Source organism: Geodermatophilus sp. SYSU D00697 (genome assembly GCF_054050175.1).
Window position 1 is genome coordinate 113,377 of record NZ_JBJGYV010000001.1, and the last position, 54,751, is coordinate 168,127.

Sequence of the window (54,751 nt, forward strand, 5' to 3'; positions counted from 1 at the left end):
AGCTGGCGCGGCGGCTGGGCGTGGAGCTCGGGGAGACCGCCCCGCTGGCCGACGTCCGCGCCGCCGTGCTGGAGCTGCGCCGCGGCAAGGGCATGGTCTGGGACCCCGCCGACCCCGACAGCCGCAGCGCCGGCTCGTTCTTCACCAACCCGATCGTCCCGGCGCAGCGGGCCGTGGAGGGCTGCCCGAGCTGGCCTGCCGGAGACGGCCGGGTCAAGCTCAGCGCCGCCTGGCTGGTGCAGCACGCCGGCTTCGGCCGCGGCGTCCGCGAGGGCCGGGTCGGGACGTCGTCCCGCCACAGCCTGGCCCTCACCACGGCCGACGGCGCCACCGCCGACGAGCTGCTCGCCTTCTCCGAGAAGGTCATCGGCACCGTCCGGGAGCGCTTCGGCGTCACCCTCGAACGCGAGCCGACCGCCGTCCGGCCGTAGCGGAGTGCGCAAGCGCAGGAACCTCGCTCACGGCACTCCGCTCAGGGCTCCTCGCGGTGCACCTTGTGCTGGGCGGCCTGGGCGCGCGGGCGGACGACGAGAAGGTCGACGTTGACGTGGTGCGGGCGGGTGAGCGTCCACGCGACGCAGTCGGCGATGTCCTCGGCCACCAGCGGCTCGCGCACCCCGCGGTAGACCGACTCGGCCTTCTCCCGGTCACCGACCCGGTTGACGGCGAACTCCCCGGTCTTCACCATCCCCGGCGCGATCTCGATCACCCGCACCGGCTGGTCGTACAGCTCCAGCCGCAGCGTCTCGGCGAGGGTGTGTACCGCGTGCTTGGCGGCCGTGTACGACGCCCCGCCCTCGTAGGAGATCAGCCCCGCGGTGGACCCCATGAACAGCAGGTCGCCGGCGCCGGAGGCGATGAGCTTGGGCAGCAGCGCCTTGGTCAGCCGCACGGTGCCGAGCACGTTGACCTCGTAGGTGCGCTCCCAGGAGTCGAGGTCGGCCTCGGCGACGGGTGCGGCGTCGAAGGCCCCGCCGGCGTTGTTGACCAGCACGTCCACCCGGTCCAGGGCGCCGGCGAACTCCTCGACCGACGTGGGGTCGGTGAGGTCCAGGGGCAGCGCCCGGCCGCCGATGGTGGCGGCCAGCTCGGTGAGCCGGTCCAGGCGCCGGGCCCCGAGGACGACGTCGAAGCCCTCCTCGGCCAGGCGCGCGGCGGTGGCCGCCCCGATGCCGCTGGACGCGCCGGTCACGACGGCGGTGCGGCCCTCACCGGGCAGCGGACGGGGCGTCGACGGAAGATGGCTGCTGGGACCGGGCATGAGGTCGATCCTGGCCCTGTTGCAGGATGGAGAGTCGAGTGGGTGCCGTCCGGCGCCCCATCAGGGAGCCGAGGCGGGAGGTCGGACGTGGCCGCTCGCCGTCGCGCCCGGTCGGCCGCGCCCCGGCGAGTGGCGACGCTCTCGGTGCACACCAGCCCGCTCGACCAGCCCGGCGCCGGGGACGCGGGCGGCATGAACGTCTACGTCGTCGAGGTCTCCCGGCGGCTGGCCGCCCGGGGCATCGAGGTCGACGTGTTCACCCGCGCCACCTCCAGCGACCTCCCGCCGGTGGTGGAGATGAGCCCCGGCGTCACCGTGCGGCACGTCAGCGCCGGCCCGTTCGAGGGGCTGGGCAAGGAGGAGCTGCCCGGGCAGCTGTGCGCGTTCACCGCCGCCGTCCTCCGCGAGGAGGCCCAGCACGAGCCGGGCCACTACGACGTCGTGCACTCCCACTACTGGCTCTCGGGGCAGGTGGGCTGGCTGGCCCGCGACCGCTGGAGCGTGCCGCTCATCCACACCGCGCACACCCTCGCCAAGGTCAAGAACGCCGCCCTGGCCGCCGGTGACCGGCCCGAGCCGCGGGCCCGGGTGATCGGCGAGGAGCAGGTGGTGGCCGAGGCCGACCGGCTGATCGCCAACACCGCCGACGAGGCCCGCCAGCTCGTCGACCACTACGCCGCCGACCCGCGCCGCACCCTCGTCGTCCCGCCCGGCGTGGACCTCGACCGCTTCACCCCCGGTGACCGGACGGCGGCCCGCCGCCAGCTGGGCATCGCCGAGGACGCGGTGGTGCTGCTGTTCGTGGGGCGCATCCAGCCGCTCAAGGCGCCCGACCTGCTGCTCGAGGCCGCCGCCCGGATGCTCGCCGACGACCCGGCGCTGCGCGACCGCCTCCAGGTGCACGTCATCGGCGCGCCCAGCGGCTCGGGCCTGGAGGCGCCGCGGCAGCTCGAGCAGCTGGCCGCCGAGTTGGGCATCCCCGACCTGGTCCGCTTCCTGCCGCCGCAGCACGCCGAGCGGCTCGCGCAGCACTACCGCGCCGCGGACGTCGCCGTCGTCCCGAGCCACAACGAGTCGTTCGGCCTGGTGGCGCTGGAGGCCCAGGCCTGCGGGACGCCGGTCGTGGCCGCCGCCGTGGGCGGGCTGCGCACCGCCGTGCGGGACGGGGTCTCCGGCGTGCTCGTCGAGGGCCGCGACCCGGCCGACTACGCCGCCGCGATCCGCGCCGTCCTCGCCCGCCGCGAGCTGTTGTCGGCCGGTGCCCGGCGGCACGCCGGCTCCTTCTCCTGGGAGCGCACCGTCGACTCGCTGGTCGCCGCCTACACCGCCGCCGCCGGAGAGATGGCGGCCGCCGCGCGCCAGCGGGTCGCGGGTCCGGTGCTGCGCCCGGCTCGGGCGCTGGGGGCGGTGCTGCCGCTCCCGGGGGTGGCTCGGTGAGCGGCTCCGCCGCCCCGGCGGCTGCGCTGCGCGGGAGCGAACGGACGGCACGGTGAGCGGACAGGGGCGTGAGCATCGCAGCGAGCGCCAGCGAGCGAGGAGCGGAGCGCCCCGCGGGAGCGAACGGACGACACGGTGAGCGGGCAGCGGGGCGTCGAGGAGCTCGACGCGGTCATCGAGCAGACCCTGCGCGAGGCCGAGCTGGTGTTCGACCACCCCGGTCCGGGCCGCTGGCTGGTCGACCTCCCCGGCACGAAGAAGCTCAAGACCGTCTGCGGGCTCATCGTCGGCGAGCACGCACTGCGCGTGGAGGCGTTCGTCTGCCGCCAGCCCGACGAGAACCGCGAGCAGCTGTGGACCTTCCTGCTGCAGCGCAACGCCCGCATGTACGGCGTCGCGTACTCCATCGACCGGGTCGGCGACGTGTACCTGACCGGCCGGCTCTCGCACGCGGCGGTGACGCCCGAGGAGCTCGACCGGCTCCTCGGTGCCGTGCTGAGCTACGCCGACGAGCCGTTCAACACCATGCTCGAGATCGGCTTCGGCACCTCGATCCGCCGGGAGTGGGAGTGGCGGGTGAAGCGGGGGGAGTCCCTGCACAACCTGGCGGCGTTCGCCGACCTCGCCGACCCCGAGCGCCGGTCCGGGACGCCGTCGGACGCCGGCGGCGAGGGGTGACGGCGACCGGACGCTCGCCGTCCGGTGCCCCGGTCGACGACCGCCCGGGCTACGCCCGCCGCTGGTGGGTGCTGGCGACGATGACGGTCTGCCTGCTCGTGGTGATCATGGGCAACACGACGCTCAACGTCGCCATCCCCACCCTCCAGCGCGATCTGGGCGCCAGCCAGGGGGAGCTGCAGTGGGCGATCGACGCCTACATCCTGGTGTTCGCCGGCCTGCTGTTCTCCTGGGGCGTGGTGGGTGACCGCATCGGCCGCCGCACCGTGCTGCTGGTGGGTCTGGCGATCTACACCGTCGCGTCGGTGTTCGGCGCGTTCAGCGACAGCCCGGCCGAGCTGATCGTCTGGCGGGCGGTGATGGGCATCGGCGGGGCGGCGGTGCAGCCGGCCACGCTCGCGGTCATCACCAACGTCTTCCCGCCCGGGGAGCGGGGCCGGGCCATCGGCATCTGGGCCGGCGCCGCGGGGCTGGCCGTCGCCGGTGGGCCGCTGGCCAGCGGTGCGGTCCTCGAGAGCTTCTGGTGGGGCGCGATCTTCCTCATCGCCGTGCCGGTCGCCGTGGTCGGGATGGTCGCGACGCTGCTCGTCGTCCCCGAGTCCCGCGACCCCTCCCCGGGCCGGCTCGACGTCCCTGGCGTGCTGCTGTCGATCCTGGCGCTGGTCGGCCTGGTCTACGGGATCATCCACGGTGGCTCGGGCGAGGGCTTGACCTCGCCGGGGGTGCTCGTGCCGCTGCTCGGCGGGCTGGCCCTGCTGGTGCTGTTCGTCTGGCTGCAGAGGCGCTCGACCCACCCGGCGCTGGACGTCACGCTGTTCCGCAGCCCGGCCTTCTCCGCCGCCGCGGCCGCGCTGGGCCTGAACTTCTTCGCGCTGATGGGCGCGACCTTCTACCTCGTCTACTACCTGCAGGGCGTCCGCGGCTACGGGCCGCTGGGCAGCGGCGCCGCGCTCATCCCCATGGCGCTGGGCATGGCCGTCATGGCGCCGGGCAGCTCCCGGCTGGCCGAGCGCTTCGGCGCCAAGGCCGTCGTCGCCACCGGGTTCACGCTCATCACGCTGGCCGTGCTCGGGTTCCAGTTGCTCGATCGCACCTCGCCGCTGTGGCTGCTGCTCACGATCCTCTCGGTGCAGGGGCTGGGCATGGGCGCGGTCATGGCGCCCACGACCGAGTCGATCATGTCCGTCGTCCCCCGGCACAAGGCCGGTGCGGGCGCCGCCGTGAACAACTCCGTGCGGCAGGTCGGCGGTGCGCTGGGCGTGGCCATCCTCGGGTCGCTGCTGGCCTCGTCCTACGCGTCCTCCCTCGGGGACGCCGTCGAGGTGCTGCCGCCCGAGGCCCGCACGGAGGCCAGCACCTCGCTGGTCGCGACGCTGGAGGCGGTCGCCGGGGTCCGCGCCGGCGGGGACCCCGACGCCGCAGCCGCCGCGTCCTCCCTGCTCGACCCCGCGCAGGAGGCCTTCGTCTCGGCCATGCACGTCACCGCGGTCGGGACGGCGGCGGCCAGCCTGCTCGCCGCCCTCGTGGTGCTCGTCTGGCTGCCCGGGCACCGGCGGCGGCCCGCTCAGGAGGCGGTCCCGGCCCACCAGTAGGTCGTCGACGTCCGCGGCCGGTCGTCGCGGAACCGGCGCATCGCCGCCGCCACCTCCGGTTCCCGCTCGACCGGCAGGCACAGCCGGCGGCGGGTGAAGGCGAGGACGACGTCCTCGGGGGCCTCCCGCCAGGGATCGGGCCGCGACTCGGTCACCGACTCGGCGGTGACGCCGAGCTCAGCCAGCACCTCGCCGAACAGCTCCGCGCTCGGACCGGTGGGCCGGTCCTGGCCGTGGAAGTGCCGCCACAGGGCCCCCAGGGAGGTCCACGGGTGCAGGTCGCTGAGCTCGACGACGACCCGGCGGCGGGCGTGGCGGGTCAGCGCGTCGACGAACGGCGCGATGTCGGGCACGTTGTAGACGACGTCCGCCGCGACGACGGCGTCGGCGGGCGGCACCTCGACGGCCACGTCGGGCCAGCGGCCGCACCAGGTCCGCACCGGCGTCGCACCGGCCGCGACCCGGTAGCGCTCGAGCATCTCGGGCGAGGAGTCCACGGCCAGCAGCTCCGCGGCGCCCACCGGGATGCTCGCCCGGCCACCGCCGCAGCCGACGTCCAGCACGCTGGCGGGCGCCACCTCCCCGACGACGTCGACGGTGCGGCCCGGACGGCGGGTGCTGCCGAACAGGCCGGGCGGGAAGCCGTAGGGCGACTCGGGCGCCGCGGCCAGGATCGCCGGGTCGATGGCCCACGCGGCGAGCTCCTCGGCCCAGCGCTGCACGGCGGTCACGCGGCGATGATCCTCTGCACTCCCGGGTCCCCCGCAGGGGCCGCCGCGAGCCTGAGGGTGGGGGAGGGGTCGGCCTTGGCCTGTGGCCCCGCTGCAGGGTCCCGCCGCGAGCGTGCGAGTGGTGGGGGGTCGGCCTTGGCCTGTGGCCCCGCTGCAGGGTCCCGCCGCGAGCGTGCGAGTGGTGGGGGTGGGGGGTCGGCCTTGGCCTGTGGCCCCGCTGCAGGGTCCCGCCGCGAGCGTGCGAGTGGTGGGGGTGGGGGGTCGGCCTTGGCCTGCGGCCCCGCTGCAGGGTCCCGCCGCGAGCGTGCGAGTGGTGGGGGGCAGGGGGGTCCTTCTAGCGTGGCGGCGGTGCAGGACCAGCCAGGGCAGCAGCGCTTCGTGCGGGCGCTCATGGGCCTGGTCGCGGCCTCGGCGCTGGTCTACCCGATGCTGCTGTGTGCCGTGCGGCTGGCCTTCGCACAGCTGGTCGTCGTCGACGTCCCCGCGGTGGTGCTGTGGCTGGCGGTCGCGGTGACCTGCAGCGTCGCCCTCGTCGCCGCGGTGCGGTGGGGCGCCGAGCGACCGGTCCGCAGCCCGTGGCTGCTGATCGGGCTGGCGCCGCCGGCCGCGTTCGAGCTGTGGGTGGTGTGGCCGCTGCTCCCCGGGTGACGGACGCCGGCCTCCTCGTCCCTCGCCTGCTCGGGACGAGCCTCCGGACGGGCCGACGACGGGTCGCACCCGATCGGGCAGGATGACCGGTGTGACGACGACTGCCCCCGGGACGCTGGTGCTGCTCCGCCACGGCGAGAGCGAGTGGAACAAGGCCAACCTGTTCACCGGCTGGGTGGACGTGCCGCTGTCGGAGAAGGGCCGCGTCGAGGCCGCCCGCGGCGGGGAGCTGCTCGCCGAGCACGGCCTGCTCCCGGAGGTCGCGCACACCTCGGTGCTCAAGCGGGCCATCACCACCGCCGAGCTGGCCCTGGCCGCGGCCGATCGCCAGTGGATCCCGGTCAAGCGGTCGTGGCGGCTCAACGAGCGGCACTACGGGGCGCTGCAGGGCAAGGACAAGGCCGCGACGCTCGCCGAGTACGGCGAGGAGCAGTTCATGGTCTGGCGGCGCTCGTACAGCACCCCGCCGCCGCCCATCGACCCGGCCAGCGAGTACTCCCAGGACGGCGACCCGCGCTACGCGATGCTGCCGTCGGAGGTGCGGCCGCAGACGGAGTGCCTGGCCGACGTCGTCGTCCGGATGCTGCCCTACTGGTACGACGCGATCGTCCCCGACCTGCGCGCGGGGCTGACCGTGCTCGTCGCCGCGCACGGCAACAGCCTGCGGGCGCTGGTCAAGCACCTCGACGGCATGGGCGAGGACGAGGTGGTGGGCCTCAACATCCCCACCGGCGTCCCGCTGCGCTACGACCTGGACGAGGACCTGCGGCCGGTCAAGCCGGGCGGGGAGTACCTCGACCCGGACGCGGCCGCGGCCGCCATCGAGGCGGTCAAGAACCAGGGCAAGCGCTGACGAGCCGACCCCGGAGGGGTCGGCGAGGGAAGCGCTGGAGCCGCCCTGCGAGGCGGCCCGAGGAGCGGGCGGGCGGAGCCCTCCCCGACGAGGGTCGGATGGGCTCCGCGCAGCCGGGGGACGGCGCCTGGAGGCGGTGTCCCCCGGTAGGCCGACAGGTCACGTCGCGCTGGCGTGCATCTCCCGCTCGCCGGTGACGAGGAAGACCACCCGCCGGGCCACGCTGACCGCGTGGTCGGCGAACCGCTCGTAGTAGCGGCCGAGCAGCGTGATGTCGATCGCCGCCTCCATGCCGTGCTTCCAGTCCGTGGAGAGCAGCTCGCGGAACAGCTGGCGGTGCAGCTGGTCCATGAGGTCGTCGTCGGCCTCGAGGTGCGCGGCGGCCTCGACGTCGAGCTTGGCGATCACGGTGGCGGTCTGGCTGACCAGGCTCTCGGCGACGTGGCCGGCCTGCAGGAAGATCGGGCGCAGCTCCTGCGGGACGGCGGGCTCCGGGAAGCGCATCCGCGCCAGTTTGGCCACGTGGACGGCGAGGTCGCCCATGCGCTCGAGGTCGGCGATCATCCGCATGGCCGCGGTGATGGTGCGCAGGTCGGTGGCCACCGGCGCCTGGCGGGCCAGCAGGGTGAAGCAGCGCTGCTCGATGCTCTCGCGGGTCGCGTCGATGTGGTCGTCGCCCTCGATGACCAGGTTGGCCAGCTCGATGTCGGCGTCCAGGAGGGCGGTGGTCGCCTTGCTCATCGCCGAGCCGACGGAGTTCGCCATCTCGACCAGGCAGCTGTTGATGTCCTCGAGTTCCTCGTGGTAGTGCTGGCGCACCGTCGTCGTCCTCCTCGTGGCCGGCCGGACCGGCAGTGGCTGGCGCGCCGCCGGTCGTCTGTTCGGCTCGCCGGCGCTCTCCCCGTCGAGCGTAGGGCCGCATCTCCACACCCTCCGGCCCTCCGGGTGAACGACCGGGCACGGGAACGTGAACAGTCCCGATACGGCGCCGAACCGCCACCCGGACGGGGGATGACCAGAGGTCGCGTCCGCCTAGCATCGAGGTCGTGAGCCCCACGGTCGCCCTCGTGGTCGGCCTGGTCATCGGTGGTGCCCTGGTCGCCACGGTCCTGCTGCGCTACTCCCGTCCCGACCTCGACCGCTCGGCCCCGCCCCCGGCGGCCCCGTTGGCGGAGGCCGTGTTCGCCCGCCGCCTGCTCGACCTCATGGACCCGGCGGTGGTGCTGCTGGACGCCGACGACGTCGTCGTCCTGGCCAACCCGGCCGCCCGGGCCCTCGGCATCGTGCGGGACACCCGGCTGCTGGTGCCCGACCTGCTCGAGCTGGCCGGCGAGGTCCGGGCCGGCGGGCGGCGGCGGGCTGACGTCTCGCTGCCCGGTCCCCTCGTCGGCGGCGGGCCTCGGCTGGTCGGCGTCCACGGCGTCCGCCTGGAGGCGGGCTCCGCGCCGGGCGGGCCGGTGGCGCTCGTGCTGCAGGACGTCACCGAGGCCCGCCGGGTGGAGGCCGTCCGCCGCGACTTCGTCGCCAACGTCGGGCACGAGCTGAAGACGCCGGTGGGCGCGCTGTCCCTGCTGGCCGAGGCCGTGCAGGACGCCGCGGACGACCCGGAGACCGTTCGGCGCTTCTCCGCGCGCATGACGCACGAGGCCGACCGGCTGGCGCGGCTGGTCCGCGAGCTCATCGACCTGTCCCGGCTGCAGGGCGGCGAACCGTTGCCCGAGTTGGTGCCCGTCGAGGTCGACCGGGTCGTCGCCGAGGCCGTCGACCGCACGAAGCTGGCCGCCACGGCCAAGCACATCGCCATCGCCAGCGGGGGGCAGCACGGCCTGGTGGTGCGCGGCGTCGAGGCCCAGCTGGCGACCGCGGTGACGAACCTGCTGGCCAACGCGGTCGCGTACAGCCCCGACGGGACGCGGATCGCCGTGGGCGCCCGCGCCCGGTCCGGGTTCGCCGAGATCACGGTGACCGACAGCGGCATCGGCATCCCGCGCCAGGACCGGGCGCGGGTCTTCGAGCGCTTCTACCGGGTCGACCAGTCGCGGGCCAGCAGCACCGGCGGCACCGGCCTCGGGCTGGCCATCGTCAAGCACGTCGCCAGCAACCACGGCGGCTCGGTGAGCGTGTGGAGCGAGGAGGGCCTCGGCTCCACGTTCACCCTGCGGATCCCGCTCGCCGCCCGGACGGCCGGTGACCCCGCCTCCGGTCGGGCGGCCGCCGACTCGAACCCCGCCGGCGACGTCGTCGCCGAGCACCCCATCGCCGGTGACGCGGTCGCCGGGGACGCCCCGAAGGGACGGTCATGACCCGAGTGCTGGTGGTGGAGGACGAGGAGTCCTTCTCCGACGCGCTGTCCTACATGCTGCGGCGGGAGGGCTACGACGCGGTCGTGGCCGCGACCGGGCCCGACGCGCTGGCGGAGTACGACCGCGGTGGCGCCGACGTCGTCCTGCTCGACCTCATGCTGCCCGGGCTGCCGGGGACGGAGGTGTGCCGGGCGCTGCGGTCCCGCGGCAACGTGCCGATCATCATGCTGACCGCCAAGGACTCCGAGGTGGACAAGGTCGTCGGGCTGGAGCTGGGCGCCGACGACTACGTCACCAAGCCCTACTCCGCGCGCGAGCTGGTGGCCCGGATCCGCGCGGTGCTGCGCCGCCGGGGCGACGTCGAGACCCCGATCGAGGCCACTCTCGAGGCCGGCCCCGTGCGGATGGACGTCGAACGGCACGTGGTCGCGGTCGACGGCGAGCCCGTGTCGCTCCCGCTCAAGGAGTTCGACCTGCTGGAGCTGTTGCTGCGCAACTCCGGCCGGGTGCTCACCCGCGGCCAGCTGATCGACCGCGTGTGGGGCTCGGACTACGTGGGCGACACCAAGACCCTCGACGTCCACGTCAAGCGGCTGCGGGCCAAGATCGAGCCGGACCCGGCCAACCCCAAGCACCTGGTGACCGTGCGCGGCCTCGGCTACAAGTTCGAGGCCTGAGGGAGAGGACCCCCTGCCCCACCGCGCTCGGGCTCGCGGTGGGGCACCGCAGGGGGGCGGGTCCTCCTACTGGCCGCGGCCGGTCTCCTCCTGGAGCTCGTCGATCTTGCGGGAGGCGTCGGCCTTGCTGAGGTCCTCGGGGACCTCCTCGCCGGCCTCGCGGGCGAGGGTGTTCAGGTAGCTCTGCTGCGCGCCGGTGGCCGGCTCGTCGCCGGTCACCCAGTCCGACGGGTCCTTCTCCGTGGTGCGCTCGGTGTGGGCGTTCGATTCGCTCATGTGTTCGAGCGTAGGACGGCGGCGCGCCGTCCGCACGGTGGAGTCAGGCCCGCGCCAGTTCGCGCGCCGGCCGGGCCGGCACCGCCCGCTCCTCGGTGCGCTGCCGGTGCCCGTCCTCCCAGCGTCGTCCGGTGCGGTACACGTGCACGGCACCGCAGGCGGGGCACTCGACGTGCATCGCGACGTGGGTCGGGTGGTTGACCACCGAACGGATGCGCCGATCGGCGACCAGTTCGTCGGTCCGGGTCACGGGGCAGGTGATCAAGAACATGACCAGAGCGTGCTCCCGGTCACAGCCGCGCACGAGTGGCAGGACTGACCGCGATCGCAACTTCTCTGCCATCATGTCGGCATGAGCGGAGCGGACCGTCCCCTCGTCGTCAGCACCGTCGTCGCCGACGGTCTCGTGGGCAGCTTCGGCCTCGGGGTGGCGGCCGAGGTCTTCGGCTACGACCGCCGTGCGATGGGGCTGCCGCTGTTCGACTTCGGCCTGGTCACCGAGCAGCCCGGCGTCGTCCGCACCGACACCGGCATCCCGATCACCGTTGAGCACGGCCTCGACCGGCTGGCCGCGTCCGACATCGTGACCATCACCGCCTGGGAGCTGTTCAACCGGGTCCCGTCGCCGCAGCTGCTCGACGCGTTCCGCGCCGCCGCCGCCAACGGCGCGCTGATCGTCAGCCAGTGCACCGGGGCCTTCGTGCTCGCCGAGGCCGGGCTGCTCGACGGCCAGCGGGCCACCACGCACTGGAAGTACGCCGGCGAGCTGGCCGCCCGGTACCCGCGGGTGCAGGTCGACCCGATGGTGCTCTACGTCGACAACGGCGCGATCATCACCGGGGCCGGCACCGCCGCGGGCGTGGACACCCTGCTGCACGTCGTCCGCCGGGAGTGGGGCGCCGCGGCGGCCAACGCGCTGGCCCGGGAGATGGTCGTCCCGCCGCACCGCGACGGCGGGCAGGCGCAGTTCATCGACGCCCCCGTCCCCGCCTGCGAGGACGACCTGCTCGGCGCCGTCCTGGAGTGGGCCTCGGCGCACCTGGCCGAGGAGATCAGCGTCGAGCTGCTGGCCCGGCGGGCGCTGATGAGCCCCCGCAGCTTCGCCCGCCGGTTCAAGGCCACCACCGGGACGACGCCGCACGCCTGGCTGCTCGGCCAGCGGCTGGCCGCGGCCGAGGAGCTGCTGGAGAACAGCGACGCGCCGGTCGAGGAGATCGCCCGGCTGGTCGGCTTCGGCACCGCGGCCGGGCTGCGGGAGCAGTTCACCCGCCGTCGCGGCGTCTCCCCCCGCGCCTACCGGCAGACGTTCCGCAAGGCGCTCCCCGCAGCCGCCGCCGAGGAGACGGCCGCCTGAGGGAGGACCCCCAGGAGGACCCAGGAGGACCCCAGGAGGACCCCGTCCTCCCCACCACTCGCAGGCTCGCGGCGGTGCCCGGGACGTCAGCCGAGGCCTGCGGCCGCTCCTGGGCTCAGGCGCCGGGGATGGGCCGGGCGATGCCGACCAGGGAGTCGAGCCGCCCGGCGTTGGACGGCGCCAGTGGGCTGCGGATCACCCGGGTGAGGGCCAGCCCGGCGCGGGCGAGCAGCAGCGCGTGGGTCCGCGGGGTGAAGTGCCAGATGTGCTCGGTCGGCTTGAGCGTCCACCAGCGGGTGCCCAGCAGCCGGGCGGGCAGCGACGAGTAGTAGGGCGTCGAGAAGGCCACCACGCCGTCGTCGGCGACCAGCGAGCGCACCGCGCGCCAGAAGGACAGCGGATCGGGCACGTGCTCGACGGTGTCCCAGGCGCAGACGACGTCGAAGCCGGGCGCCAGCGGGGCGTCCTCGAGCTGGCCGCAGAACACGTCCAGGCCGAGGACGTCGCGGGCGTGCGTCGCGCCGGTGCGGGAGAGCTCCACGCCGGAGGTCGTCCAGCCGGCACCGCGCGCGGCGGCGAGGAACAGGCCGTAGCCCGCGCCCACCTCCAGGAAGCGCCCGCCGGCGGGCGTGCCGCCCCGGGCGGCGTCGATGAGACGCAGCCGGCCGGCCGTCCAGGTTCGCTGCAGCAGCATCGCGGGGGAGAGGCGGCCCCCGGTCGGGGCCTCGGCCTCGGAGGAGGCGGCCGTGCTCGAGACCCCACCGCCGTACACGCCGCCCTCGAAGTAGCCGACGTCGTCGTAGAGCCGCTGCAGTGCCTCGGGGCGCAGCCGCGGGCTGACGAACACCAGCGCGCACTGCGGGCAGCGCACCACCCCGAACGGGGCGACGTCGTGCACCAGGGTGCCGGCGACACCGCAGAGGCAGCAGACGACCTCCTCGGTGTCCGCGGCGGTCCACTGCGCGAGCTCGGTCACCGGATCAGCCTACGGAGCGACCGGGGGCGTCCCCGGCAGCGGGAGACCGAACCGGGACCGGCGGGTCGGCGGGTGGGGAGGGCGCAGGCGCGGTGCCCTCGACGGCGGCCGGGTAGCGCAGCGCCAGCAGGCTGTCGATCCGGCGCCGGACGGCGGGGGAGACCAGGCCGCCCTCGCCCTCGGCGTCCAGCAGCTCACCAGGCACGACGACGTAGCGGTCCGGCGCGGCGTCGGCCTGGGCCAGGAACGCGCGCCGCACCGCCTCGGGGTCGGCGTCCGCGGGCCCGGCCGTGACCGGGGAGTCGACCACCACCGTGAGGTCGGGCAGCAGGCCGCGGGTGGCCCACAGCGACGTCCGGAAGATGCGGTCGGCGTCGAGGCCCTGCCCGGCGCCGTGGAAGGCGATCGAGGTGTCCACGTAGTGGGTGTTCACCACGACCTGGTTGCGCTCGAGTGCCGGGCGGATGACGGTCGCGACGTGCTGGGCGCGGTCCGCGGCGGCCAGCAGCGCCGCCGTGTGCGCCCCGACCGGCGCCCCGGCGTCGTCCGTGGGCGGCTCGGGGGACGGGAAGCCGGTGCCCGAGCCCGGAGGCGGCGGGAACAGCACGCCGCGCACCTGCCGCCCCAGCTGGGTGTCGCTGGGCTCGGAGGTGACGACGACCGGGCAGCCGCACTCGCGCAGCACCTGGGCCAGGGCCTCGGTGTACCGGCGGGTGAGCTCGCGGTCGGCCCCCTCGACGACGACGAACAGGCCCACCCCGGACGACGACGCCGAGAGGATGTCCGAGCTGCCCCACAACAGGCGGGCCATGTCGCGGAACCGGGTGCGGCCGCGCCCGGCCGCCACCTGCCGCCGCGCGTAGGCGCTCACCGCGAAGGCGATCAGCCCGCCCACGAGGAGGGTCAGGCCGGGTCCGGTGAGGGTCAGCCGCAGGTCGCCGAGCTGCAGGTCGTGGTTGCCCAGCAGGCCGGCCAGGCCGGGGCCGACCGCCACGGACAGCAGCAGGACGATCCGCACCGAGGACACCACGAAGGAGAAGACCCGGCCGCGCAGCCGGTCCTCCACCTCGAACCCGATGAGCGTGTACCCGATGATCCAGCTCACGCCGGCGAACAGGCCGACGAGGAAGGCCGCCCCGGTGGCGAGCACGAAGTCCCGCAGCACCGACATGGCCAGCAGCGCCAGGCCGGCCAGGCCGATGGCGTTGGCGAAGACGCTGCGGCGGGGGACCGTCGGCAGGATGCGGGGTCCCACCAGCATGCCGATCGCCAGGCCGGTGAACACCACCCCGAAGACGACGCCGTAGCCGGCGGTGCCGGCCTCCAGGGTGGCCACGTAGAGCTGGGCGACGCCGATGGTGAGCCCGCCGGCGCCGAACGCACCGATGACCCCGACGTAGAGGGCGCGCATCAGGGGCCGGCCGCGGAGGAAGGACACGCCCTCCACCACGAGGGAGAAGACGTTGCGCTGCTCGCCGTCCCGGCCGGCCGGCGTCCCGGGGATGAGGCGCCGGGAGAGCAGCACGGTGAGCGCGCTGAGGCCGAAGCTGGCCGAGTTGAACACCAGGGCGACGACGATGGCCGTCCTGGCCTCGCCACCCTCAGCCCCGCCGGGGAACACCCGGGTGATGGTCGACAGCAGCGCGAACAGCAGCGAGGCCACCGGCACCGCGCCGTAGACGGAGAACAGCGACACCTGGTTGGCGACGGCGAGCCGTTCACGGGGCACGATCGCCACCCACATCGCCTGCTTGGCGGGGTTGGTGAACAGCCCGACGGCCTCCACCAGGAACTGCGCGACGTAGAGCCAGGTCAGCTCGTAGGTGACCGCGATGGACAGGTACAGCGACATCGCCAGCAGCTCGCCGACGACCACGGTGGTCCGGCGGTCCAGCCGGTCGGCCAGCGCCCCGGCCAGCGGGCCCAGGAGCAGGTCGGGCAGCAGCCGGGTGAGGATCACCCCGGAGATGGCCGCGCCCTGCACGGCCAGCGACTCCTCGCGGGTCAGCTGCTGGGCCATCGCCGTGGTGGCCAGGAGGCCCAGCCAGTCGCCGAGGCTGGAGACGGTGATCGCCGCCCACAGCCGGCGGAACACCGGGATGCGGACCAGCGCGAGGAAGGCGTTGTCGGGGCGCGCGTCCGCCTCGCGGGACCGTTCCCCAGCCGCGGGACGGGCCGCCGTCGCGCGCTCCTCGCTCACAGTCCCCGCCGTCCGCTCGTCGTTCCGTCCCGGGAAGGGTAGTGGCGCGGGGGACCCGGTCAGTGCGGCTGCACCCCCGAGGAGGGAGACGCCTCCGGGCGCCGGCGGTGCAGGACGACCGGGACCGGGCGGGGGCTGGCCGGGTGCCGGGCGACCAGTCCCTGGTCGAGCCGGGCCTCGGTGAGCCGGCGCAGCTCGGCGTAGGCCGGCGCGCCGAGCAGGGCGGTCAGCTCCGCGGCGTAGGTCAGCACCAGGGGCTCGGGCGACACGTGCGCGGCCGGGGAGCCGGTGCACCACCAGTGCAGGTCGTGCCCGCCCGGTCCCCAGCCGCGCCGGTCGAACTCGCCGATGCTGCTCACCAGCACCCTCGTGCCGTCGGGTCGCTCGACCTCCTCCTGCTCCCGCCGGACCGGCAGCTGCCAGCAGACGTCGGGCTTGGTGAGCAGCGGGTGCAGGTCCTCGCGCAGCGCCATGCGGTGCAGCGCACAGCCCGCGCCGCCGGGGAAGCCGGGGCGGTTGAGGAACACGCAGGCGCCGTCGACCAGCCGGGTGCGCAGGGCCCGCACGCCCCGCTCGTCGTCCTCGTCGTCCGCCTCGGTCCAGGCGCCGCGCCCGACGGGGGCGAGCTGCCAGTCGTCGTCGGTGAGGTCCGCGACGGCGGCGGTGACCCGCGCCAGGTCGTCCTCGTCGGTGAAGAAGGCCCCGTGGCTGCAGCAGCCGTCGTCCGGCCGGCCCTCCACGACGCCGGCGCAGCCGCGGCCGAACACGCAGGTCCAGGCCGAGGACAACCAGGTCAGGTCGGCCCGGACGACGTGTCGCGGATCGGCCGGGTCGGGGAACTCCACCCACTCGCGGGCGAAGTCCAGGGGCACCTCGGGCGGGACGTCCTGCACCGGGCCGAGGGTAGGCGGCACGGGTGGTGTGACCGGGTCCGCGGGGACTCGGTGACCGGACGCGCCGCCCCGCCGTCCCCCTGACGCACCCCCCGTGACCGGCCGGTTCCGTGGGCGACCGGCAGACTGACGGCATGCGGCTCGGGGTGCTGGACGTCGGATCGAACACCGTCCACCTGCTCGTGGTCGACGCCCACCGCGGCGCGCACCCCACGCCGATGCACGACGACCGGTCGGTGCTGCGGCTCGCCGAGCACGTCGGCCAGGACGACGTCCTCTCCAAGGACGGCGAGAAGGCGCTGGTCAAGGCCGTGCGCCGGGCCTGCGACCAGGCCGAGAAGCAGGGCTGCGAGCAGCTGCTGGCCCTGGTGACCTCCGCCATCCGCGAGGCCGTCAACGGGCTGGAGGTCCTCGAGCGGGTGCGCGAGAAGACCGGCGTCGACCTGCAGGTGACCAGTGGCGAGGAGGAGGCCCGGCTGACCTTCCTCGCCGTCCGCCGGTGGTTCGGGTGGAGCGCCGGCCGGCTGCTCGTCCTCGACATCGGCGGCGGCTCGCTGGAGCTGGCCAGCGGCCTGGACGAGGACCCGGACGTCGCCCTCTCGCTGCCCCTGGGCGCGGGGCGGATGACCCGCCACTACCTGCCCGACGCGCGGACGGGCGGGCGTCCGGACCTCTCCGCCCTGGGTGAGCTGGACGCGCACGCCGCCGACCTGCTCAAGCCGGCGGCCAAGAAGCTGCTGGGCGCCGGTCCTCCCGACCTGGTCGCGGCCACCAGCAAGACCTTCCGCACCCTCGCCCGGCTCACCGGTGCCGCGCCGTACTCGGCCGGGCTGCGCGAACCCCGCCAGCTCACCCGCGCCGGGCTGGAGCAGCTGATCGGCTTCGTCGCCCGCATCGAGTCCTCGGCCCTGGCCGAGCTGCAGGGCGTGTCCCCCGACCGCGCCCACCAGATGCCCGCGGGCGCCGTCGTGGCGCACGCGGCGCTGCGGGCGCTGGACGTACCGTCCGTCCGGATCTGCCCGTGGGCACTGCGTGAGGGGGTCATCCTCCGGCGCCTGGACCAGTTGGGGGACGAACGATGACGACCCCGAGGGAGCGTCGCGACGCGCCTCGCAGGGACCCGGACACCGCCGGCCGGCCGCTGGCCGACATCCTCCGGGAGGCCGGTGTCGAGTCGCCCCGGGGCCGGCGCCGCCGGGGCGACGACGAGTACGACACCGGGGTCCGGCAACGGGGGAGCGGGGGCGACCACGGGACCGACCCCGGCGTCCGGCGGCGGGCGGCCGATGCCCGCACCGGCGACACCAGCCGGGTGGGGGAGCGCCGCCCGTCCGGCCGCCGGGTGAGCGACCGCACCGGTGACCTCACGCCGTCCCCCCAGCCCGAGCGCCGCGCGCGGGACGCGGGCCCCTCCACGGCCGCGATCCCCGGCCTGCGGCCCTCCCGCAAGCCCGGTGTGCCGGGGACGACGACCTCCGCGGCGGTGACCTCCGGGGCGGGAGCTCCCGGCGCGGGGCGGTCGACGTCGGCACCCCGCAGCGCGGGACCGGAGACAGGGCCGTCGACCGGGCCCATCCCCGTCGTCCGCGCCGACGACGCGCCGCTGCTCGAGGAGGCGCTCGGCCCACGCGACGGTGTCCTCGCCTGGCTGCGGTTCGGCGGGGAGCTCGTCGTCGCCCTCGCCGCCGGCGTCGGCATCTACTTCCTGTTCACCGTGCTCTGGGAGCTGCTGCCCTACCTGGCCGTGGTGCTGGCGCCGCTGGCCGTGGCCGGGCTGGTCGCCGGTGTCGGGGCCTGGCGCCAGCGCCAGGACAAGGAGCACGCCGGGGCGCGCCTGGTCGGCGTCCTGGTCTTCGCCGGGACGCTGCTCACCATCGCGCCGGCCGCGGGGCTGCTCTCCGCCGGCTGACGAAGGACCCACCGCCCCTCGTCACTCGCACGCTCGCGGCGGGACCCTGCAGAGGGCGACCGCCCTACTCCTCCTCGTCGTCCTCGTCCGGCCCGGCCGCGAACTGCTCGACCATCGCGGCGGTGAAGGCGTCGAGGTCGTCGGGCTTGCGGCTGGTGACCAGGTTGCCGTCGACGACGACCTCCTCGTCGACCCACTTGGCCCCGGCGTTGCGCAGGTCGGTCTGCAGGGACGGCCACGAGGTCATCCGCCGGCCGCGGACGACGTCGGCCTCGGCGAGCACCCACGGGGCGTGGCAGATGGCGGCCACCGGCTTGCCTGCCTCGAAGAACGCGCGCACGAAGGCGACCGCGTCGGCGTCGGCCCGGACGAAGTCGCCGTTGATGACCCCACCGGGCAGCACCAGCGCGGCGTAGTCGTCGGGGTCGGCCGAGCTGACGTCGACGTCGACCTTCTTGGTGTCGGCCTTGTCGATGTGGTCGTAGGCGGTGATCTCACCGGCCTCCAGCGAGACGAGCTCCGGCTCGGCGCCGGCCTCCTCGAGCGCCTGCCACGGCCGGTCGAGCTCCACCTGCTCCACGCCGTCGGTCGCGAGGACGGCCACCTTCATCCCGTCGAGTTCTCCTGCCATGCGGCCGCCGCTACCCCGGCCCCGCAGGCGGCACACGCCCGGCGCACTACGGTTCGGCACGTGCCCGCGCAGCCGCCTCCTCCGGTGCTCCACCTGCTCGGTCGCCGTCTCGGCGCCCTGCTGTCGGCCGTCCCGACGGTGGATGACGCGGTGCGGACGGCGGCCGAGCTGACCGCCTCCGGATCCCCCGTCGCCCTCGAGCACCGGCCCGGTCCCGGGGCCGCGGACCCGGCCGGGGAGCTGCGCGCCCTGGCCACCCGTGTGGCGGAGATCGGGCGGCCCGGCGCGTGCGAGCTGAGCGTGCCGGTCGACCGCCTGGGGGCCGACGCCGCCGAGGTCGCCCGGGCCGCCTCCGCCGCGGGGCTGGGGGTGGCGCTGGAGGGGGACCCGGCCGCCGTCGACGCGCTCGCCGCCGAGCTCCCCCCGGTCACCGTGGTCGTCCCGGCGGGGGCACCCGGTGCCGAGGAGCGCTGCCGGGCGCTCGCCGGCCGCCGGGTGCGGCTGCTCGACCAGCGCGGCGCGGCCGCCGACCTCGCCTTCGTGCGCTGCCTGAACGTGCTGATGGCCGGGCCGGGGCGCCCGGCCGTGGCCACCACCGACCCGCGCCTCGTCGCCATCGCCGGCGAGCGCGCCGCCTGGAACGAACGAGCACCGGACAGCTGGGAGTACGTCATGCCGTGGGGAGTCCACACCGAGCAGCAGCGCCGGCTGGTCGCCGGCGCGTACGGGGTGCGCGTCGCCCTGTCGTCGGGCGAGGGGGCCGCGGGCGCGGTCCTGCGGCGCCTGGTGGGCCGGCCGTGAGCGGGCCGGAGGGCGCCGGCCGCTCGGGTCTGGCCATCATCGGCGGCGGGAAGATCGGCGAGGCGCTGCTGTCGGGGCTGGTCCGCCGCGGCGGCACCGACGGGATCCTGGTCTGCGAGCGGCACCCGGAGCGGGCGGCGGAACTCTCGGGGCGGTACGGCGTGCCCACCGTCGGCCTGGAGGAGGCGGCCGCCCGGGCCCGGGTCCTGCTGCTGGCCGTCAAGCCCCAGGACATCGGCACCCTGCTGGGCCGGCTCACCGACGTCGTCGACGCAGGGCACCTGGTGGTCTCGGTCGCCGCCGGGGTGCCGACCGCGACGATCGAGGCGGCGCTGTCCGACGGCGTCCCGGTCGTGCGGGTCATGCCGAACACCCCCGCGCTGGTCGACGAGGGGATGTCGGTCCTCTCGGCCGGCGCCCACGCCGAGGACGCGCACCTGGACGAGGCCGAGACGCTGCTGGCCGCCGTCGGCCGGGTGCGCCGGGTGCCGGAGTACCAGCAGGACGCGGTGACCGCCCTGTCGGGCAGCGGTCCGGCCTACTTCTTCTACCTGGTCGAGGCGATGATCGACGCCGGCATCCTGCTGGGCCTGCAGCGGGAGCTGGCCGCCGACCTCATCGTGCAGACGGCCCTCGGGTCGGCCGTGATGCTGCGCGACTCCGGCGAGCACCCGGTGCAGCTGCGGGAGGCGGTGACCAGCCCGGGCGGGACGACGATCGCCGCCATCCGGGAGCTGGAGCGGCACGGCGTCCGGGCGGCCCTGATCGCGGCCATCGAGGCCGCCCACGCCCGCTCGGTGGAGCTCGGTCAGCGCACGAAGGACCGATGACCGTACCGCTCGGGGCGAGCGACATGTCGACGATCCGTGACTGCGTCGCGACGTGTCGTCCGCGACGCGCCTAGACACACGTCGACGTAGCTACATAGGTGTAGTTCTGCCCAGGACGGACCGGTCCGCATGTTCGTTTCTTCCATCGCTTCTGTCACGCCAGTCCCCCTACGCTCTGTATCAGCACGTGCGTGTCCCGTAGTCGGTGGGGAAGCCGACGCCCGACGCGTGCTAGGTCCGGAGATGAAGTCATGACCATGCCCCAGCGCAACGCCACCGCCGCCGCCTACGCCCGCGCGGGTGTCCCCGCCCCGCGACCGGTCGGCCGGCCCATCAGCGCCGCCACCATGGCCCGCCCGATCGCACCGGCCCACCCCGCCGCCATGCCGGTCGGCCGGCCGGCCGTGCCGGCCCCGCGTTCGGCCGTCACCTTCCTCACCGTCGCCGAGGTCGCGAGCATGATGCGCGTCTCGAAGATGACCGTGTACCGCCTCGTGCACGCCGGCGAGCTCTCCGCCGTCCGCGTGGGGCGCTCGTTCCGCGTGCCCGAGCGCGCCGTGCAGGACTACCTGCGCGAGGCCTACACCGACATCGCCTGAGAGAGGACCTCCCTGCAGGGAGGCCCTCGCACGGGTCGACGTGACGTCGACCGGTGCCCTCGCCCCACCCCCTCGGGGGCAACACCGCACTCCGGCCGGCTCCCGCGGCAGCGTCGCCGCGGGGGCGCCGGGTACGCTCGGTCGCCGAGCGACGCCGGGCCGGTCCGGGCGTCGCACACGAGCTGATCACCACTCGCGCGGCGCCCGACGTGACCTCCCGGTCACCGGCGGACGCCGCGCGGCGACGACGTCGGGAGCACGACCATGGGTTCGGTCATCAAGAAGCGCCGCAAGCGGATGGCGAAGAAGAAGCACCGCAAGCTGCTCAAGAAGACGCGCGTCCAGCGGCGCAACAAGAAGTGAGCTGACGCTCGTGCCGCCCGCCGTCGTCCTGGTCACCGGTGTGAGCCGGTGGTTGGGTGGTGCGCTGGCGGCCGAGCTCGCTCGCGACCGCTCCATCGAACGGGTCATCGGGGTCGACACCGTCCCCCCGTCGCCGGAGGTCCTCCGGCGCCTCGGCCGCACCGAGTTCGTGCGGGCCGACATCCGCAACCCGCTGATCGGCAAGGTCATCGCGACGGCCTCGGTCGACACGGTCGTGCACATGAACATCAGCTCCACACCTGCCGGCAGCGGCGGCCGGGGGCCGATGAAGGAGCTCAACGTCATCGGGACGATGCAGCTCCTGGCGGCCTGCCAGCGGGCCTCCTCGGTGCGCCGGTTCGTGCTCAAGTCCAGCAGTGCCGTCTACGGCGCCTCCTCGCGCGACCCCGCCGTCTTCACCGAGGCCATGCAGCCCCGGCGGGTCCCCTCCGGCGGGTTCGCCAAGGACAGCCTCGACATCGAGGGCTACGTCCGGTCCTTCGCGCGCCGTCGCCCCGACGTGGGTGTGGCGGCGCTGCGGTTCACCAACTTCATCGGGCCGCGCATCGACTCGCTGCTCACGCACTTCCTGCGCATGCCCGTGGTCCCCACGGCGCTGGGCTACGACGCCCGGGTGCAGCTGCTGCACGAGGACGACGCCCTCGCCGTGCTGACCCGGGCCACCACGGGCGACTTCGCCGGGACGGTCAACGTCGGCGGGGAGGGCACCCTGCTGCTGTCGCAGGTCATCCGCCGGCTCGGCCGGCTCCAGGTGCCCCTGCCCTCCCCGACCCTGGGGACCGTGGGCCGGCTCGGCCGGCGCTTCGGTCTCGTCGACTACTCGCCGGAACAGATGCGATTCCTCAACTTCGGCCGCGTGGTCGACACGACCGTCCTCCGCGAGGAGTTCGGGTACACCCCGCGCCACACGACCGAGCAGGCGCTCGCCGACTACGCGGCGACCGTGACGCCGGTGGTCTCCCCGGACCTCGTCCGCGGGGTGACCGACACGGCCCGCACCCTGGTGCAGCGGGTGGGCGCGACCGCGGGGGCGGTCGGCCAGCGGCTGCGCCCGGCCCCGTCGGCTCCCGACCTGCGGGCGGTGCGCGATGCCTGAGGCCCGCGTGATCCCGCTGCGGCCCGAGGACGACGAGCCGCGCGTCCACCGGACGGCGTCCCCGACGTGGGAGGAGCAGGTCGCCGGCGGCCTGGAGTTCCTCCGCCGGCGGGTGACCGGCGACTACGACACCGATGAGTTCGGCTTCGACCCCGACCTCACCGACCACGTGCTGCTCCCGCTGCTGCGGCCGCTGTTCAACCGCTGGTTCCGGGTGGAGACCCACGGCGTGGAGAACGTCCCGGCCACCGGCGGCGCGCTCGTGGTGGCGAACCACTCCGGCACGCTGCCGGTCGACGCGCTCATGACGACGGTGGCGCTGCACGACGACCACCCGGCCCAGCGGCGGCTGCGCCTGCTCGGCGCCGACCTGGTGTTCGACCTGCCGGTCGTCGGCTCGCTGTCGCGCAAGATGGGCTCGACGCTGGCCTGCAACGAGGACGCCGAGCGGCTGCTCACCGAGGGCGAGCTGGTCGGCGTGTTCCCCGAGGGCTTCAAGGGCATCGGCAAGCCCTTCCGGGAGCGCTACACCCTGCAGCGGTTCGGCCGGGGCGGTTTCGTCACGGCGGCTCTGCGCACGGGAGTGCCGATCGTCCCCTGCGCGATCGTCGGCGCCGAGGAGATCTACCCGATGATCGGCAACGCGAAGACCCTCGCGCGGCTGTTCGGGCTCCCGTACTTCCCGATCACGCCGACCTTCCCGGCGCTCGGCCCGCTGGGACTGCTGCCCCTGCCCTCGAAGTGGCACATCGCCTTCGGCGAGCCCATCGAGACGGCGTCCTACGGCCCCGGTGCGGCCGAGGACCCGATGCTGGTGTTCAACCTCACCGACCAGGTGCGCGAGACCATCCAGCAGTCGCTCTACCAGCTCCTGCTGCAGCGCAGCTCCGTCTTCGGCTGACGCCGCGACGAGTGGGGGCCGGAGGCCTCCGCGAGGAGGGGCGGTCGGGGCTCAGCGCCGTGGGGGACGGCACCTGGCCGCGGTGTCGCCCGGAGGGCGACGGTGCCATCGCTCACCAGGGGAACTTGTTGCGGCGGCGGAGGGCGAGCCCGCCTCCGACGAGCGCGCCGGAGACCGCGGCGGCCGCCACCGTGGGGACGCCGATCTTGGCCGCCTTGCGCCCGGTGCGGAAGTCGCGGATCTCCCAGCCGCGGGAGCGGGCCACCGCGCGCAGCTCGGTGTCGGGGTTCACCGCGACCGCGGTGCCGGTGAGGGTGAGCATCGGCAGGTCGTTGGAGCTGTCGCTGTAGGCGGTGGAGCGGGAGAGGTCCAGGCCCTCCCGCTCGGACAGGGCGCGCACCGCCTCGGCCTTGGCCTCCCCGTGCATCAGCTCCCCGACCAGCCGGCCGGTGTAGTGACCGTCGACGACCTCGGCGACGGTGCCCAGCGCACCGGTGAGGCCCAGCCGGTGGGCGATGATGCTGGCCAGCTCCACCGGGGTTGCCGTGACCAGCCAGACCCGCTGCCCGGCGTCGAGGTGTCTCTGCGCGAGCACCCGCGTGCCGGCCCAGATCCGGTCGGCCATGAGCTCGTCGTAGATCTCCTCGCCGGCCTGGACGATCTCCGCGACCGGTCGGCCGGCGACGAAGGCCAGCGCGTTCTCGCGGATGGTGTGCATGTCGTCGGCGCTCTCGTTGCCGGCGATCCGGAACTTCGCCTGCTGCCACACGAACCGCGCCAGGTCGCGGCTGGTGAAGTACTTGCGGGCGGCCAGGCCGCGGGCGAACCAGAACAGCGAGGCGCCCATCATCATCGTGTTGTCGACGTCGAAGAAGGCCGCGGCGGTGAGGTCCGGGACGACGGCCGGTGCCGGCTCGACCTCGGCCGCAGCGGCCGACGCGGCCCCGGCGACGTGCGCCCGCGTCTCCTCGTCGGGCAGCTGGGCAGCGTTCCGTGCGCGGCGGCTGCGGAAGGGCAGTCCCGGCACTCCGACCTCCCCCTGTCGGCCCCGGGGAGCCCGGCGTTCGGCCGGGCGGCCCGGGGCGGTTGGCCTGTCCCTGGACCCTAGTGGCGGCCCGGAGGCGTCGCGGACAGGGGCTCAGCAGATCAACGGCGGGATGCAGATCGGCAGCGGCGTGTCGATCAGCGGCGGCCGGGGCGGCGACGGGGACGCCGGAGGCTCCTCGGGAGGGCCGCCGACCGGCGGCAGCGGGACCGGCAGCGACGGCCGCCCCGGCTCCGACGGCCGCCCCGGCTCCGACGGCCGCCCGGCGTCCGGGGGCCGCGGTGCGGCCGACGGGGCCTGCCCGACGCCCCTGCCCGGGGTCGCCGTGCTGCCGGTCACCGTGGTGGCCTCCCGTGCGGGTGGCGCGGGTGTCGGGGAGGGGGCGACATCGCCGTCGGGGACGCCGGGTGCGGGCTGCCCGCCGTCCGGGGCGGGGAGGGAGCCGCCGCCCCCGGACGGGCCGCCACCCGACGGAGCGGGGGCGGACGGACCGGGCGCGGGGAGCTCGGCCGGGCACGGCACCGGCACGGGGCCCAGCGGGTCGGTGCCGTCGGTGGCCGGCCCGCCCGGGCAGGCGAGCGCCGCCTGCAGGCCCGCGGCCCGCGCGCCGACCGCGGCGAGCAGGTCCACCGACTGCTGCAGGTCGGTCGTGGCGCCACCGGGCACGCCGGACCGCAGCGCGGTCAGGCCGGTGCTCTGCCGCGCGGCCCAGCCGGCCAGCTCGTCGACCGCGGCGGCGTCCGGGCCGGCCACGGCGCGGGTGGTGAGCAGCGCGGCGCCCTCGGTCGTCTGGGCGTCCATGGTGTCCAGAACGTCGACCACGACGTCGGCCGCACCCGCGCCCGACAGCGCATCGAGCTCCTCGAGCCGGGTCGTGGCGAACTGCAGCAGGGTGAGGCCCCGGTCGTCGCCGGCCAGCGCCAGCTGCGTCTGCTCGGTGCCCCGCTTGAGCCCGTAGAGCACGTCGCCGGGCCGGGCGTCGTCGGCCAGCGCGACGAGCGTCCCCAGCGCGGTCACGGTGAGCGCGGCCCCGGCCAGCCCCGCGGTCAGCCGGGTGCGCCAGGGCCGGGCGGCGTCGTCGGCCCGGACGGCCAGCAGCCGCCGCAGCCGCGAGCGGGCGGCCGGTTCCGGGGTGCGGACGGCGGCCATGGCCACCAGCCGCTCGCGCGTCGCGGCCCGGAAGGCGGGATCGGGTGCGTCGTCCAGCGCGGAGGTCAGGGCCTGCAGCCGCGCCACGGTCGCGGCCTCCTGCGCCCGGACGACGGCACGACGCGGCCGCGCGGGGGCGGGTCCGTCCTGCGTGTTCACCGGGGGCCTCCGGAGGGTCGGGCGGGGGTGCGGGGTCGGCGCGCCGTGCCGCGCCCCTCCCGCCCCAACGAGGCGGCGGGCGCGGCCGATACGGGACACCGGCGGATGACCGGGTGGGGAGTCACCGCAGCCCCTCCGGCACCAGCCGGGCCAGCCGTCGCACGGCACGGTGCTGGAGGGCCTTGATCGCGCCCTCCTTCTTCCCCATGACCGCCGCGGTCTCCGCCACCGACAGCCCCTGCAGGAAGCGCAGCGAGATGCACTCCTGCTGCTCGCCGCCCAGCTGGCGGATGCAGGCCAGCAGCTGCTCGTTGGCGAGCTGCTGCACGACCGCGTCCTCGGGACCGTCGGTGGCCCGGTCGGCGTCGCGCATGTCGGCCGTGGTGACCTCCAACCGGTACCGGCTGCTCTTCACGTGGTCGAGGACGATGTTGCGGGCGATCGTCACCAGCCAGGCGCCCACGTCACGGCCCTGGAAGGACAGGGAGTCGATCCGGCGCAGCGCGCGCACGAAGGTCTCGCTGGTGACGTCCTCGGCCAGGGCGCGGTTGCCCACCCGGTGGAACACGTAGCGGTACACCACCGGCACGTAGTGGTCGTAGAGCCGGCCGAACGCCTCGGCCTCGCCCTCCTGGGCCTGGCGCACCAGGGCCCAGACGTCGACCGTCGGCGGCGGGACCGTCGCTGCCGCCTGCGCGAGCTCGTCGGCGATGCCGGCCTCGTCCTCGGCGACGGCGTCCCCCGGCGGGAGGGCGTCCGGTGTCCGGGCTCCGGTCTCGGCGGCGGGGCGTGGGTGCGGGGTGGGGCGTGGGTGCGGCGTGGGGCGCGACCTGCCCCCGGGACCCCCGTCCGGCCCGCCGGGGACGAGTGCGGGGCGCTCCTCCAGGCGGCGCGGCTGGAACATGCGGGCGTCGGTCCTCCTCGTCGGCCCGCCGGTGCCGGATCGGCTCCCTCGGGGTGCCCCGGGCCTGGTCAGGACGTCGGGCGGTGCTGCGGGGCTGCGCTCATGGTGACAACATCGTCGCAGCCCGTCCACGTCATCCGGTGACGGAGTGTCCGGATGCCCTTCCTGTGGGTCGTGGGTCGGAGGACCGCCCCGACGGAGGAGGTGTCCGTGTCCGAGGCAAGCGAGCCGGGCTCGTCGCTGGCCGCGCTCGTGCGGGCCGCTGCCCGCACTCGACCGGAGGCCCCCGCGGTGGTCGCGGGGGAGGAGCGGCTGAACTGGGCCGAGCTGGACGCACAGGTCGACCGGGCGGCCGCCGGCTACGCCGCCCGGGGGCTGCGGCCGGGGGAGCGGGTCGCCGTCCAGCTGCCCAACAGCGCCGACTGGCTGCGCGCCAGCCTCGGTGCCCTGCGGGCCGGGCTGGTCGTCGTCCCGGTGAACACCGGCTACACCGACCCGGAGCTGGAGTACGTGCTGGGCGACTCCGGCGCGTCCCTGCTCGTGTCCGCCGGCGCGCGCGAGCCGGTCGCCGGGGTACCGGTCGCGGCCGGTCCACCCGTCGGGGACGCGGACCCGCCCGAGGTGCCCGAGGACGCGGCCACGCTGTCGTTCCTGGCCTACACCAGCGGCACCACCGGCCGCCCGCGCGGGGCGATGCTGCCGGCCGCGGCGCTGCGCGCGAACCAGCGGCAGTGCCTGGCGATGGAGCCCGCGCCCGTCCGGCCCGACGACCGCGTGCTCCTGGTGCTGCCGCTGTTCCACGTCTACGGGCTCAACGCCGGCTTCGGCCTGGTCGCGGCGACCGGCGCCTGCGCCGTGCTGGTGGAGAGCTTCGACCCGGCTGCGACCCTGGCGCTGATGGCCCGCGAGGAGGTCACCGCCGTCCCGGGCGCGCCGCCGATGTACCAGGCCTGGCTGGCGGCGGCCGATGCCGCGGGCTCCGACGCGGACCTCCGCCGGGCCTTCGCCGCGGTCCGGATGGCCTCCTCCGGGGCCGCGCCCCTGCCGCGGGAGGTGTGGACGGCGATGCGCGAGCGCGCCGCGGTGACCGTCTGGGAGGGCTACGGCCTGACCGAGGCGTCCCCGGTGGTGGCCAGCACGCTGGCGACCGGGCGGGCCAAACCCGCCTGCATCGGCAGGGCCGTCCCGGGGGTGGAGCTGCAGCTGCGCGACACCGCCCTGCACGAGCCGGAGGAGGACGCGGGCGAGGCCGGTGACGGCGGGCCCGGGGAGATCTGGGTCCGCGGGCCCAACCTGTTCCCCGGCTACTGGCCCGACGGCGCCGACGGCCCGGACGCCGAGGGCTGGCTGGCCACCGGCGACCTGGCCTACACCGACGAGGACGGCGACCTGCACCTGGTCGACCGGCGCAGCGACCTCGTCCTGGTCAGCGGCTTCAACGTCTACCCCGCGGAGGTGGAGCGGGTCCTCGACACGCACCCCGCGGTGGCGGAGAGCGCCGTGATCGGCGTCCCCGACCCCCGCACCGGGAGCGCGGTGCGCGCGGTCGTGGCGCTGCGGCCGGGGCGGGAGGTCACCTTCGAGGAGCTGCGCGACCACGCGGCGGCCTCCCTGGCGCGGTACAAGGTGCCGACGTCGGTGCACGTGCTCGGCTCCCTGCCGCACTCGCTGACGGGCAAGGTCAGCCGCGCGCGGCTGCGCGAGCTCGGCCTGATGCGGCCGGACGAGGACGCCGGCGGCGGACCGGCGGGGACGGGAGGCGGGACGTGAGCGGACCCGGAGGCGGACCGCGGCTGCAGCTGCTCACCCGGGTGGACTGCCACCTCTGCGCGGACGCGGCCACCACGCTGGAGCAGATCGCCGCCGAGGCGGGGCTGGTCACCACGACGGTCGACGTGGACTCCGACCCGGAGCTGCAGGCCGAGTACGGCGACCGGGTGCCGGTGGTCCTCCTCGACGGCCGCGAGCACTCCTACTTCTCCGTCGACGTCCCGAGGCTGCGCAGGGACCTGGGGCTGCGCTGATCCCCGCGGGCCCTCCGGTGTCACCCGGCCGGGGCCCCTCCGGGCGGTCCTTGCTATGGTCTCCACCACAGCAGGGCTCGTCTGCGCTGGGCAGAGGCCGACCCGGCCCCCGGCGACTTTGTTCCTGCGTTCACAAGCGGTTACCGTGGCGGACGCCGGGCGGCAATCCGCCCGGGTCCCCGATGTCGTTCGACCGCCTCCGGCACCCGCCGGACGTACGGGCGCGACCGCTGTGGAGCAGGCACATGACCGAGCTGGCGAGGTCGTGCGGAGACACAGCTCCTCTGGACGCGGGGTCGACGAGCGCCAGCGAGGAGAGGCCCGTGTCCCCATCGCGGCCCCGGATCCCGGAGGCCACCGTCGCGCGCCTGGCCGTGTACCTGCGGGTGCTCACCGGCCTGGCCGACGGCGGTCGCGGCACCGTCTCCTCCGGCGAGCTGGCCTCCGCGGCCGGGGTCAACCCGGCCGGGTTGCGCAAGGACCTGTCCCACCTCGGCCCCTGCGGCGTGCGCGGGGTCGGCTACGACGTGGCCACCCTGCGCGACCGCATCGCCCAGGTGCTCGGCGTCGAGCGCTCCCGCGCCTGCGTCCTGGTCGGGATCGGCAACCTGGGCACCGCGCTGGCCGACTACGCGGGCTTCGGCAGCCGCGGGTTCCGGTTCGTCGGCCTGTTCGACGCCGCCCCGACCCGGGTGGGCCGGCGGATCGGCGGCCAGCCGGTCCGGCCCATGGAGGAACTCGACGACGTGGTCGCCACGACGGCGGCCACGATCGGGGTCATCGCGACACCGGCCGAGGTCGCCCAGTCGGTCTGCGACCGGCTGACCGCGGCCGGGGTGAGGAGCATCTTGAACTTCGCACCGGTGGCGCTGTCCGCGCCCGCGGGGGTCGACGTCCGTCAGGTCGACCTCTCCGTCGAGCTGCAGGTCCTCGCCTTCCTCGGCCAGCAGCGCTCCGCCGCCGCGCCCGCCGTGGAGGTGATGGCATGAGCCTCCTCGCGGTCGGCGTGAGCCACCAGACCGCCCCCGTCGCCCTCCTCGAGCAGTTCGCGATGGGTGCCGACGACACGGTCAAGGCGCTGCACGAGCTGGTCGGCAGCGACCACGTGAGCGAGGCGATCGTGCTGGCGACCTGCAACCGGGTCGAGGTCTTCGCCGAGGTGGACCGGTTCCACGGCGGTGTCGCCGACGTCAGCCGGGTGCTGTCCCGGCAGGCGGGGGCCACGGTCGAGGAGCTCTCGCCGTACGTGACGGTCCACTACGAGGACCAGGCGGTCACCCACCTGTTCACCGTCGCCGCCGGCCTGGACTCGATGGTCGTCGGCGAGACGCAGGTGCTCGGCCAGCTGCGCAACGCCTACGCCCTCGCCCGCGAGCAGGGCACCGTCGGCCGCGCCCTGCACCCGGTCGCCCAGCGGGCGCTGCGCGTCGGCAAACGGGTCCACTCCGAGACCGGCATCGACAAGGCCGGCGCCTCGCTGGTGTCGGTCTCCCTCGACCACGCCGAGGAGCGCATCGGCTCCCTGCAGGGCCGCCCGGCGCTCGTCGTGGGAGCGGGATCGATGGGTGCGCTGGCCGCGACCACCCTGGCCCGGCGCGGCGCCGCGGTCACCGTGAGCAGCCGCACGCCGGCGCACGCCCAGCGGCTGGCCACCGCCGTCGAGGGCTGCGCCGCCGACCTGTCCCGGCTCCCCGAGGAGATCGCCGCCGCCGACGTGCTGGTCACCTGCACCGGCGCCCGCGGCCTGGTGATCGGCACCGAGGTGGTGTCCGCCGCGATGGCCGGCCGCGTGCACCGCCCGCTGGTGGTCGTCGACCTGGCCCTCCCGCGCGACGTCGACCCCGGCGTCGCCGCCGTCCCCGGCGCGCACGTCGTCGACCTGGCGCTGCTCCAGGGCGAGCGCAGCGCCGAGGGGGTCTCGGCGGCCAGCCCGGTGGCGGCCGACGACGTCGCCGCGGCGCACGTCCTCATCGAGGCCGAGACCGCGTTGCTGCGCGCCGAGCGGCAGGCCGCCGCGGTCGCGCCGACGGTCTCCGCGCTGCGCAGCCAGGCCGCCGAGGTGGTCGACGCCGAGCTGCTGCGGCTCTCCGCCCGGGTGCCCGACCTCGACGCCCGCGCCCGCAACGAGGTCGCCCGCACGGTGCGCCGCGTGGTCGACAAGCTGCTGCACGAGCCGACGGTACGGGTCAAGGAGCTGGCCAGCGCGCCGGGCGGGGTGGACTACGCCGACGCGCTGCGGGCGCTCTTCGGCCTGGGGATCGACGCCGAGGTCGCCCCGGAGCGGGCCAACCTCGCCGAGGCGGTCACCGTCGACCCCGACGAGCTGCGGCAGGGCGGTGGTCCCGCGTGACCGAGCTCGCGAGGTCGCCCGTGGGTACGGCGACCACGACGTCGACAGCGCCGTTGCTGCTGGGCACGCGGGCCAGCCAGCTGGCGACCACGCAGTCCCAGGCGGTCGCCGACGCGATCACCGCGGCCAGCGGCGTGCCGGTCCAGCTGGTGCACATCAGCACCGAGGGGGACCGGTCCTCGGCGGCGATCGCCCAGCTCGGCGGCACCGGCGTCTTCGTCGCGGCGATCCGCCGGGCGCTGCTCGAGGGCACCGTCGACGTCGCCGTCCACAGCTACAAGGACCTGCCCACGCTGCCCGAGCCCGGCCTCGCCGTGGCCGCCGTCCCGCCCCGGGAGGACCCGCGCGACGCGCTCGTCGCCCGCGACGGGCTGACGCTCGGCGAGCTCCCGCCCGGAGCCCGCGTGGGCACCGGCGCCCCGCGCCGGGTCGCCCAGCTGCGCGCCCTCGGCCTCGGCCTGGATGTCGTGCCGATCCGGGGCAACGTGGACACCCGCATGGCGCGGGTCGTGCCGGGCGACCTGGACGCCGTCGTGCTGGCCCGCGCCGGGCTGACCCGGCTGGGCCGGCTGGATGCCGTGACCGAGACCCTCGACCCGCTGCAGGTGCTCCCGGCACCCGCGCAGGGTGCGCTGGCCGTGGAGTGCCGGGCCGACGACGTCCGCACCCGCGAGCTGCTCGCCGCCCTGGACGACCCGGCGACCCGCGCCTGCGTGGTCGCCGAGCGGACCACGCTCGCCGCGCTCGAGGCCGGCTGCAGCGCGCCGGTCGCCGCCTACGCCGAGCTGGCCGAGGGCGAGGAGGGCCCCGAGCTGTTCCTCCGCGCCTCGGTGACGGCGCTGGACGGCAGCGACGGCGTCCGCGGCTCGACCTCGGGGCCACCGGCCGAGGCCGAGCGGCTCGGCCGCGAGCTCGCCGCCGAACTGCTCGACCGCGGCGCCGCCGAGCTCATGGCGGCGTCCCGATGACCCGCTCCCCCCGCGCCGGGCAGAACGCCCCGGCCTCCCCCCGAACCCCCGCACACCAGCCCTTCCGGGCTCAGAACAGGAGCACGCGATGACGCGCTTCCGCAAGCAGAACGGCGGGACGGCCGGCACGGTCGTCTTCGTCGGCGCCGGCCCGGGCGACCCCGGGATGCTGACCGCCCGGGCGACCGCGGCGCTCGCCGAGGCCGACACGGTCCTCGTCGACGCCGACGTCCCGGCCGCGCTCACCGACGCCGTCCGCGAGGAGCGTCCCGGGCTGGAGCTGACCACCGTCACCGGTGAGCCGGCCGAGGTCGCCAAGACGGCGGTCGCGGCGGCCAAGAGCGGCGGCACCGTCGTCCGCCTGGTCGCCGGTGACCCGTTCACCTCCGATGCCGCGGTCAAGGAGGTGCTCGCCGTCGGCCGCTCGTCAGTGGGCTTCGACGTCGTCCCCGGCGTCGCGCCCGCCACCGCCGTCCCCGCGTTCGCCGGGGTCGCCCTCGGCAGCACCGCGGTCACCGCCGACCTGCGCGGCGGCGAGGCCGACCTCGCCGCGCTCGCGGCCGCGGCCAAGCGCCTCGACGCCCCGCTGGTCCTGCAGGGCAGCGCCGAGGACCTCCCCGACGCCGCGGCGCGGCTGGTCGAGGGCGGGCTCTCCGGCAGCACGCCGGTCGTGGTGACCACCGGCGGCTCGGGCACCGGCCAGAAGAGCGTCGTCGCCAAGCTGACCGCCGTGGCGGAGAAGACCGCCGGGCTCGACGCCGTCGCCGGGCCGGTCGTGGCGACCGTCGGGTCGGCCGTCGACAAGCGCGGCAAGCTGTCGTGGTGGGAGAGCCGGCCGCTGTTCGGCTGGCGGGTGCTCGTCCCGCGCACCAAGGACCAGGCCGGCGAGATGAGCGACCGGCTGCGCGCCTACGGTGCGGTGCCGGTCGAGGTGCCGACCATCGCCGTCGAGCCGCCGCGCAGCCCCGCGCAGATGGACCGCGCCATCAAGGGCCTGGTCACCGGCCGCTACGGCTGGATCGTCTTCACGTCGGTGAACGCGGTGAAGGCCGTCCGCGAGAAGTTCGCCGAGCTCGGCCTCGACGCCCGGGCGTTCGCCGGCGTCAAGGTCGCCTGCGTCGGTGAGCAGACCGCCGAGGCGGTGCGGGCCTTCGGCATCGCGCCGGAGCTGGTGCCGGCCGGCGAGCAGTCCAGCCAGGGCCTGCTGGCCGACTTCCCGGAGTACGACGACGTCCTCGACCCGATCGACCGGGTGCTGCTGCCGCGCGCCGACATCGCCACCGAGACCCTCGCCGCGGGCCTGAAGGAGCGCGGCTGGGAGATCGACGACGTCACCGCCTACCGGACCGTCCGGGCCGCTCCGCCGCCCGCCCCGGTCCGCGAGGCGATCAAGGGCGGCGGCTTCGACGCGGTGTGCTTCACCTCGTCGAGCACCGTGCGCAACCTGGTCGGCATCGCCGGCAAGCCGCACGCGAAGACCGTGGTCGCGGTGATCGGCCCGCAGACGGCCGCCACCGCGCAGGAGTTCGGCCTGCGGGTCGACGTCCAGCCGGAGACCGCCGCCGTCGCCCCGCTGGTGGACGCCCTGGCCGCGTTCGCCGCGGCTCGCCGGGCCGAGGAGGAGGGCGACCCCAAGTGAGCAGCGGAGCGACCCCCGGGTTCGCGCGCGGGCGCCGGCTGCGGTCGACGCCCGCGCTGCGGCGGCTCACCGCGCAGACGCGGCTGGCGCCGGCGGACTTCGTGCTGCCGGTCTTCGTCAAGCAGGACATCACCGAGCCGGTGCCGATCTCCTCGATGCCCGGCGTCGTCCAGCACACGCTGGACTCGCTGCGCAAGGCCGCGCACGAGGCGGCCGAGGCCGGCATCTCCGGGCTGATGCTCTTCGGCATCCCCGCGGACAAGGACCCGGTCGGCTCGCAGGCCGACGCCGCCGACGGGATCGTCAACGTCGCGCTGCAGCAGCTGCGCGCCGACCTCGGCGACGAGCTGGTGCTCATGGCCGACCTGTGCCTGTGCGAGTACACCGACCACGGGCACTGCGGCGTCGTGACCCCGGCCGGCGTGGTGGACAACGACCCCACGCTGGACCGCTACGCGGCGGTGGCGATCGCCCAGGCCCAGGCCGGCGCCCACCTGGTGGCGCCCAGCGGGATGATGGACGGCCAGGTCGCGGCGATCCGCGCGGGGCTCGACAGCGCCGGGTTCACCGAGACGCCGGTCCTCGCCTACGCCGCCAAGTACGCCTCGGGCTTCTACGGCCCGTTCCGCGAGGCCGCCGAGGGCGCGCCGCAGTTCGGCGACCGCTCGACCTACCAGATGGACCCGCCCAACGCCGACGAGGCGCTGCGCGAGGTCGCGCAGGACCTCGCCGAGGGCGCGGACGCGGTCATGGTCAAGCCCGCGCTGCCCTACCTGGACATCGTCGCCCGGGTCGCCGACGCCGTCGACGTCCCGGTCAGCGCCTACCAGGTCAGCGGCGAGTACGCGATGCTCGAGGCGGCCGCCGCCAACGGCTGGGTGGACCGGCAGCGGGCGATCCTGGAGACGCTCACCGCCATCCGCCGGGCCGGCGCCGGCACCGTGCTGACCTACTGGGCGGTGGAGGCCGCCCGCTGGGTGCGGTGACCCCGTACGTCGAGCCCGGGGGCTCCTGGCGGCCGTTCTGGCTGGCCGCCGGGGTCCTCGGGCTCCTCGCCGTCCTGGACCTGGCACTGCCGGGCCTGGACCTGCCCTGGCCGCTCGCCGTCATCGTCCTGGGCGCCGTCGCCGGGCACACGCTCATGGCCCGCCGGGCCGGGACGGTGCGGGTGGACGACGAGGCGCTCTCCGTCGGCCGCGAACGGGTGCCGCTCGCCGACGTCGACGTCGCCCACCTGCGCGCCGTGGCCGCGGGGACGGCGGGGGTGGACGCCGGTGCTCCCGTGCTCGGCGGCACGGCATCGCTGCCGCGCGGGCGGGCCGGGCTGCCGCTGCGGCTCGTCGACGGGCGCACCGTGCTGGTCCCCACCCGCGACCCGGCCGCACTCACCACCGCGCTGATCGCCGCTGTGACCGACGCCCCCGACGGGCACCCGGACAGGAGAGGGACACTGGGGTCGTGACCTCGCTGGACAGCCCCCCGTACGCCTACGAGGCCCCCACGTCGGCCGACCTGTTCGCCCGCGGGCAACGGGTGACCCCGGGCGGGGTGAACAGCCCGGTCCGTGCGTTCCGCGCGGTCGGTGGCACCCCGCGGTTCATGGTGTCGGGCCGGGGCGCCTACCTCACCGACGCCGACGGGCGCCGGTACGTGGACCTGGTCGCCTCGTGGGGACCGCTGATCCTCGGCCACGCCCACCCCGCGGTCGTCGAGGCGGTCACCGCCGCCGCCCGCCGTGGGCTGACCTTCGGCGCCCCGACCGAGGGCGAGCTGGAGCTGGCCGAGGAGATCATCGCCCGGATGCCGCCGGTGCAGCGGGTGCGGCTGGTCAACTCCGGCACCGAGGCGGTGCTGTCGGCGGTGCGGCTGGCCCGGGGCGTCACCGGCCGGCCGCTGCTGGTCAAGTTCGCCGGCTGCTACCACGGCCACGTGGACTCCCTGCTCGCCTCGGCCGGCTCCGGGGTGGCCACCCTGGGCCTGCCCGACACCCCCGGCGTCACCACGGGCGCGGCGGCCGACACCGTCGTCCTGCCCTACAACGACGTCGCCGCCGTCGAGGCCGTCTTCGCCGAGCGGGGCTCGGAGATCGCCGCGGTCATCAGCGAGGCCGCGGTGGGCAACATGGGCGTCGTCCCGCCGCTGGACGGGTTCAACGCCGAGCTCCGGCGGATCACCGCCCGGCACGGGGCGCTGCTCATCCTCGACGAGGTCATGACCGGCTTCCGCGTCTCGCGTTCGGGCTGGTACGGCCTCGACCCGGTCGACGCCGACCTGTTCACCTTCGGCAAGGTCATGGGCGGCGGGCTGCCCGCCGCCGCGTTCGGCGGCCGCGCCGACCTCATGGACCACCTGGCGCCGGCCGGGCCGGTCTACCAGGCCGGGACGCTGTCGGGGAACCCGGTCGCGGTCGCCGCCGGGCTCACCACGCTGCGGCACTGCACCGACGAGGTCTACACCCGCTGCGACGAGGTCGCCGCGACCCTGCGCGGCGCGGCCAGCGCGGCGCTGTTCGCCGCCGGCGTCCGCCACCGGGTGCAGCAGGCCGGGTCGATGTTCTCGGTCTTCTTCGTCCCCGACGAGCGGCAGGTGCGCGACTACGACGACGCCCGCTCCCAGGACGCCGCCCGCTACACCGCCTTCTTCCACGCGATGCTCGCCCGCGGGGTCTACCTGCCGCCGTCGGCGTTCGAGGCGTGGTTCGTGAGCGCGGCCCTGGACGACGAGGCCGTGAACCGGGTGCTCGACGCGCTCCCGGCCGCGGCCCGCGCCGCCGCGGCCGCCGAGCCCGCCACCGCGCCGCCCGCCGAGGACCCCGCCGAGATGAGCACCTGATGGCCCCGTCACGGGGGCAGACCACCGTCGTCCACCTGCTGCGCCACGGCGAGGTCTTCAACCCCGACAAGGTCCTGTACGGCCGGCTGCCCGGTTACCGGCTGTCGGACACCGGCGAGGCGATGGCACTGGCCGCCGCCGAGTGGTTCGAGGACAAGGACGTCACCCACCTGGTGTCCAGCCCGCTGGAGCGCGCGCAGCAGACCGCCGTGCCGATCGCGAAGGTGCTGGACCTGCCGGTGACCGTCGACGAGCGGCTCATCGAGGCGGGCAACGCCTTCGAGGGGCTGCGGGTCGGCGTCGGGGACGGCGCGCTGCGCCAGCCTCAGCACTGGTGGAAGCTGCGCAACCCCTTCCGGCCCTCCTGGGGCGAGCCCTACGTGGAGATCGCCGCCCGGATGCTGGCCGCCGTCGAGGCCGCCCGCGACGCCGCCCGTGGCGCGGCCGCGGTCTGCGTGAGCCACCAGCTGCCCATCTGGACGCTGCGGCTGCACCTCGAGGGATGCCGCTTCGCGCACGACCCGCGCCGCCGGCAGTGCGGCCTGGCCAGCGTCACCTCGCTCACCTACGACGGCGACCGGTTCGTGGGGCTCTCCTACGCCGAGCCGGCCGGCGCCACCGACCCTGACGCGGTCCCCGGCGCATGAGGTCCACCCCACGACGACGCTCCGCCGGCGCTCCACGCCGCCGCGGTGGCCCCGGGATGAGTCACCTGCTCGGGGTCCTGGCCGGGGCGGTGCTCCTCGCCGGGTGCTCCACCGGGGCGAACGCGGTCGACGTCAACAACGGCGGCGAGTTCCGCTTCGTCGCGGGCACCCCGGCCGGGGAGGTCATCCCCGAGGGTGAGCGGGCCGCCGCGCCGGACTTCTCCGGGACCCTGCTGGGCGGGGGCGAGTTCTCCTCGAACGAGCTGTCCGGGGACGTCGCCGTCCTCAACTTCTGGGGCTCCTGGTGCCCGCCCTGCCGGGTGGAGACCCCCGAGTTCCAGGAGGTCTACGCCGACGTCCGCGACCGGGGCGTCGCGTTCCTCGGGCTGAACGTCAAGGAGACCAGCGAGCAGTTCGCGCAGGCCTTCGTCGACAGCGAGGGCATCGAGTTCCCCTCCCTCTACGACCCCCGCGGCGAGGTCGCGCTGGCCTTCCGGGACTACCCCGCCAACGCGATCCCGTCCACGATCGTGCTCGACCGGGACGGCCGGGTGGCGGCCGTCTACACCGGTGAGGTCGCGCAGGAGGACCTGCGCGCCGTGCTCGACCGGCTGCTGGCGGAGGAGGGCTGATGGGGGAGACCTTCAGCGGCCTGGTGACCGACGGCCCGCTGCTCGTCGCCGCCGGGGTGGCCGCCCTGGTCGGGCTGGTCAGCTTCGCCTCGCCGTGCGTCCTCCCGCTGGTGCCCGGCTACCTCTCCTACGTCACCGGCCTGGCCGGCGCCGGCGCGCGTCCTCGCGCCGCGGCCCCGACCCCTGTGGGCGGCGGGACGGCGACCGCGGTGCGCACCGAGGTCGACGAGCGCTCGCCCCGCGGCCGGATGGTGCTCGGCGCGCTGCTGTTCGTCCTCGGCTTCACCGTCGTCTTCGTCGCGTTCGGCGCCGCGTTCGGCGGGCTGGGCCGGCTGCTGCTGCAGCACGCCGACGTCCTCACCCGCGTGTTCGGCGTCGTCACGATCGTCATGGGGCTGGCCTTCCTCGGCTGGCTGCCGTTCCTGCAGCGCACCGCCCGGCTCTCGGCCCGCCCGGTCGCCGGGCTGGCCGGGGCGCCGCTGCTGGGCGTCGTCTTCGGCCTCGGCTGGACGCCGTGCCTGGGGCCCACGCTCGCCGCGGTGAACTCGCTGGCCTACGTCGAGGCGACCGCAGGGCGCGGCGCCCTCCTCGGCGTCGCCTACTGCCTGGGGCTGGGGGTGCCCTTCGTCCTGGTCGCCCTCGGCGCCCGGTGGGCCCTGGGCACGACGTCCTTCCTGCGCCGGCACGCGCGCACCGTCACCCGCATCGGCGGCGCGCTGCTGCTCGTCGTCGGCGTCCTGCTGGTCACCGGCGCGTGGACGGAGATGATGGGGTGGCTGCGGTCCTGGCTGGCCGCCACCGGCCTCGCGGAGACCTCGCTGTGACCGTGACCGCCCCGGCGGGGGCGGGCGGGGGGGCCCCGCCCCCCCCCCCCCCCCCCCCCCCCCCCCCCCCCCCCCCCCCCCGCCCCAGCCACCGGCCCGCCCCTCGCCCGGACGGCGCGCGCTGAACCTGGCGCTGCGCTGGTGGCGCCGGCTCACCGCCATGCGGACGGCGATCATCCTGCTGTTCCTGCTGGCGCTGGCCGCCATCCCCGGGTCCCTGTTGCCGCAGCGGTCGCTGAACCAGAACAACGTGCGCCAGTACTTCGTCGACCACCCGACGCTCGCGCCGTGGCTGGACCAGCTGTACCTGTTCGACGTCTTCAGCTCGCCGTGGTTCGCCGCGGTCTACCTGCTGCTGTTCGTCTCGCTCATCGGCTGCGTCGTCCCGCGGCTGGTCGAACACGTCCGCGCGCTGCGCGCGGCCCCGCCGCCGGCACCCCGCCGGCTGCTGCGGCTGCCCGACTCCGCCGAGTTGGCCACCCCGCTGGCCGGCCCCGCCGCCCTCGACGTGGTCGAGGAGGAGCTGCGGGTGCTCCGCTTCCGGGTGGTCCGCCGGGACGGCGCGGTGTCGACCCCGCCGGGTCCTGCGGCAGCCGGGCCGGAGTTGTCGGCCGAGAAGGGGTTCTGGAAGGAGTCGGGGAACATCCTGTTCCACCTCTCCCTGGTCGCCCTGCTGCTCGGCCTGGCCGGCGGCAAGCTCTGGGGGTACGAGGGCAGCATCCTGGTCACCGAGGGCCAGGGGTTCTGCAACTCCTTCCAGCAGTACGACACCTACTCCGCCGGCCCGCTGGTCGAGGGCGCCGACCTCACGCCGCTGTGCGTCGACCTCGACGACTTCCGCGCCGAGTACGAGGAGGACCTCACCGCGTCCTCCTACACCGCGGACGTCTCCTACGGCGCTCCCGGCGAGGAGGGCCGGACGACGACGATCGGCGTCAACGACCCGCTGCGGATCGACGGCGACCGCGTCTACGTCACCGGCCACGGCTACAGCCCCCGGTTCACGGTCACGCTCCCCGACGGCCAGGTCTTCGAGGGCGTCTCGGCGCCCTTCCTCCCCACCGACCAGTCGACGCTGGCCAGCGAGGGCGCGCTCAAGCTGCCCGATCTCGGCGCCGGGGTCGAGGACCAGCTGGCCATCCAGGGCTTCTTCGCCCCGACCGGCGTGCTCCAGGGCGGCATCCTGACCTCGGTCGACCCGCGGCCGCTGGACCCGCAGGTCGCGATCCTGGCCTTCCAGGGCTACCTGGGCCTGGACTCGGGCCTGCCGCAGTCGGTGTACTCGCTGGACCAGAGCCAGATCGACCGTGGCCGGCTGACCGAGGTGGGCCGCGCCAACCTCGCGGTGGGGGAGACCCTGACGCTGCCCGACGGCACGGCGATCACCTTCGACGGCGTCGCGCAGTTCGCCGCGCTGCAGTTCTCCCACGACCCCGGCCAGGTGTGGGTTCTCGGCGCCGCCGTCAGCCTGCTGGTCGGGCTGCTGGCCCTGCTGCTGCTGCGCCGCGAGCGCTTCTTCGCCCGGGTCGGACCGGCCCTCGGCGGCGGCGGTACCGTGCTGACGGTCGGCTCGCTGACCAGGGGTGGCGGCGAGAGCGCCACCCGGTTCGCCGAGCTGACCGGCCGCCTGCGGGCGGCGCTCGACGAGCGCGCCCCCACGACTCCCGCCCCGTCGTCCGGCGGGGTCCGCACCGGAACCGGAGGCTCCCCGAGTGCCCGTTGACCAGTCGCTGGCCGAGCTGTCGGACTCGCTCTTCTCGATCACCGTCGCGCTCTACTCGGTGGCGGTCGTCGCCTTCTCCGCGCAGCTGGCCTTCGGTCGCCGGCCGGCCCGCGAGCTGGTCGCCACCGGCGTCGGTGCGAGCGCTCCCGGGGTGCACGGCGACGCGCCGGCGCCCCCCGTCGCGCAGCGCAGCGCCCGCTGGGGGCTGGTCGGCGTCGGCCTCACCGCGGTGGGCGCGGTCGTGCACGCCGGTGTCCTGGTCGCCCGGGGGATGGCCGCCGGGCGGCTGCCCTGGGGCAACATGTACGAGTTCGCCACCGCCGTGGTCCTCATCGGTGTGGTGGCCTTCCTGGTGCTGGCCGTGCGCGTGCCCGGTGTCCGCAGCATGGGCGCCTTCGTGCTCGCCCCCGTGGTGCTCTCGCTCGTCGCGATCGGGCTGTTCCTCTACGCCGAGGCCGGGCCGCTGGTCGCCGCGCTCCGGTCGAGCTGGCTGGCGGTGCACGTCAGCACCGCGATCATCGGCTTCGGCGTGTTCTTCGTCAGCGGCATCGCCAGCGTCCTCTACCTGCTGCGCGTCCGGCACGACGCCCGCGGGGGGCACGGTGGGACGTCGGTGCTCGACCGGCTGCCCTCGGCGGCGACGCTGGACCGGGTCGCCCACCGCACCGTCGTCTTCGGCTTCCCGATCTGGACCTTCGCGGTCATCGCCGGCGCCATCTGGGCCGAGAGCGCCTGGGGCCGGTTCTGGGGCTGGGACCCCAAGGAGACCTGGGCGTTCATCGCGTGGGTCGTCTACGCCGGCTACCTGCACGCCCGGACGACGGCCGGCTGGCGGGGCCGCCCGGCGGCGTGGGTCGACGTCGTGGGCCTGCTCGTGATGGTGTTCAACCTGCTCTACGTGAACATGGTCTCGACCGGCCTGCACAGCTACGCCGGGGTCAGCTGAGCGTCCCCGCACCCCTCCGTCGGGATGACACGCCCGGGATCCCGGCGCCCGGCGACGTGACGCGGGGCAGCGCGCGTGCTTCCATGCGCGCATGACGCGAAACGGGGCGGTCCGCCATGGGTAGGCACGCGGCCGCCGACGGCGCCGCTGTCCACCCCGTCGTCGCCGCGGCGCTGGCCCGGCGGGCGGAGGGGATGCCCTCCGGGCGGCACGGGGACCTGCGCGCCGAGGGCACGCGCAGCAACGTCGGCTGGCCCGCGCGGACCGACGAGGGCCCGTCCACCGGGGGGAGCACCGGATGGCCGGGCGGCATGACCGACCCGGCCCCGCAGCGGCCACCCGCCGCACCGGCGCGGCCGCGCGGCTGGCGACGCTTGTTCGGGTCGCGGGCGGCCTGACGGCCCCGTCCGGAGGCCCGCCGCGAGCCTGCGGGGGTCCTCCAGGGGTCCTTCCAGGGGTCGTTCAGGCGGGGGAGCCGTCGTCCCGCCGGGCGCGGCGCTCCAGTTCCCGCAGGAAGTCCGGGTCGTCGTCCGGGGCCATCGGCCGCACGTCCCGCTGCGGCCGGGGACGAGGCCGGCGCGGCGCGCGGACGCCGCCGCTCCCGCCGGGACCCTGCGCGGCCGCGCGCATCACCAGGACGACCACGGCGATCGCCACCACCAGCACCACCACGAAGGCCATGGCGTCTGCTCCCCCCTCGTCCGTCGAGCCCGAGTGCGCTCCACAGTACGTGCGCGGCGATACTCGACCGCGGCAGGCAGCCGCGGGTGAGGGGAGAGGGCCATCGACGCCGTCGACCGGCAGCTGATCGACCTGCTGCGCGCCAACGGGCGGGCGAGCTACGCGGAGCTGGCCCGGCAGGTGGGGCTGTCCTCCCCGGCGGTGCACGAGCGGGTCGGCAAGCTGGAGGCCGCGGGCGTCGTCCTCGGCTACGAGGCGATCGTCGACCCGGCCGCGCTGGGGCTCGACGTCACCGCGCTGGTGAGCGTCATCGAGAGCGACTCGGTCGACGACACCGGCATCGAGGAGGCGCTGCGCGCCATGCCCGAGGTCGAGGACTGCTGGCGGGTCGCCGGCAGCGAGGGCTACGTCCTCAAGGTGCGGGTGACCGACATCCCGGCACTGGAGGCCACCATCAGCGCGTTGAACAGGATCAGAGGCGTCGCCCGGACACGGACGACGGTCGTGCTGAGCACCAAGTGGGAGGGCCGACATGGCCGAGAGCGCTGAACCGACGGTGCCGCAGGCGCCGACCGGGGGACCGGCGGCGCGGCCGCGGATCGCCCCCTGGCTGGTCATCTACACCGTGGGCCGGTTCGCCATCGCGGCCGCGCTGGTGCTGCTGCTGTGGTGGCTGGGTCTGCCCGGCTTCCCCGGCCTGCTGTTCGGGCTGCTGCTGTCGATGCCCGTCTCGTACCTGCTGCTGCGCCCGTCCCGGGAGCGGCTGACCGAGGGGCTGGCCGCGCGCAGCGTCGCCCGCAGGCAGGCCAAGCAGGACATCACCGCCCGCCTCACCGGCGACGGCGCCTGAGGGAGGACCCCCGGGAGGCAGCGGGCCTCAGCCGCTGAGGGCAAGGCCCGCGCCCAGCAGGACGCCGGTGACGAGGGTGAGCAGCCCCGTGCCCTGCAGGGCGCCGATGAGCACCGGCCCCCGCCCGCCGGAGAGCACCGTGCGGACCGGCGGCACGGCCAGCGGGGCGGCGAGCAGGGTCAGCAGCACCCAGGGCCGGACGACGCCGATGGCGACGGCCACCGCGAAGGCGACGACCACGAGTGCGGTGAACAGCACGCGGGTGCCCCGGTCGCCCACCAGCACCGCCAGGGTGCGCTTGCCGACGGCGGCGTCCCCGTCGATGTCGCGGAGGTTGTTCACCACGAGCAGGGCCACGATGAGCAGCCCGATCGGCACGGAGGCGGCCACCGCGAGCCCCTCCACCGTGCGGGTCTGCGCGAACGTCGTCCCCACGACGGCGACCAGGCCGAAGAAGACGAAGACGAACACCTCGCCCAGCGCCCGGTAGCCGTAGGGCAGCGGGCCCCCGGTGTAGGTCCAGGCCGCGACGATGCAGACCGCCCCGACCGCGACCAGCCACCAGCTCGACAGCGCCGCCAGCGCCAGCCCGGCGACCCCGGCCACGGCGAAGGACAGCACCGCCGCGAGGAGCACCTGGCGGGGCGTCGCCGCACCGGAGCCGACCAGCCGCATCGGGCCGACCCGCGCCGCGTCCGTGCCGCGGGTGCCGTCGGAGTAGTCGTTGGCGTAGTTGACCGCGACCTGGAGGGCCAGCGCGACGACCATGGCCAGCAGCGCCGGGCCGAGGCGGAAGCCGTCGAGCGCCGCGGCCGCGCCGGTGCCGACGAGCACGGGCGCCACGGCGGCGGGCAGCGTGCGGGGGCGGGCGCCGGCCAGCCACTGCGCGGGGGTGGCCATGGTCAGTGCCTCTCGTCGATGACCGCCGCGACGCCGCGGCGGTCGGGCTTGCCGGTGTGCAGGGTCGGGACGGCGGCGATCCGGTGCAGCTCCCGCGGGGCGGCGGGCGCTCCCAGCCGGTCGGCCACCCACGGCCGCAGCCCGGCCAGGTCGGGCTCGGCGCCGGGAGCCGGGACGACGGCGGCGACCACCCGCTGCCCCCACTCGTCGTCCGGCCGGCCGAAGACGACGGCGTCGACGACGTCCGGGTGCTCGCGCAGGACCCCCTCCACCGCCTGCGGCGCCACGTTGACCCCGCCGGTGACCACCACGTCGTCCAGCCGGCCCTGCACGGTGAGCCGGTCACCGTCGAGCGAGCCGGCGTCCCGGGTGCGGAACCAGCCGTCGGCGAACGCGGCCGCGGTGCCCTCGGGGTCGAGGCGGTAGCCGAGCGCGAGCACCGGCCCGGCCAGCTCGACGCCCCCGTCGGCCACGCGCACCCGCACGCCCTCCAGCGGCACCCCGTCGTACACGCAGCCGCCGGCCGTCTCGGTCATGCCGTAGGTGGTCACGACGGCGACGCCCTCCTCCCGCGCCCGCGCCAGCAGGGCCGGGTCGGTGGCCGCCCCGCCGACCAGCACCGCGTCGAACGCCCGCAGGGCGCCGGCCTCCGCGTCGAGGTACCGGCGCAGCTGGGTGGGCACGAGGGCGGTGTACCGCCGTCCGCCGGGCATGCGGGCGAGGGCGTCGGCGAGCCACTCGTCCCTGGCCAGCACGGTGGGCCGGGTGCCCGCGAGGACCGACCGGCAGAGCACCTGCAGCCCCGCGACCGCCGAGACCGGCAGCGCCAGCAGCCAGCTGCCCGGACCACCGAGCCGCGCCAGCGTGGCCTCCCCGGAGGCGCGCACCGCGGCGGCCGCCAGCAGCACCCCGCGGCCGTCGCCGGTCGAGCCGGAGGTGACGACGACGAGGTCCGCGCCGGGCTCGAGCGGCGCTTCGGGACGCAGCACCGCGCGGGCCGCCGCTCCGGCCGCCGGGGGGCCGGCGGGGAGCACGGCGAGGGGCGCCAGGCCGTCGAGGGCGGCGCGCAGCGGGGGGAGGAGGTCGAGCGGGTCGGCCGGCGCGGGGAGGACGGTGAGCTGCCGGGGCACGAGGAACCAGGCTACTGCGCGGCCCTCGGCAGGGACCCGCCCCGAGCGTGCGCGTGGTGGGCGGCACGGCGGCCTTCTCTACGCTGGTCTGCGTGACGGACGCGGCCGGGGACCAGCTCGAGCCGCACGTCTGGTCGGTGCCGATGCGCACACGGTTCCGCGGCATCGACGTCCGCGACGGCGTGCTCGTGCGAGGCCCGGCCGGCTGGGGCGAGTTCTCCCCGTTCTGGGACTACGACGTCGCGGAGAGCCGCCGCTGGTGGGCCGCGGCCGTGGAGGCGGCGGACGAGGGCTGGCCGGCGCCGGTGCGGGCGTCGGTCCCCGTGAACGTGACCGTGCCGGCCGTCGACGCCGACCGGGCGCACGGCATCGTGACGGCGTCGGGCTGCCGCACCGCCAAGGTGAAGGTCGCCGAGCCCGGGCAGACCCCCGCCGACGACCTGGCGCGGGTGGAGGCGGTCCGGGACGCGCTGGGAACGGGCGGCGCGATCCGGGTCGACGCCAACGCCGCCTGGGACGTCGACACCGCGGTGAGCCGCATCCGGCAGCTGGACCGAGTCGGCCTGGAGTACGTCGAGCAGCCGTGCGCCACGCTCGCCGAGCTGGCCGCGCTGCGCCGCCGGGTCGACGTCCGGGTCGCCGCCGACGAGGTGGTGCGCCGGGCGGGCGACCCGCTCCGGGTGGACCTGCGGGAGGCCTGCGACGTCGTCGTCCTCAAGGTGCAGCCGCTGGGCGGCGTGCGCGCGGCGCTGCGCGTGGCCGAGGCCCACGGCCTGCCCTGCGTCGTGTCCTCGGCGCTGGAGTCGTCGGTCGGCATCGCCGCCGGCGTCGCGCTCGCCGCCGCGCTGCCGGAGCTGCCCTTCGCCTGCGGCCTGGCCACCGTCGCGCTGTTCACCGGCGACGTCACCGGCGACCCGCTGCTCCCGGTCGACGGCGTCCTGCCGGTCCGGCCGGTGACGCCCGACCGGCTGGGCGAGGTCGCCGCCGGGCCCGAGGTCGAGGCCCGCTGGCGCGCCCGGCTCGCCGCGGTGGCCGCGTGAACCCCTCCACCGCGCTGGCGCGGGTGCTCGTCGACGAACTGGTCCGCGGCGGCGTCACCGACGCGGTGCTCGCCCCCGGCTCGCGGTCGGCGCCGGTCGCGCTGGCCCTGTTCGAGGCCGAGCGCGCGGGGCGGCTGACCCTGCACGTGCGCATCGACGAGCGGACGGCGGCCTTCCTCGCCCTCGGGCTGGCCAGGGCCTCGGGGCGCCCGGTGCCGGTGCTGACCACCTCCGGGACGGCGACCGCGCACCTGCACGCCGCCGTCCTCGAGGCCGACGCCTCCGGCGTGCCGCTGCTGGCGCTCACCGCCGACCGCCCGCCGGAGCTGCGCGACACCGGGGCCAACCAGACGATCACCCAGCCCGGCCTCTACGGGCGCGCGGTCCGCGCCGCGGTGGACGTCGGCGTGCCCGAGGCCGGACGGGAGGCCGCCCAGAACCGTTACTGGCGCTCGCTGGTGGCCAAGGCCCTGCTGACCGCCCGCGGAGCGCTCTCGGCGGACCCCGGTCCGGTGCACCTGAACCTGCCGTTCCGGGAGCCGCTGCTGCCCGACGACCCCGCCCCCGCCGAGCTCGCCGAGCCGTGGGCCGGCCGCCCCGGCGGCGCGCCCTGGACCGACGGCGCCGTCCCGCGCGTCCCCCCACACGGCGACGCCGGTCCGGTCCGGACCCTCGTGGTCGTCGGGGACGCGCCCGAGGCGCTCGGCCGGGCCGCGGCCGAGCTGGCCGGCGAGCGGAACTGGCCGGTCGTCGCGGAGCCCTCCAGCGGGGCGTGGTCGGCGGCGGTGCGCGGTGGCGCACTGCTGCTCGGCGCGGCCGACTGGCTGGCCGCCCACCGTCCGGAGCGGGTCCTGGTCGTGGGCCGGCCCACCCTGTCCCGGCCGGTGTCGGCGCTGCTGGCCGACCCCGCGGTGCGGGTGGAGACGGTGGCGGCCGCGCCGCGGTGGGCCGACGCGGGCCGCTCGACGGCGGCCGTGGGGGCGCTCCCGGCCGGCGGGGCGGCGGCCGACCCGGCCTGGCGGGCGGCCTGGTGCGCGGCGGCCGGCCGGGTGGGGACGGCGGTCGACGGGCTGCTGGACGCCGTCCCAGGGCTGTCGGCCGGACGGCTGGCCCGCGACCTGGTCGCCGCCCTGCCCGACGGCGCCCTGCTGGTCCTCGGCTCCTCCACCCCGGTCCGGGACGTCGACCGCCTGGCCGTGCCCCGGGGCGGCGTCCGCGTGCTGGCCAACCGCGGGGTCGCCGGGATCGACGGCACGGTGTCCACCGCCGTCGGTGCGGCGCTCGCCCACCAGCGGGCCGGCGGCGGCCCCGCGGTGGCGCTGCTCGGTGACCTGACCTTCCTGCACGACCTGCAGGGCCTGCTCCCGGGGGACGGTGAGGTGCTGCCCGACCTCACCCTCGTGGTGCCCGACAACGACGGGGGCGGGATCTTCGCCCAGCTCGAGCCCGGGCAGTCGCGGTACGAGGCCGGCTACCGGCGGGTGTTCGGCACGCCGCACGGCCGGGACCTGGTCGCCGTCGCCGAGGCGCTGGGCTGGCCGGCGACCGCGGTGGACGGTCCGGCGCAGCTGGCCGCCGTCCTCGCGACCGGGGGTCCGCGGGTGGCCGTCGTCCGCACCGACCAGCGGGCCGAGGCGCAGCTGGCGGCCGCGCTGCGGACCGCCGCGGCCGAGGCCCTGATCGCCGGGGTGGGGCGCCGGTTGAGGCGGTGATCGTCGGGGCAGGGGCAGCCCACGGTGCGCGGGGTGGCCGGCAGTCCCGCGCACCCAGGCTCGGCAGTCCAGACCCAGGGCTGCCGAGCCGCCGCGCGTCCGGCACACCCCCACCGGGGTGCGGCCTGCGGCCTCAGGCCTCCAGGGCCGCCTGGAACGCGGCGAACTTGGCCTGGGTCTCGGCCAGCTCGGCCGCCGGGTCGGAGCCGGCGACGATCCCGCAGCCGGCGAACAGCCGCGCGGTCGCCGGGTCGTCGTCGCACAGCTGGGCGCAGCGCAGGGCCAGGCCGAACTCGCCGTCCCCGCGGGCGTCGAGCCAGCCGACGGGGCCGGCGTAGCGGCCGCGGTCCATGCCCTCGAGCTCGCCGATCACCCCGGCGGCGGCCTCCGTGGGCGTGCCGCAGACGGCGGCGGTCGGGTGCACCGCGCCGACCAGCTCCAGCAGGCCGGCGTTCCCCCGGGCACCCCCGCGGCGCTGGACGCCGGTGACGTCGGTGGCCAGGTGCCGCACGTTGGCCAGCGTCAGCAGGGCCGGCTCGTCCGGCGCGGTGAGGGTCGAGCAGTACGGCTCCAGGGCGCGCACCAGCGACTCCACGGCCAGCGCGTGCTCGGCGCGGTCCTTGGCCGAGCCGAGGAGGGCGGCGGCCAGCCGCTCGTCCTCCGCGCCCGCGCCGCGCGGCGCCGTCCCGGCCAGCACGCGGGAGGACAGCTCGCGGCCGGTGCGGCGCAGCAGCAGCTCGGGGGTGGCGCCCAGCAGCCCGTCGACGGCGAAGGTCCAGCAGTCGGGGAAGCGCGTGGCCAGCCGGGCCAGCAGCGAGCGGGGGTCCAGCGGCGCGTCGGCGGTCACCAGCAGGTCGCGGGCGAGCACCACCTTGGCCAGCTCGCCGGCCGTGATCCGCTCCACCGCCGCTTCCACGGTCGCGCACCAGGACGCGGAGTCCATCGCCCCGTCGGCGTACCGCAGCCGGCCCAGGGCGGCCGGCTCGGCGGCGGCGGTCGGGGCCAGCACGTCCAGCGGGTCCGCGTCGCCCGTGGTGGTCACCCACGCGACGCCGTCCCGCCGCCCGACGACGACCTCGGGGACGACGAACACCGAGGTGCCGGCGGCCGGGTCGAAGGCGATGCTGGCGAACACGACCGGCCCCGAGCCCGGGACGCCGAGCCGGTCGTCGACGTCGAGGCCGGCGCTGTGCCCGGCCCACCAGTCGGCCGCCTCCGCCAGCGCGGCCGGGCCGGACACCTCCAGCCGCGCGGCCTCGCCCCAGCCGACCAGGCCCTCGCCGCGGCGCACCCAGGAGAGGGCGCCGGCGCGCGGCAGGACGTCCAGCAGGGCGGGGACGTCGGGCAGCGGGGTCGTGGTGACGACGGGCGTCAGCGCCTCCGGGGAGGTCAGGGCCGCCGCAGTCACGGACCCAGCGTAGGCAGCCCGGTAGCGTCCCCGCCGTGGGGAACCGGCGAGAGGGCGCACACACCGCCGGCGTGCGAGCGGGTCTGGACAAGCAGCCGGCCGACGTCGCGGCCATGTTCGACCGGGTCGCGCGGCGCTACGACCTCACCAACACGGTGCTCTCCGGAGGCCGGGACGCCGCCTGGCGCCGGGCCACGCGGGAGGCGCTGGGCGCCCGTCCCGGCCAGACGGTGCTCGACGTCGCCGCGGGCACCGCGGTCTCCACGGTGGAGCTGGCCGGTGGCGGCGTGCGGGCGATCGCCTGCGACTTCTCCCAGGGCATGCTGCGTGCCGGGGCCGACCGCCCGGTGCCCAAGGTGGCCGGCGACGCCATGGCGCTGCCCCTGGCCGACGAGAGCGTGGACGGCGTCGTCATCTCCTTCGGCCTGCGCAACGTGGCCGACCCCGACGCCGCGCTCCGGGAGTTCGCGCGGGTGACCCGGCCCGGCGGCACGCTGGTGGTCTGCGAGTTCTCCAGCCCCACCTGGGCGCCCTTCCGCACGCTGTACACCGAGTACCTCATGCGCGCCCTGCCGCGGATCGCCCGCGCGGTCAGCAGCAACCCCGACGCCTACGTCTACCTGGCCGAGTCGATCCGGGCCTGGCCCGACCAGCCCGCGCTGGCCGCCCGGCTGCAGGCGGCCGGCTGGGCCGACGTCTCCTGGCGGGACCTCACCGGCGGCGTGGTGGCCCTGCACCGGGGCCGCAAGCCCCGGGCCTGACCCCTCCCGCGCGGGCCGAGATGGAACCGTGACGTGCGGTTCCCGGAAGGCCACTTGTCACCAAGGTCACACCCCGGCATAAGGTAGGGACCGAGGGACTTTGTGAACCTTTTCACAAAGTCGCGCGGACGCGAGGCGAGGGGGCCGAGGTGGACGACGGCGAGCGGCGGGCGGACGTGCTCGTCGTCGGCGCCGGTCCCGCGGGGTCCTCGGCGGCCTGGCACCTCGCGCGGGCGGGCCTCGACGTCGTCGTGCTGGAGAAGTCCCGCTTCCCGCGGGAGAAGGTCTGCGGTGACGGGCTCACGCCTCGCGGGGTGAAGGCCCTGGCCGACATGGGCGTCGACACCACCGGCTGGGTCCGGCACAAGGGACTGCGGGTCACCGGGGGCGGTCAGGTCGTCGAGGTCGACTGGCCGCGACTGGCGCACTGGCCCGCCTACAGCCTGGTCCGCAACCGCCGCGACCTCGACGCCGGACTGGCCGCGCACGCGGAGGCGGCCGGCGCCCGGGTCGTGCAGGACGTCACCGTCACCGGCCCGCTGCTCGACGACGCCGGGCGCGTGGCCGGCGTGCACGCCGAGGAGGGCCCGGACAGGAGCCGGGGCGACTGGCGCGCGGCGCTGGTCGTCTCGGCCGAGGGCCTGTCGGGCCGGCTGGGCAAGGCGCTGGGCCTGGTCCGCCGCGAGGACCGGCCGCTGGGTGTCGCCGTCCGCCGGTACGTCCGCTCCCCGCGCACCGACGACGACTACCTGGACATCTCCTTCGACCTGTCCGCCGACGGGCCGAGCGCGGACTCCATGCCCGGCTACGGCTGGGCGTTCGGCATGGGGGACGGCACGAGCAACGTCGGCTTCGGCCTGCTCGACCGCCGCCGGGGGACCGGCGCCGAGCCCCGCGCGGTGCTGCGCGAGTGGCTGGCGACCCTCCCACCGGAGTGGCACTTCGGCGAGGAGCACGCGGTCACCCCGCTGCGCGGTGCGGGTCTGCCGATGGCGCTGCACCGCCGGCCGGCCTACACCCGCGGCCTGCTGCTGGCCGGCGACGCCGCCGGCACGGTCAACCCGTTCAACGGCGAGGGCATCAGCTACGCGCTCGAGACGGGGCGGATGGCGGCGGAGGCGGCGGTCGAGGCCCTCGCCCGGCCCGAGGGCCTGGCGCGGGAGGCCGCGCTGCGGGCCCACCCCGCCCGGCTGCGCGAGGCCTACGGCCACCACCACCGGCTCGGCACGGCCTTCCTCGCGCTGCTCGACCGCCCGGGACTGGTGCGGTTCGCCACCGCCCACGGCCTCAAGCGGCCGGGCATGGTCAACGCCGCCCTGCGGCTCATGGGCAACCTCTCCGACGGCCGGGACGGCGACCGGTTCGACCGCGTCGTCCACGTCCTCACCCGACTGGCGCCGGCGGTGTGACCATGCCTGCCGCGATGCGCCGAGCCGACCTCGTCCCGACGGGCCCGCGGACCCCCGCGCCCGGAAGCCCCCTCGCCGGAGGGTCCCGCTGATGCTCTCGACCTACGTCCCCATCGTGGGGCTGTTCGCGCTGGCCGCGGCGTTCGCGCTGTTCTCGGTGACGGTCGCGCCGTTCGTCGGCCCGCGCCGCTACAACCGGGCCAAGCTCGCCGCCTACGAGTGCGGCATCGAGCCGGTCGACCAGCCGCTGACCGGCGGTCGCTTCCCGGTCAAGTACTACCTGACCGCGATGCTCTTCATCGTCTTCGACATCGAGATCGTCTTCCTCTACCCGTGGGCGGTCGCCAACGACGCGCTCGGCGTCTTCGGGCTGGTCGAGATGGTCGTGTTCATCGCCACCGTGTTCCTCGCGTACGCCTACGTGTGGCGTCGCGGCGGACTCGAGTGGGACTGACCAGGGGAGTTGCCATGGGACTCGAGGAGAAGCTGCCGAGCGGTGTCCTGCTGACCACGGTGGAGAAACTGGTCAACTGGACCCGCAAGTCCTCGCTCTGGCCGGCCACCTTCGGCCTGGCCTGCTGCGCGATCGAGATGATGGCCACCGGCGCGGGCCGCTACGACCTCGCCCGGTTCGGCATGGAGGTCTTCCGGGCCTCGCCGCGCCAGGCCGACCTGATGATCGTGGCCGGCCGGGTGAGCCAGAAGATGGCGCCGGTCCTGCGGCAGATCTACGACCAGATGCCCGAGCCCCGCTGGGTGCTGGCCATGGGGGTCTGCGCCAGCTCCGGGGGGATGTTCAACAACTACGCGATCGTGCAGGGCGTCGACCACATCGTCCCGGTCGACATGTACCTGCCGGGGTGCCCGCCGCGGCCGGAGATGCTCACCGACGCGATCCTCAAGCTCCACCACAAGATCATGAACGAGCCCCTCGGGCCGAAGCGGGCCCGCGAGCTGGAGCAGGCGCGCGCCGAGGGCCGGGCGGAGGACCTCCACGTCGAGATGCCCTCGACGGTGCGGGTCGACAAGGCCGCGCGGCAGGCCTACGAGCTCGCCGCCGCCGAGCGGCGCACCGGCCAGTTCGCGATCGAGCAGCGCGGGGGCAACGCCGTCCTGCTGCCGGAGCCCTACGTGCGGAGCGGGACCGCGACGGCGACGGCGACGGCCGAGCGAGCATCGCAGGGAGCGCCAGCGACCGAGGAGCGGAACGAGGCCGGAGTCGAGCAGGTGACCCGATGACCGGGCCGGGCGACCGCGCGCGGGACGACGCGGCGCAGGGTGCGACCGCTCCGAGCGGCGGCTTCCGCAAGGGCGCGTTCGGCGTCTCCGGCAGCGGGGACACCTCGGGCTTCGGCGGACTGGTCCGCGTCGAGCCCGGCGGAGCGGTCGCGCTGCACTCCACCGAGCGGCCCTACGGCGGGTACTTCGACGAGGTCACCGACGCGCTCATCGAGGCCGTCGGGCAGGCGACCTACGACGCGGCGGTGCAGCGGGTGCTGGTCGACCGCGGGGAGATCACCTACTTCGTGGCCCGGGAGCACCTGCTGACGCTGGTGCAGGCCCTGCGGGACGACGAGGCCCTGCGCTTCGAACTGTGCAGCAGCGTGTCCGGGGTCGACTACCTCGACAGCGGCGGCCCGGCCGCCACCGCGGGGCGGCCCCGCCTGCACGTCGTCTACCACCTGACGTCCATGACCTACCGCCGGCGCATCCGGCTCGAGGTCGCGGTCACCGCCGAGGACCCGCACGTCCCGTCGGTCGTGGGGGTCTACCCGACGGCGGACTGGCACGAGCGGGAGACCTGGGACATGTTCGGCGTCGTCTTCGACGGCCACCCGGCGCTGACCCGGATCCTCATGCCCGACGACTGGGACGGCCACCCCCAGCGCAAGGACTACCCGCTCGGCGGGGTCCCGGTCGAGTACCACGACGCGACCATCCCCCCGCCCGACACGCGCCGGAGCTACCGATGAGCACCACCTACGACCCCTACGCCGGCTCGCGGGAGACCACCGAGGGCCGCGTCTACACCGTCACCGGCGGCGACTGGGACCAGACCCTCGGCACCGAGGCGTACGGCGAGGAGCGGCTCGTCGTCAACATGGGGCCGCAGCACCCGTCGACGCACGGCGTGCTCCGGCTGGTGCTCGACCTCGAGGGCGAGACGGTGACCAAGGCGCGGGTGGTGATCGGCTACCTGCACACCGGCATCGAGAAGAACACCGAGTACCGCAACTGGGTCCAGGGGACGACCTTCGTGACGCGGATGGACTACCTGTCCCCGCTGTTCAACGAGGCCGGCTACTCCATGGCGGTCGAGAAGCTGCTCGGCGTCCAGGTGCCGCAGCGCGCGCGGACGATCCGCGTGCTGGTGATGGAGCTCAACCGGATCGCCTCGCACCTGGTCGCACTGGCCACGTTCGGCATGGAGATGGGCGCCCTCACCGGGATGACCAACGGCTTCCGGGAGCGCGAGCTGGTCCTGGACCTGCTCGAGGAGATCACCGGCCTGCGGATGAACCACGCCTACATCCGCCCCGGCGGCCTGGCGCAGGACCTGCCGCCGGGCGCGGTGGAGCACATCCGCGAGTTCCTCGAGGTCATGCCCGCCCGGGTCGCGGACTTCCACAAGCTGCTCACCGGCCAGCCGATCTGGCAGCGCCGGCTCAAGGACGCCGGCTACCTCGACGTCACCGGGTGCCTGGCGCTCGGCATCACCGGGCCGGTGCTGCGGGCCGCCGGCCTGCCGTGGGACCTGCGCAAGGTGGAGCCCTACCTCGGCTACGAGACCTACGACTTCGAGGTGCCGACCGCCGACACCTGCGACGCGTGGGGTCGCTACCTGGTCCGCATGGCCGAGGTCAACGAGTCGCTGAAGCTCATCGAGCAGGCGCTCGACCGGCTGGAGCCCGGGCCGGTCATGGTCGAGGACAAGAAGATCGCCTGGCCCGCGCAGCTCTCCCTGGGCCCCGACGGCATGGGCAACTCCCTCGAGCACGTCCAGCACATCATGGGCCAGTCGATGGAGGCCCTGATCCACCACTTCAAGCTGGTCACCGAGGGGTTCCGGGTGCCGGCCGGGCAGGTGTATGTGCCGATCGAGTCCCCGCGCGGCGAGCTCGGCTACCACGTGGTCAGCGACGGCGGGACCAGACCGTGGCGCGTGCACGTGCGCGACCCCAGCTTCGTCAACCTGCAGGCGACGGCGGCGATGAGCGAGGGCGGCATGATCGCCGACGTCATCGCCGCGATCGCCTCCCTCGACCCGGTCATGGGGGGAGTCGACAGGTGAGTGAGCATCGCAGCGCTGCGCCGAGCCGACAGCGAGTGAGCATCGCGGGGCGAGCGAGGAGCGGAGCGGCCGCGGAGACGACCCGGGGACGAGGTGTGGATCGATGAGCGCGCTCCCGGGCAGCACCGAGGGGACGGCGGTGACGGGGCTGGACTCCAGCCCCGTCGAGCCCACACCCGCCGACCTGCCGCCGCTGACCGAGCAGACCCGGCTGGAGGCGCGGGAGATCATCGCCCGCTACCCGCAGGCGCGCTCGGCGCTGCTGCCGATGCTGCACCTGGTGCAGAGCTACCAGGGCTACGTCTCGCACGAGGGCGTGGCGCTGTGCGCGGAGGAGCTCGGGCTGACCAAGGCCGAGGTCGGCGCGGTCGCGACCTTCTACACGATGTACAAGCGCCGGCCCACCGGCCGGCACCTGGTCAGCGTCTGCACCAACACGCTCTGCGCGGTCCTCGGGGGGCAGCGGATCTTCGACGCGCTCGCGGCCGACCTCGACGTGCACCACGACGAGACCTCCGCGGACGGCTCGGTCACCCTCGAGCACGCCGAGTGCCTGGCCGCCTGCGACTACGCGCCGGTGGTCACCGTCGACTACGAGTTCTACGACCAGCAGGACGTCGAGAGCGCCCGGGAACTGGTCGCGGCCCTGCGCCGCGGGGAGAAGCCGCATCCCACCCGGGGCGCGCCGCTCACCGA

59 protein-coding genes (2 of these 59 running past the window's edge) are annotated in these 54,751 nt (G+C 75.7%); 43 read left to right on the forward strand and 16 right to left on the reverse strand.

The genetic code is table 11. The features are described from left to right. Positions 1–431, forward strand: partial view of a UDP-N-acetylmuramate dehydrogenase gene (locus tag ACI79C_RS00555; protein ID WP_456943665.1) — the 3' end only. The gene continues 577 nt to the left of window position 1, outside the view; 431 of the gene's 1,008 nt are visible here — the last part of the coding sequence; its start codon lies beyond the left edge, outside the window; its stop codon occupies positions 429–431. Between the two features lie 41 nt (positions 432–472). Here ACI79C_RS00555 and ACI79C_RS00560 read toward each other — a convergent pair whose 3' ends face one another. Beyond that, positions 473–1,261, reverse strand: a complete 789-nt coding sequence (locus tag ACI79C_RS00560; protein WP_456943666.1) for an SDR family oxidoreductase — start codon at positions 1,259–1,261, stop codon at positions 473–475. 87 nt (positions 1,262–1,348) lie between these two features. Between ACI79C_RS00560 and mshA the strand changes: the two genes are divergently transcribed. The 3 genes from mshA (at position 1,349) to ACI79C_RS00575 (ending at position 4,968) form a co-directional block, all read left to right on the forward strand. Further along, a complete protein-coding gene (gene mshA / locus ACI79C_RS00565) occupies positions 1,349–2,698 on the forward strand; it encodes a D-inositol-3-phosphate glycosyltransferase (RefSeq protein WP_456943667.1) in 1,350 nt (449 codons plus the stop codon). Positions 2,699–2,833: 135 nt separating this feature from the next. Beyond that, positions 2,834–3,376 carry a YbjN domain-containing protein gene (locus tag ACI79C_RS00570; RefSeq protein WP_456943668.1) on the forward strand — a complete coding sequence of 181 codons (543 nt, stop codon included), beginning with the start codon at positions 2,834–2,836 and terminating at the stop codon, positions 3,374–3,376. Then, complete coding sequence (locus tag ACI79C_RS00575) at positions 3,373–4,968, forward strand: MFS transporter (protein ID WP_456943669.1); 1,596 nt, start codon at positions 3,373–3,375, stop codon at positions 4,966–4,968. Before ACI79C_RS00570 ends, ACI79C_RS00575 begins: the two co-directional genes overlap by 4 nt. Here the strand turns inward: ACI79C_RS00575 and ACI79C_RS00580 are convergent. Further along, entirely contained in the window at positions 4,941–5,699 is a 759-nt protein-coding gene (locus tag ACI79C_RS00580; protein ID WP_456943670.1) for a methyltransferase domain-containing protein, read from the reverse strand. The genes ACI79C_RS00575 and ACI79C_RS00580 overlap by 28 nt on opposite strands. A 348-nt stretch (positions 5,700–6,047) precedes the next feature. Here ACI79C_RS00580 and ACI79C_RS00585 point away from each other — a divergent pair, with 348 nt between their 5' ends. Together ACI79C_RS00585 and ACI79C_RS00590 are read left to right on the forward strand one after the other, a co-directional pair. Beyond that, positions 6,048–6,347 (forward strand): hypothetical protein, encoded by a 300-nt coding sequence (locus ACI79C_RS00585; RefSeq protein ID WP_456943671.1) that lies wholly within the window; start codon positions 6,048–6,050, stop codon positions 6,345–6,347. Positions 6,348–6,438: 91 nt separating this feature from the next. Then, positions 6,439–7,200, forward strand: a complete 762-nt coding sequence (locus tag ACI79C_RS00590) for a phosphoglyceromutase (protein ID WP_456943672.1) — start codon at positions 6,439–6,441, stop codon at positions 7,198–7,200. A gap of 159 nt (positions 7,201–7,359) precedes the next feature. Here ACI79C_RS00590 and phoU read toward each other — a convergent pair whose 3' ends face one another. Further along, positions 7,360–8,019 (reverse strand): phosphate signaling complex protein PhoU, encoded by a 660-nt coding sequence (gene phoU / locus ACI79C_RS00595; RefSeq protein ID WP_456943673.1) that lies wholly within the window; start codon positions 8,017–8,019, stop codon positions 7,360–7,362. A gap of 227 nt (positions 8,020–8,246) precedes the next feature. Here phoU and ACI79C_RS00600 point away from each other — a divergent pair, with 227 nt between their 5' ends. Beyond that, positions 8,247–9,503: a sensor histidine kinase gene (locus ACI79C_RS00600; RefSeq protein ID WP_456943674.1), complete on the forward strand. Its 1,257-nt coding sequence runs from the start codon at positions 8,247–8,249 to the stop codon at positions 9,501–9,503. Further along, entirely contained in the window at positions 9,500–10,180 is a 681-nt protein-coding gene (locus ACI79C_RS00605) for a winged helix-turn-helix domain-containing protein (protein ID WP_456943675.1), read from the forward strand. Before ACI79C_RS00600 ends, ACI79C_RS00605 begins: the two co-directional genes overlap by 4 nt. A 66-nt stretch (positions 10,181–10,246) precedes the next feature. Here the strand turns inward: ACI79C_RS00605 and ACI79C_RS00610 are convergent, their stop codons facing one another. Then, the gene (locus ACI79C_RS00610; protein WP_456943676.1) at positions 10,247–10,456 is read right to left on the reverse strand and encodes a DUF3072 domain-containing protein; all 210 of its coding nucleotides are present in this window, start codon (positions 10,454–10,456) and stop codon (positions 10,247–10,249) included. Between the two features lie 43 nt (positions 10,457–10,499). After that, a complete protein-coding gene (locus ACI79C_RS00615) occupies positions 10,500–10,727 on the reverse strand; it encodes a hypothetical protein (RefSeq protein ID WP_456943677.1) in 228 nt (75 codons plus the stop codon). 81 nt (positions 10,728–10,808) lie between these two features. Here ACI79C_RS00615 and ACI79C_RS00620 point away from each other — a divergent pair, with 81 nt between their 5' ends. Next, entirely contained in the window at positions 10,809–11,810 is a 1,002-nt protein-coding gene (locus ACI79C_RS00620) for a helix-turn-helix domain-containing protein (protein WP_456943678.1), read from the forward strand. A 115-nt stretch (positions 11,811–11,925) separates the two neighbouring features. Here ACI79C_RS00620 and ACI79C_RS00625 read toward each other — a convergent pair whose 3' ends face one another. Genes ACI79C_RS00625 through ACI79C_RS00635 form a run of 3 tightly spaced genes read right to left on the reverse strand, consistent with a single transcriptional unit; the run spans position 11,926 to position 15,879 of the window. Further along, complete coding sequence (locus ACI79C_RS00625; protein WP_456943679.1) at positions 11,926–12,786, reverse strand: class I SAM-dependent methyltransferase; 861 nt, start codon at positions 12,784–12,786, stop codon at positions 11,926–11,928. Positions 12,787–12,790: 4 nt separating this feature from the next. After that, the gene (locus ACI79C_RS00630) at positions 12,791–14,986 is read right to left on the reverse strand and encodes a bifunctional MFS transporter/dTMP kinase (RefSeq protein ID WP_456943680.1); all 2,196 of its coding nucleotides are present in this window, start codon (positions 14,984–14,986) and stop codon (positions 12,791–12,793) included. Between the two features lie 59 nt (positions 14,987–15,045). Then, positions 15,046–15,879 carry a hypothetical protein gene (locus ACI79C_RS00635; protein ID WP_456943681.1) on the reverse strand — a complete coding sequence of 278 codons (834 nt, stop codon included), beginning with the start codon at positions 15,877–15,879 and terminating at the stop codon, positions 15,046–15,048. 134 nt (positions 15,880–16,013) lie between these two features. Here ACI79C_RS00635 and ACI79C_RS00640 point away from each other — a divergent pair, with 134 nt between their 5' ends. Both ACI79C_RS00640 and ACI79C_RS00645 read left to right on the forward strand, forming a co-directional pair. Next, the gene (locus ACI79C_RS00640; RefSeq protein WP_456943682.1) at positions 16,014–16,961 is read left to right on the forward strand and encodes a Ppx/GppA phosphatase family protein; all 948 of its coding nucleotides are present in this window, start codon (positions 16,014–16,016) and stop codon (positions 16,959–16,961) included. Next, a complete protein-coding gene (locus ACI79C_RS00645; protein WP_456943683.1) occupies positions 16,958–17,788 on the forward strand; it encodes a hypothetical protein in 831 nt (276 codons plus the stop codon). The genes ACI79C_RS00640 and ACI79C_RS00645 overlap by 4 nt, the downstream gene beginning before the upstream one ends. A 64-nt stretch (positions 17,789–17,852) precedes the next feature. Here the strand turns inward: ACI79C_RS00645 and ACI79C_RS00650 are convergent, their stop codons facing one another. Further along, positions 17,853–18,419 carry a type 1 glutamine amidotransferase domain-containing protein gene (locus ACI79C_RS00650; protein WP_456943684.1) on the reverse strand — a complete coding sequence of 189 codons (567 nt, stop codon included), beginning with the start codon at positions 18,417–18,419 and terminating at the stop codon, positions 17,853–17,855. 60 nt (positions 18,420–18,479) lie between these two features. Between ACI79C_RS00650 and ACI79C_RS00655 the strand changes: the two genes are divergently transcribed. The 6 genes from ACI79C_RS00655 to ACI79C_RS00680 all read left to right on the forward strand — a co-directional run bounded on the left by ACI79C_RS00655 (position 18,480) and on the right by ACI79C_RS00680 (position 23,030). Next, complete coding sequence (locus ACI79C_RS00655; RefSeq protein ID WP_456943685.1) at positions 18,480–19,220, forward strand: hypothetical protein; 741 nt, start codon at positions 18,480–18,482, stop codon at positions 19,218–19,220. Next, positions 19,217–20,050 (forward strand): pyrroline-5-carboxylate reductase, encoded by an 834-nt coding sequence (gene proC / locus ACI79C_RS00660; RefSeq protein WP_456943686.1) that lies wholly within the window; start codon positions 19,217–19,219, stop codon positions 20,048–20,050. The genes ACI79C_RS00655 and proC overlap by 4 nt, the downstream gene beginning before the upstream one ends. Before the next feature lie 251 nt (positions 20,051–20,301). Continuing rightward, the gene (locus ACI79C_RS00665) at positions 20,302–20,649 is read left to right on the forward strand and encodes a helix-turn-helix domain-containing protein (RefSeq protein WP_456943687.1); all 348 of its coding nucleotides are present in this window, start codon (positions 20,302–20,304) and stop codon (positions 20,647–20,649) included. Positions 20,650–20,913: 264 nt separating this feature from the next. Further along, positions 20,914–21,012, forward strand: a complete 99-nt coding sequence (locus ACI79C_RS00670; protein WP_012854759.1) for a 30S ribosomal protein bS22 — start codon at positions 20,914–20,916, stop codon at positions 21,010–21,012. A 10-nt stretch (positions 21,013–21,022) separates the two neighbouring features. Beyond that, a complete protein-coding gene (locus ACI79C_RS00675) occupies positions 21,023–22,129 on the forward strand; it encodes an NAD-dependent epimerase/dehydratase family protein (RefSeq protein WP_456943688.1) in 1,107 nt (368 codons plus the stop codon). Further along, positions 22,122–23,030: a lysophospholipid acyltransferase family protein gene (locus tag ACI79C_RS00680; RefSeq protein ID WP_456943689.1), complete on the forward strand. Its 909-nt coding sequence runs from the start codon at positions 22,122–22,124 to the stop codon at positions 23,028–23,030. Before ACI79C_RS00675 ends, ACI79C_RS00680 begins: the two co-directional genes overlap by 8 nt. A 112-nt stretch (positions 23,031–23,142) precedes the next feature. Here the strand turns inward: ACI79C_RS00680 and ACI79C_RS00685 are convergent, their stop codons facing one another. From ACI79C_RS00685 to ACI79C_RS00695, 3 genes are all read right to left on the reverse strand, one after another. Next, a complete protein-coding gene (locus ACI79C_RS00685; protein WP_456943690.1) occupies positions 23,143–24,057 on the reverse strand; it encodes an HAD family hydrolase in 915 nt (304 codons plus the stop codon). Positions 24,058–24,168: 111 nt separating this feature from the next. Next, positions 24,169–25,383 carry a DUF5667 domain-containing protein gene (locus tag ACI79C_RS00690; RefSeq protein ID WP_456943691.1) on the reverse strand — a complete coding sequence of 405 codons (1,215 nt, stop codon included), beginning with the start codon at positions 25,381–25,383 and terminating at the stop codon, positions 24,169–24,171. A 121-nt stretch (positions 25,384–25,504) separates the two neighbouring features. Continuing rightward, the gene (locus ACI79C_RS00695; protein ID WP_456943692.1) at positions 25,505–26,287 is read right to left on the reverse strand and encodes a sigma-70 family RNA polymerase sigma factor; all 783 of its coding nucleotides are present in this window, start codon (positions 26,285–26,287) and stop codon (positions 25,505–25,507) included. Between the two features lie 210 nt (positions 26,288–26,497). Between ACI79C_RS00695 and ACI79C_RS00700 the strand changes: the two genes are divergently transcribed. The 15 genes from ACI79C_RS00700 (at position 26,498) to ACI79C_RS00770 (ending at position 41,270) form a co-directional block, all read left to right on the forward strand. Then, on the forward strand, positions 26,498–28,057 hold the full coding sequence (locus ACI79C_RS00700; RefSeq protein WP_456943693.1) for an AMP-binding protein: 1,560 nt from the start codon (positions 26,498–26,500) through the stop codon (positions 28,055–28,057). Continuing rightward, on the forward strand, positions 28,054–28,311 hold the full coding sequence (locus ACI79C_RS00705) for a glutaredoxin family protein (protein ID WP_456943694.1): 258 nt from the start codon (positions 28,054–28,056) through the stop codon (positions 28,309–28,311). Before ACI79C_RS00700 ends, ACI79C_RS00705 begins: the two co-directional genes overlap by 4 nt. A gap of 323 nt (positions 28,312–28,634) precedes the next feature. Further along, positions 28,635–29,300, forward strand: a complete 666-nt coding sequence (locus ACI79C_RS00710; RefSeq protein WP_456943695.1) for a redox-sensing transcriptional repressor Rex — start codon at positions 28,635–28,637, stop codon at positions 29,298–29,300. Next, complete coding sequence (locus ACI79C_RS00715) at positions 29,297–30,661, forward strand: glutamyl-tRNA reductase (protein ID WP_456943696.1); 1,365 nt, start codon at positions 29,297–29,299, stop codon at positions 30,659–30,661. The genes ACI79C_RS00710 and ACI79C_RS00715 overlap by 4 nt, the downstream gene beginning before the upstream one ends. Positions 30,662–30,681: 20 nt before the next feature. Next, on the forward strand, positions 30,682–31,629 hold the full coding sequence (hemC, locus tag ACI79C_RS00720; RefSeq protein WP_456943697.1) for a hydroxymethylbilane synthase: 948 nt from the start codon (positions 30,682–30,684) through the stop codon (positions 31,627–31,629). Between the two features lie 88 nt (positions 31,630–31,717). Beyond that, positions 31,718–33,268 carry a uroporphyrinogen-III synthase gene (locus ACI79C_RS00725; RefSeq protein WP_456943698.1) on the forward strand — a complete coding sequence of 517 codons (1,551 nt, stop codon included), beginning with the start codon at positions 31,718–31,720 and terminating at the stop codon, positions 33,266–33,268. After that, positions 33,265–34,254: a porphobilinogen synthase gene (gene hemB, locus ACI79C_RS00730; protein ID WP_456943699.1), complete on the forward strand. Its 990-nt coding sequence runs from the start codon at positions 33,265–33,267 to the stop codon at positions 34,252–34,254. Before ACI79C_RS00725 ends, hemB begins: the two co-directional genes overlap by 4 nt. Then, positions 34,251–34,730: a hypothetical protein gene (locus ACI79C_RS00735; RefSeq protein ID WP_456943700.1), complete on the forward strand. Its 480-nt coding sequence runs from the start codon at positions 34,251–34,253 to the stop codon at positions 34,728–34,730. The genes hemB and ACI79C_RS00735 overlap by 4 nt, the downstream gene beginning before the upstream one ends. Beyond that, complete coding sequence (gene hemL / locus ACI79C_RS00740; protein WP_456943701.1) at positions 34,727–36,100, forward strand: glutamate-1-semialdehyde 2,1-aminomutase; 1,374 nt, start codon at positions 34,727–34,729, stop codon at positions 36,098–36,100. Before ACI79C_RS00735 ends, hemL begins: the two co-directional genes overlap by 4 nt. Next, positions 36,100–36,747 (forward strand): histidine phosphatase family protein, encoded by a 648-nt coding sequence (locus ACI79C_RS00745; protein WP_456943702.1) that lies wholly within the window; start codon positions 36,100–36,102, stop codon positions 36,745–36,747. The genes hemL and ACI79C_RS00745 overlap by 1 nt, the downstream gene beginning before the upstream one ends. Before the next feature lie 56 nt (positions 36,748–36,803). Beyond that, complete coding sequence (locus tag ACI79C_RS00750; RefSeq protein WP_456943703.1) at positions 36,804–37,379, forward strand: TlpA family protein disulfide reductase; 576 nt, start codon at positions 36,804–36,806, stop codon at positions 37,377–37,379. Further along, on the forward strand, positions 37,379–38,203 hold the full coding sequence (locus ACI79C_RS00755) for a cytochrome c biogenesis CcdA family protein (RefSeq protein ID WP_456943704.1): 825 nt from the start codon (positions 37,379–37,381) through the stop codon (positions 38,201–38,203). The genes ACI79C_RS00750 and ACI79C_RS00755 overlap by 1 nt, the downstream gene beginning before the upstream one ends. Positions 38,204–38,363: 160 nt before the next feature. Further along, positions 38,364–39,926, forward strand: coding sequence for a cytochrome c biogenesis protein ResB (resB, locus tag ACI79C_RS00760; RefSeq protein ID WP_456943705.1), 1,563 nt, complete (start codon positions 38,364–38,366; stop codon positions 39,924–39,926). Next, positions 39,916–40,872, forward strand: a complete 957-nt coding sequence (ccsB, locus tag ACI79C_RS00765; RefSeq protein ID WP_456943706.1) for a c-type cytochrome biogenesis protein CcsB — start codon at positions 39,916–39,918, stop codon at positions 40,870–40,872. The genes resB and ccsB overlap by 11 nt, the downstream gene beginning before the upstream one ends. 116 nt (positions 40,873–40,988) lie before the next feature. After that, complete coding sequence (locus tag ACI79C_RS00770) at positions 40,989–41,270, forward strand: hypothetical protein (protein ID WP_456943707.1); 282 nt, start codon at positions 40,989–40,991, stop codon at positions 41,268–41,270. A 64-nt stretch (positions 41,271–41,334) separates the two neighbouring features. Here ACI79C_RS00770 and ACI79C_RS00775 read toward each other — a convergent pair whose 3' ends face one another. Next, positions 41,335–41,553: a hypothetical protein gene (locus ACI79C_RS00775; protein ID WP_456943708.1), complete on the reverse strand. Its 219-nt coding sequence runs from the start codon at positions 41,551–41,553 to the stop codon at positions 41,335–41,337. A gap of 102 nt (positions 41,554–41,655) precedes the next feature. Between ACI79C_RS00775 and ACI79C_RS00780 the strand changes: the two genes are divergently transcribed. After that, positions 41,656–42,102: an Lrp/AsnC family transcriptional regulator gene (locus tag ACI79C_RS00780; protein WP_456943918.1), complete on the forward strand. Its 447-nt coding sequence runs from the start codon at positions 41,656–41,658 to the stop codon at positions 42,100–42,102. Next, positions 42,086–42,403 carry a DUF4229 domain-containing protein gene (locus ACI79C_RS00785; protein WP_456943709.1) on the forward strand — a complete coding sequence of 106 codons (318 nt, stop codon included), beginning with the start codon at positions 42,086–42,088 and terminating at the stop codon, positions 42,401–42,403. The genes ACI79C_RS00780 and ACI79C_RS00785 overlap by 17 nt, the downstream gene beginning before the upstream one ends. Positions 42,404–42,430: 27 nt before the next feature. On the opposite strand, the gene ACI79C_RS00790 is transcribed toward ACI79C_RS00785, so the two are convergent. Continuing rightward, complete coding sequence (locus ACI79C_RS00790) at positions 42,431–43,303, reverse strand: 1,4-dihydroxy-2-naphthoate polyprenyltransferase (protein WP_456943710.1); 873 nt, start codon at positions 43,301–43,303, stop codon at positions 42,431–42,433. A gap of 2 nt (positions 43,304–43,305) precedes the next feature. After that, the gene (gene menE, locus ACI79C_RS00795) at positions 43,306–44,433 is read right to left on the reverse strand and encodes an o-succinylbenzoate--CoA ligase (protein ID WP_456943711.1); all 1,128 of its coding nucleotides are present in this window, start codon (positions 44,431–44,433) and stop codon (positions 43,306–43,308) included. A gap of 92 nt (positions 44,434–44,525) precedes the next feature. On the opposite strand from menE, the gene ACI79C_RS00800 reads away from it, so the two are divergent. Further along, complete coding sequence (locus tag ACI79C_RS00800) at positions 44,526–45,473, forward strand: o-succinylbenzoate synthase (RefSeq protein WP_456943712.1); 948 nt, start codon at positions 44,526–44,528, stop codon at positions 45,471–45,473. Further along, the gene (gene menD, locus ACI79C_RS00805) at positions 45,470–47,185 is read left to right on the forward strand and encodes a 2-succinyl-5-enolpyruvyl-6-hydroxy-3-cyclohexene-1-carboxylic-acid synthase (protein ID WP_456943713.1); all 1,716 of its coding nucleotides are present in this window, start codon (positions 45,470–45,472) and stop codon (positions 47,183–47,185) included. Before ACI79C_RS00800 ends, menD begins: the two co-directional genes overlap by 4 nt. A 133-nt stretch (positions 47,186–47,318) precedes the next feature. Here menD and ACI79C_RS00810 read toward each other — a convergent pair whose 3' ends face one another. Continuing rightward, positions 47,319–48,593: an isochorismate synthase gene (locus ACI79C_RS00810; RefSeq protein ID WP_456943714.1), complete on the reverse strand. Its 1,275-nt coding sequence runs from the start codon at positions 48,591–48,593 to the stop codon at positions 47,319–47,321. Between the two features lie 35 nt (positions 48,594–48,628). On the opposite strand from ACI79C_RS00810, the gene ACI79C_RS00815 reads away from it, so the two are divergent. The 7 genes from ACI79C_RS00815 to nuoE form a co-directional block, all read left to right on the forward strand. Next, entirely contained in the window at positions 48,629–49,354 is a 726-nt protein-coding gene (locus ACI79C_RS00815; protein WP_456943715.1) for a demethylmenaquinone methyltransferase, read from the forward strand. 149 nt (positions 49,355–49,503) lie between these two features. Further along, the gene (locus tag ACI79C_RS00820; protein WP_456943716.1) at positions 49,504–50,763 is read left to right on the forward strand and encodes a geranylgeranyl reductase family protein; all 1,260 of its coding nucleotides are present in this window, start codon (positions 49,504–49,506) and stop codon (positions 50,761–50,763) included. A 91-nt stretch (positions 50,764–50,854) separates the two neighbouring features. After that, complete coding sequence (locus ACI79C_RS00825; protein ID WP_456943717.1) at positions 50,855–51,217, forward strand: NADH-quinone oxidoreductase subunit A; 363 nt, start codon at positions 50,855–50,857, stop codon at positions 51,215–51,217. A 14-nt stretch (positions 51,218–51,231) separates the two neighbouring features. Continuing rightward, positions 51,232–52,002, forward strand: coding sequence for a NuoB/complex I 20 kDa subunit family protein (locus ACI79C_RS00830; protein ID WP_456943718.1), 771 nt, complete (start codon positions 51,232–51,234; stop codon positions 52,000–52,002). Then, positions 51,999–52,736 carry an NADH-quinone oxidoreductase subunit C gene (locus ACI79C_RS00835; protein ID WP_456943719.1) on the forward strand — a complete coding sequence of 246 codons (738 nt, stop codon included), beginning with the start codon at positions 51,999–52,001 and terminating at the stop codon, positions 52,734–52,736. The genes ACI79C_RS00830 and ACI79C_RS00835 overlap by 4 nt, the downstream gene beginning before the upstream one ends. Continuing rightward, positions 52,733–54,055, forward strand: a complete 1,323-nt coding sequence (locus ACI79C_RS00840) for an NADH-quinone oxidoreductase subunit D (RefSeq protein WP_456943720.1) — start codon at positions 52,733–52,735, stop codon at positions 54,053–54,055. The genes ACI79C_RS00835 and ACI79C_RS00840 overlap by 4 nt, the downstream gene beginning before the upstream one ends. A 103-nt stretch (positions 54,056–54,158) precedes the next feature. Continuing rightward, positions 54,159–54,751 carry the 5' portion of an NADH-quinone oxidoreductase subunit NuoE gene (nuoE, locus tag ACI79C_RS00845; RefSeq protein ID WP_456943721.1) on the forward strand. Its footprint extends 421 nt past the window's final position, so only the first 593 of its 1,014 coding nucleotides appear in the window; it begins with the start codon at positions 54,159–54,161; its stop codon lies off the right edge, out of view.

Excerpts from the sequence above, each read along its gene's own strand:
- ACI79C_RS00620 (WP_456943678.1), top strand. The coding sequence starts at position 10,809 with ATGAGCGGAGCGGACCGTCCCCTCGTCGTCAGCACCGTCGTCGCCGAC.
- resB (WP_456943705.1), top strand. The coding sequence starts at position 38,364 with ATGCGGACGGCGATCATCCTGCTGTTCCTGCTGGCGCTGGCCGCCATC.
- ACI79C_RS00715 (WP_456943696.1), top strand. The coding sequence starts at position 29,297 with ATGAGCCTCCTCGCGGTCGGCGTGAGCCACCAGACCGCCCCCGTCGCC.
- ACI79C_RS00840 (WP_456943720.1), top strand. The coding sequence starts at position 52,733 with ATGAGCACCACCTACGACCCCTACGCCGGCTCGCGGGAGACCACCGAG.
- ACI79C_RS00770 (WP_456943707.1), top strand. The coding sequence starts at position 40,989 with ATGGGTAGGCACGCGGCCGCCGACGGCGCCGCTGTCCACCCCGTCGTC.
- ACI79C_RS00670 (WP_012854759.1), top strand. The coding sequence starts at position 20,914 with ATGGGTTCGGTCATCAAGAAGCGCCGCAAGCGGATGGCGAAGAAGAAG.
- ACI79C_RS00605 (WP_456943675.1), top strand. The coding sequence starts at position 9,500 with ATGACCCGAGTGCTGGTGGTGGAGGACGAGGAGTCCTTCTCCGACGCG.
- ACI79C_RS00835 (WP_456943719.1), top strand. The coding sequence starts at position 51,999 with ATGACCGGGCCGGGCGACCGCGCGCGGGACGACGCGGCGCAGGGTGCG.
- ACI79C_RS00560 (WP_456943666.1), bottom strand. The coding sequence starts at position 1,261 with ATGCCCGGTCCCAGCAGCCATCTTCCGTCGACGCCCCGTCCGCTGCCC.
- ACI79C_RS00745 (WP_456943702.1), top strand. The coding sequence starts at position 36,100 with ATGGCCCCGTCACGGGGGCAGACCACCGTCGTCCACCTGCTGCGCCAC.
- ACI79C_RS00665 (WP_456943687.1), top strand. The coding sequence starts at position 20,302 with ATGACCATGCCCCAGCGCAACGCCACCGCCGCCGCCTACGCCCGCGCG.
- ACI79C_RS00650 (WP_456943684.1), bottom strand. The coding sequence starts at position 18,419 with ATGGCAGGAGAACTCGACGGGATGAAGGTGGCCGTCCTCGCGACCGAC.
- ACI79C_RS00680 (WP_456943689.1), top strand. The coding sequence starts at position 22,122 with ATGCCTGAGGCCCGCGTGATCCCGCTGCGGCCCGAGGACGACGAGCCG.
- ACI79C_RS00695 (WP_456943692.1), bottom strand. The coding sequence starts at position 26,287 with ATGTTCCAGCCGCGCCGCCTGGAGGAGCGCCCCGCACTCGTCCCCGGC.
- ACI79C_RS00775 (WP_456943708.1), bottom strand. The coding sequence starts at position 41,553 with ATGGCCTTCGTGGTGGTGCTGGTGGTGGCGATCGCCGTGGTCGTCCTG.
- ACI79C_RS00645 (WP_456943683.1), top strand. The coding sequence starts at position 16,958 with ATGACGACCCCGAGGGAGCGTCGCGACGCGCCTCGCAGGGACCCGGAC.
- ACI79C_RS00785 (WP_456943709.1), top strand. The coding sequence starts at position 42,086 with ATGGCCGAGAGCGCTGAACCGACGGTGCCGCAGGCGCCGACCGGGGGA.
- ACI79C_RS00615 (WP_456943677.1), bottom strand. The coding sequence starts at position 10,727 with ATGTTCTTGATCACCTGCCCCGTGACCCGGACCGACGAACTGGTCGCC.
- ACI79C_RS00640 (WP_456943682.1), top strand. The coding sequence starts at position 16,014 with ATGCGGCTCGGGGTGCTGGACGTCGGATCGAACACCGTCCACCTGCTC.
- ACI79C_RS00610 (WP_456943676.1), bottom strand. The coding sequence starts at position 10,456 with ATGAGCGAATCGAACGCCCACACCGAGCGCACCACGGAGAAGGACCCG.
- ACI79C_RS00755 (WP_456943704.1), top strand. The coding sequence starts at position 37,379 with ATGGGGGAGACCTTCAGCGGCCTGGTGACCGACGGCCCGCTGCTCGTC.
- ACI79C_RS00725 (WP_456943698.1), top strand. The coding sequence starts at position 31,718 with ATGACGCGCTTCCGCAAGCAGAACGGCGGGACGGCCGGCACGGTCGTC.
- ACI79C_RS00790 (WP_456943710.1), bottom strand. The coding sequence starts at position 43,303 with ATGGCCACCCCCGCGCAGTGGCTGGCCGGCGCCCGCCCCCGCACGCTG.
- ACI79C_RS00750 (WP_456943703.1), top strand. The coding sequence starts at position 36,804 with ATGAGTCACCTGCTCGGGGTCCTGGCCGGGGCGGTGCTCCTCGCCGGG.
- ACI79C_RS00830 (WP_456943718.1), top strand. The coding sequence starts at position 51,232 with ATGGGACTCGAGGAGAAGCTGCCGAGCGGTGTCCTGCTGACCACGGTG.
- ACI79C_RS00825 (WP_456943717.1), top strand. The coding sequence starts at position 50,855 with ATGCTCTCGACCTACGTCCCCATCGTGGGGCTGTTCGCGCTGGCCGCG.